General features: G+C 45.0%; 59 protein-coding genes, 2 tRNA genes and 2 pseudogenes (1 of these 63 running past the window's edge). 42 read left to right on the forward strand and 21 right to left on the reverse strand.

Translation table 11 applies throughout. The annotated features are described in order from the left end of the window. The 4 genes from A9236_RS09790 to A9236_RS09805 form a co-directional block, all read left to right on the forward strand. The coding region (locus A9236_RS09790) for an S-layer family protein (RefSeq protein ID WP_143070633.1) at positions 1–3460 on the forward strand (3460 nt) is incomplete at its 5' end. Positions 3461–3512: 52 nt separating this feature from the next. Next, on the forward strand, positions 3513–4343 hold the full coding sequence (locus A9236_RS09795; protein WP_236638862.1) for a peptidylprolyl isomerase: 831 nt from the start codon (positions 3513–3515) through the stop codon (positions 4341–4343). Further along, the gene (locus tag A9236_RS09800) at positions 4340–4936 is read left to right on the forward strand and encodes a hypothetical protein (protein WP_071465903.1); all 597 of its coding nucleotides are present in this window, start codon (positions 4340–4342) and stop codon (positions 4934–4936) included. The genes A9236_RS09795 and A9236_RS09800 overlap by 4 nt, the downstream gene beginning before the upstream one ends. A gap of 19 nt (positions 4937–4955) precedes the next feature. Then, a complete protein-coding gene (locus A9236_RS09805) occupies positions 4956–5546 on the forward strand; it encodes a hypothetical protein (RefSeq protein WP_071465902.1) in 591 nt (196 codons plus the stop codon). Positions 5547–5562: 16 nt separating this feature from the next. On the opposite strand, the gene A9236_RS09810 is transcribed toward A9236_RS09805, so the two are convergent. Together A9236_RS09810 and pgi are read right to left on the reverse strand one after the other, a co-directional pair. Continuing rightward, on the reverse strand, positions 5563–6948 hold the full coding sequence (locus A9236_RS09810) for a phosphomannomutase/phosphoglucomutase (RefSeq protein ID WP_071465901.1): 1386 nt from the start codon (positions 6946–6948) through the stop codon (positions 5563–5565). 41 nt (positions 6949–6989) lie between these two features. Continuing rightward, positions 6990–8480 carry a glucose-6-phosphate isomerase gene (pgi, locus tag A9236_RS09815; RefSeq protein WP_071465900.1) on the reverse strand — a complete coding sequence of 497 codons (1491 nt, stop codon included), beginning with the start codon at positions 8478–8480 and terminating at the stop codon, positions 6990–6992. Positions 8481–8580: 100 nt separating this feature from the next. Between pgi and A9236_RS09820 the strand changes: the two genes are divergently transcribed. Continuing rightward, on the forward strand, positions 8581–9714 hold the full coding sequence (locus tag A9236_RS09820; protein ID WP_071465899.1) for an NAD(P)/FAD-dependent oxidoreductase: 1134 nt from the start codon (positions 8581–8583) through the stop codon (positions 9712–9714). Here A9236_RS09820 and A9236_RS09825 read toward each other — a convergent pair. Both A9236_RS09825 and A9236_RS09830 read right to left on the reverse strand, forming a co-directional pair. Next, positions 9711–10130 (reverse strand): type II toxin-antitoxin system VapC family toxin, encoded by a 420-nt coding sequence (locus A9236_RS09825; RefSeq protein WP_071465898.1) that lies wholly within the window; start codon positions 10128–10130, stop codon positions 9711–9713. The two genes, A9236_RS09820 and A9236_RS09825, sit on opposite strands and share 4 nt — an antisense overlap. Before the next feature lie 8 nt (positions 10131–10138). Continuing rightward, positions 10139–10396 (reverse strand): type II toxin-antitoxin system Phd/YefM family antitoxin, encoded by a 258-nt coding sequence (locus A9236_RS09830; RefSeq protein WP_071465897.1) that lies wholly within the window; start codon positions 10394–10396, stop codon positions 10139–10141. A gap of 168 nt (positions 10397–10564) precedes the next feature. On the opposite strand from A9236_RS09830, the gene A9236_RS09835 reads away from it, so the two are divergent. Beyond that, positions 10565–10654: transfer RNA gene (locus A9236_RS09835), tRNA-Ser, on the forward strand. 58 nt (positions 10655–10712) lie between these two features. Here A9236_RS09835 and A9236_RS09840 read toward each other — a convergent pair. Next, complete coding sequence (locus tag A9236_RS09840; protein WP_071465896.1) at positions 10713–11939, reverse strand: patatin-like phospholipase family protein; 1227 nt, start codon at positions 11937–11939, stop codon at positions 10713–10715. A 79-nt stretch (positions 11940–12018) separates the two neighbouring features. Here A9236_RS09840 and A9236_RS09845 point away from each other — a divergent pair, with 79 nt between their 5' ends. Next, entirely contained in the window at positions 12019–13461 is a 1443-nt protein-coding gene (locus A9236_RS09845) for a sensor histidine kinase (protein WP_071465895.1), read from the forward strand. 98 nt (positions 13462–13559) lie between these two features. Then, positions 13560–15671, forward strand: coding sequence for an alkyl/aryl-sulfatase (locus A9236_RS09850; protein WP_071465894.1), 2112 nt, complete (start codon positions 13560–13562; stop codon positions 15669–15671). A gap of 87 nt (positions 15672–15758) precedes the next feature. Here the strand turns inward: A9236_RS09850 and A9236_RS09855 are convergent, their stop codons facing one another. Genes A9236_RS09855 through rph form a run of 4 tightly spaced genes read right to left on the reverse strand, consistent with a single transcriptional unit; the run spans position 15759 to position 19347 of the window. Beyond that, positions 15759–16772, reverse strand: a complete 1014-nt coding sequence (locus A9236_RS09855) for a tripartite tricarboxylate transporter substrate binding protein (protein ID WP_083393508.1) — start codon at positions 16770–16772, stop codon at positions 15759–15761. Between the two features lie 45 nt (positions 16773–16817). Next, entirely contained in the window at positions 16818–18005 is a 1188-nt protein-coding gene (gene hemW, locus A9236_RS09860) for a radical SAM family heme chaperone HemW (protein WP_071465893.1), read from the reverse strand. Then, the gene (gene rdgB / locus A9236_RS09865; protein WP_071465892.1) at positions 17998–18588 is read right to left on the reverse strand and encodes an RdgB/HAM1 family non-canonical purine NTP pyrophosphatase; all 591 of its coding nucleotides are present in this window, start codon (positions 18586–18588) and stop codon (positions 17998–18000) included. The genes hemW and rdgB overlap by 8 nt, the downstream gene beginning before the upstream one ends. Positions 18589–18606: 18 nt before the next feature. Beyond that, on the reverse strand, positions 18607–19347 hold the full coding sequence (rph, locus tag A9236_RS09870) for a ribonuclease PH (protein ID WP_071465891.1): 741 nt from the start codon (positions 19345–19347) through the stop codon (positions 18607–18609). 41 nt (positions 19348–19388) lie between these two features. Here rph and A9236_RS09875 point away from each other — a divergent pair, with 41 nt between their 5' ends. Genes A9236_RS09875 through A9236_RS09890 form a run of 4 tightly spaced genes read left to right on the forward strand, consistent with a single transcriptional unit; the run spans position 19389 to position 23653 of the window. Then, on the forward strand, positions 19389–20318 hold the full coding sequence (locus tag A9236_RS09875; protein WP_071465890.1) for a YicC/YloC family endoribonuclease: 930 nt from the start codon (positions 19389–19391) through the stop codon (positions 20316–20318). Positions 20319–20348: 30 nt separating this feature from the next. Continuing rightward, positions 20349–20987, forward strand: a complete 639-nt coding sequence (gmk, locus tag A9236_RS09880; RefSeq protein ID WP_071465889.1) for a guanylate kinase — start codon at positions 20349–20351, stop codon at positions 20985–20987. Positions 20988–21031: 44 nt separating this feature from the next. After that, positions 21032–21235, forward strand: a complete 204-nt coding sequence (gene rpoZ, locus A9236_RS09885; RefSeq protein ID WP_011902918.1) for a DNA-directed RNA polymerase subunit omega — start codon at positions 21032–21034, stop codon at positions 21233–21235. A gap of 15 nt (positions 21236–21250) precedes the next feature. After that, entirely contained in the window at positions 21251–23653 is a 2403-nt protein-coding gene (locus tag A9236_RS09890; protein ID WP_071465888.1) for a bifunctional (p)ppGpp synthetase/guanosine-3',5'-bis(diphosphate) 3'-pyrophosphohydrolase, read from the forward strand. A gap of 6 nt (positions 23654–23659) precedes the next feature. Here the strand turns inward: A9236_RS09890 and greB are convergent, their stop codons facing one another. Then, positions 23660–24160: a transcription elongation factor GreB gene (greB, locus tag A9236_RS09895; RefSeq protein ID WP_071465887.1), complete on the reverse strand. Its 501-nt coding sequence runs from the start codon at positions 24158–24160 to the stop codon at positions 23660–23662. Positions 24161–24178: 18 nt separating this feature from the next. Here greB and A9236_RS09900 point away from each other — a divergent pair. From A9236_RS09900 to A9236_RS09935, 8 genes are all read left to right on the forward strand, one after another. After that, a tRNA-Arg gene (locus A9236_RS09900) sits at positions 24179–24255 on the forward strand. Positions 24256–24343: 88 nt separating this feature from the next. Beyond that, a complete protein-coding gene (locus A9236_RS09905) occupies positions 24344–25534 on the forward strand; it encodes an ABC transporter permease (protein WP_083393507.1) in 1191 nt (396 codons plus the stop codon). Continuing rightward, positions 25534–26319: an ABC transporter ATP-binding protein gene (locus A9236_RS09910; RefSeq protein ID WP_071467869.1), complete on the forward strand. Its 786-nt coding sequence runs from the start codon at positions 25534–25536 to the stop codon at positions 26317–26319. The genes A9236_RS09905 and A9236_RS09910 overlap by 1 nt, the downstream gene beginning before the upstream one ends. After that, the gene (locus A9236_RS09915) at positions 26316–27248 is read left to right on the forward strand and encodes an MlaD family protein (protein ID WP_071465885.1); all 933 of its coding nucleotides are present in this window, start codon (positions 26316–26318) and stop codon (positions 27246–27248) included. Before A9236_RS09910 ends, A9236_RS09915 begins: the two co-directional genes overlap by 4 nt. Beyond that, complete coding sequence (locus A9236_RS09920; protein WP_071465884.1) at positions 27245–27871, forward strand: membrane integrity-associated transporter subunit PqiC; 627 nt, start codon at positions 27245–27247, stop codon at positions 27869–27871. The genes A9236_RS09915 and A9236_RS09920 overlap by 4 nt, the downstream gene beginning before the upstream one ends. 76 nt (positions 27872–27947) lie before the next feature. After that, on the forward strand, positions 27948–28871 hold the full coding sequence (locus tag A9236_RS09925; RefSeq protein WP_236638868.1) for a tripartite tricarboxylate transporter substrate binding protein BugE: 924 nt from the start codon (positions 27948–27950) through the stop codon (positions 28869–28871). A 54-nt stretch (positions 28872–28925) separates the two neighbouring features. After that, complete coding sequence (locus A9236_RS09930; RefSeq protein WP_071465883.1) at positions 28926–29711, forward strand: SDR family oxidoreductase; 786 nt, start codon at positions 28926–28928, stop codon at positions 29709–29711. Beyond that, positions 29708–32185 carry an ABC transporter permease gene (locus A9236_RS09935; protein WP_071465882.1) on the forward strand — a complete coding sequence of 826 codons (2478 nt, stop codon included), beginning with the start codon at positions 29708–29710 and terminating at the stop codon, positions 32183–32185. Before A9236_RS09930 ends, A9236_RS09935 begins: the two co-directional genes overlap by 4 nt. Positions 32186–32191: 6 nt before the next feature. Here A9236_RS09935 and A9236_RS09940 read toward each other — a convergent pair whose 3' ends face one another. From A9236_RS09940 to A9236_RS09955, 4 genes are read right to left on the reverse strand one after another with little or no spacing between them, the layout of a single operon-like run. After that, positions 32192–32728: an RDD family protein gene (locus tag A9236_RS09940; RefSeq protein ID WP_071465881.1), complete on the reverse strand. Its 537-nt coding sequence runs from the start codon at positions 32726–32728 to the stop codon at positions 32192–32194. 23 nt (positions 32729–32751) lie between these two features. Next, positions 32752–33351, reverse strand: coding sequence for a DUF3106 domain-containing protein (locus A9236_RS09945; RefSeq protein WP_236638873.1), 600 nt, complete (start codon positions 33349–33351; stop codon positions 32752–32754). A gap of 28 nt (positions 33352–33379) precedes the next feature. Further along, on the reverse strand, positions 33380–33844 hold the full coding sequence (locus A9236_RS09950; RefSeq protein ID WP_071465879.1) for a DUF3619 family protein: 465 nt from the start codon (positions 33842–33844) through the stop codon (positions 33380–33382). Continuing rightward, the gene (locus A9236_RS09955) at positions 33841–34410 is read right to left on the reverse strand and encodes an RNA polymerase sigma factor (RefSeq protein ID WP_071465878.1); all 570 of its coding nucleotides are present in this window, start codon (positions 34408–34410) and stop codon (positions 33841–33843) included. Before A9236_RS09955 ends, A9236_RS09950 begins: the two co-directional genes overlap by 4 nt. Positions 34411–34602: 192 nt before the next feature. Here A9236_RS09955 and A9236_RS09960 point away from each other — a divergent pair. Further along, a pseudogene (locus A9236_RS09960) lies at positions 34603–35559 on the forward strand (thiamine pyrophosphate-binding protein); the annotation flags it as partial. A gap of 64 nt (positions 35560–35623) precedes the next feature. Here A9236_RS09960 and yghU read toward each other — a convergent pair. Further along, complete coding sequence (yghU, locus tag A9236_RS09965) at positions 35624–36478, reverse strand: glutathione-dependent disulfide-bond oxidoreductase (protein ID WP_071465160.1); 855 nt, start codon at positions 36476–36478, stop codon at positions 35624–35626. An 89-nt stretch (positions 36479–36567) separates the two neighbouring features. Between yghU and A9236_RS09970 the strand changes: the two genes are divergently transcribed. The 10 genes and pseudogenes from A9236_RS09970 to A9236_RS10020 all read left to right on the forward strand — a co-directional run bounded on the left by A9236_RS09970 (position 36568) and on the right by A9236_RS10020 (position 47678). Next, positions 36568–37602, forward strand: a complete 1035-nt coding sequence (locus tag A9236_RS09970) for an aldo/keto reductase (protein ID WP_071465161.1) — start codon at positions 36568–36570, stop codon at positions 37600–37602. A 35-nt stretch (positions 37603–37637) separates the two neighbouring features. After that, positions 37638–38240, forward strand: a complete 603-nt coding sequence (locus tag A9236_RS09975; RefSeq protein ID WP_071465162.1) for a nitroreductase family protein — start codon at positions 37638–37640, stop codon at positions 38238–38240. Between the two features lie 184 nt (positions 38241–38424). After that, positions 38425–38910: a MarR family winged helix-turn-helix transcriptional regulator gene (locus A9236_RS09980; RefSeq protein ID WP_071465163.1), complete on the forward strand. Its 486-nt coding sequence runs from the start codon at positions 38425–38427 to the stop codon at positions 38908–38910. Next, a complete protein-coding gene (locus A9236_RS09985; RefSeq protein ID WP_071465164.1) occupies positions 38910–40337 on the forward strand; it encodes an efflux transporter outer membrane subunit in 1428 nt (475 codons plus the stop codon). Before A9236_RS09980 ends, A9236_RS09985 begins: the two co-directional genes overlap by 1 nt. Before the next feature lie 23 nt (positions 40338–40360). After that, positions 40361–41317, forward strand: coding sequence for an efflux RND transporter periplasmic adaptor subunit (locus tag A9236_RS09990; RefSeq protein WP_071465165.1), 957 nt, complete (start codon positions 40361–40363; stop codon positions 41315–41317). 20 nt (positions 41318–41337) lie between these two features. Beyond that, on the forward strand, positions 41338–42873 hold the full coding sequence (locus A9236_RS09995; RefSeq protein ID WP_071465166.1) for a DHA2 family efflux MFS transporter permease subunit: 1536 nt from the start codon (positions 41338–41340) through the stop codon (positions 42871–42873). Positions 42874–43433: 560 nt separating this feature from the next. After that, positions 43434–44477, forward strand: coding sequence for a nucleotidyltransferase domain-containing protein (locus A9236_RS10000; RefSeq protein WP_071465167.1), 1044 nt, complete (start codon positions 43434–43436; stop codon positions 44475–44477). 125 nt (positions 44478–44602) lie between these two features. Continuing rightward, positions 44603–45957, forward strand: a pseudogene (locus tag A9236_RS10915) (cytochrome ubiquinol oxidase subunit I). A gap of 2 nt (positions 45958–45959) precedes the next feature. Continuing rightward, positions 45960–46973 carry a cytochrome d ubiquinol oxidase subunit II gene (gene cydB / locus A9236_RS10015; protein ID WP_071465169.1) on the forward strand — a complete coding sequence of 338 codons (1014 nt, stop codon included), beginning with the start codon at positions 45960–45962 and terminating at the stop codon, positions 46971–46973. A gap of 228 nt (positions 46974–47201) precedes the next feature. Continuing rightward, positions 47202–47678: an ion channel gene (locus tag A9236_RS10020; protein ID WP_071465170.1), complete on the forward strand. Its 477-nt coding sequence runs from the start codon at positions 47202–47204 to the stop codon at positions 47676–47678. A 97-nt stretch (positions 47679–47775) separates the two neighbouring features. Here the strand turns inward: A9236_RS10020 and A9236_RS10025 are convergent, their stop codons facing one another. From A9236_RS10025 to A9236_RS10045, 5 genes are all read right to left on the reverse strand, one after another. Next, a complete protein-coding gene (locus A9236_RS10025; protein ID WP_071465171.1) occupies positions 47776–48543 on the reverse strand; it encodes an ABC transporter permease in 768 nt (255 codons plus the stop codon). Further along, positions 48533–49474, reverse strand: a complete 942-nt coding sequence (locus A9236_RS10030; protein WP_071465331.1) for an ABC transporter ATP-binding protein — start codon at positions 49472–49474, stop codon at positions 48533–48535. Before A9236_RS10030 ends, A9236_RS10025 begins: the two co-directional genes overlap by 11 nt. Positions 49475–49650: 176 nt before the next feature. Continuing rightward, entirely contained in the window at positions 49651–50049 is a 399-nt protein-coding gene (locus tag A9236_RS10035) for a dihydroneopterin aldolase (RefSeq protein ID WP_071465172.1), read from the reverse strand. 16 nt (positions 50050–50065) lie between these two features. After that, positions 50066–51064: an NAD(P)/FAD-dependent oxidoreductase gene (locus A9236_RS10040; RefSeq protein ID WP_071465173.1), complete on the reverse strand. Its 999-nt coding sequence runs from the start codon at positions 51062–51064 to the stop codon at positions 50066–50068. Further along, complete coding sequence (locus tag A9236_RS10045) at positions 51057–51683, reverse strand: alpha-ketoglutarate-dependent dioxygenase AlkB (protein ID WP_071465174.1); 627 nt, start codon at positions 51681–51683, stop codon at positions 51057–51059. The genes A9236_RS10040 and A9236_RS10045 overlap by 8 nt, the downstream gene beginning before the upstream one ends. Before the next feature lie 119 nt (positions 51684–51802). Between A9236_RS10045 and A9236_RS10050 the strand changes: the two genes are divergently transcribed. From A9236_RS10050 to A9236_RS10060, 4 genes are all read left to right on the forward strand, one after another. Further along, positions 51803–52165, forward strand: a complete 363-nt coding sequence (locus A9236_RS10050) for an MAPEG family protein (protein ID WP_255400117.1) — start codon at positions 51803–51805, stop codon at positions 52163–52165. Between the two features lie 2 nt (positions 52166–52167). Continuing rightward, positions 52168–52347 carry a hypothetical protein gene (locus A9236_RS10055; RefSeq protein ID WP_071465176.1) on the forward strand — a complete coding sequence of 60 codons (180 nt, stop codon included), beginning with the start codon at positions 52168–52170 and terminating at the stop codon, positions 52345–52347. A gap of 63 nt (positions 52348–52410) precedes the next feature. Then, entirely contained in the window at positions 52411–52560 is a 150-nt protein-coding gene (locus tag A9236_RS11110) for a hypothetical protein (RefSeq protein ID WP_161485624.1), read from the forward strand. Positions 52561–52587: 27 nt separating this feature from the next. After that, on the forward strand, positions 52588–53022 hold the full coding sequence (locus A9236_RS10060; protein WP_071465177.1) for a DUF2244 domain-containing protein: 435 nt from the start codon (positions 52588–52590) through the stop codon (positions 53020–53022). On the opposite strand, the gene A9236_RS10065 is transcribed toward A9236_RS10060, so the two are convergent. Then, on the reverse strand, positions 53014–53559 hold the full coding sequence (locus A9236_RS10065) for a DUF4149 domain-containing protein (RefSeq protein ID WP_071465178.1): 546 nt from the start codon (positions 53557–53559) through the stop codon (positions 53014–53016). The two genes, A9236_RS10060 and A9236_RS10065, sit on opposite strands and share 9 nt — an antisense overlap. A 35-nt stretch (positions 53560–53594) precedes the next feature. Between A9236_RS10065 and A9236_RS10070 the strand changes: the two genes are divergently transcribed. From A9236_RS10070 to A9236_RS10090, 7 genes are all read left to right on the forward strand, one after another. After that, entirely contained in the window at positions 53595–54182 is a 588-nt protein-coding gene (locus tag A9236_RS10070) for an Rrf2 family transcriptional regulator (RefSeq protein ID WP_071465179.1), read from the forward strand. A 19-nt stretch (positions 54183–54201) separates the two neighbouring features. Beyond that, entirely contained in the window at positions 54202–54870 is a 669-nt protein-coding gene (locus tag A9236_RS11360; protein WP_236638875.1) for a PolC-type DNA polymerase III, read from the forward strand. Between the two features lie 25 nt (positions 54871–54895). Next, on the forward strand, positions 54896–55603 hold the full coding sequence (locus A9236_RS11365) for a hypothetical protein (protein WP_236638876.1): 708 nt from the start codon (positions 54896–54898) through the stop codon (positions 55601–55603). 35 nt (positions 55604–55638) lie between these two features. Continuing rightward, positions 55639–56901 (forward strand): DASH family cryptochrome, encoded by a 1263-nt coding sequence (locus A9236_RS10080; protein WP_071465181.1) that lies wholly within the window; start codon positions 55639–55641, stop codon positions 56899–56901. 85 nt (positions 56902–56986) lie between these two features. Next, positions 56987–57208, forward strand: a complete 222-nt coding sequence (locus A9236_RS10085; RefSeq protein ID WP_071467872.1) for a BLUF domain-containing protein — start codon at positions 56987–56989, stop codon at positions 57206–57208. Next, positions 57165–57386 (forward strand): BLUF domain-containing protein, encoded by a 222-nt coding sequence (locus A9236_RS11555; RefSeq protein ID WP_369821200.1) that lies wholly within the window; start codon positions 57165–57167, stop codon positions 57384–57386. The genes A9236_RS10085 and A9236_RS11555 overlap by 44 nt, the downstream gene beginning before the upstream one ends. Before the next feature lie 220 nt (positions 57387–57606). Then, positions 57607–57671, forward strand: partial view of a cyclase family protein gene (locus tag A9236_RS10090; protein ID WP_071465183.1) — the 5' portion only. The gene runs 901 nt beyond the window's last position; the window shows 65 of its 966 coding nt (coding positions 1–65); the start codon lies at positions 57607–57609; its stop codon lies beyond the right edge, outside the window.

Raw genomic sequence — 57671 nt, forward strand, 5'->3', positions numbered from 1 at the left:
CAATACCAATGTGAACTACAACGGTAGCGCTCAAACTAATAGCGCAGCCTCTATCCTTGGTATCCAAGGCACTACCGATGCCTTTACGATCAGCGGCTACGGCACTGGTACCAACGCCAATACCACTGCTTATGCAGATAACTTGGCGCTCACCCCAGTCGGTGGCACCTTAGCCTCGAACTACAACGTCACTTATAACAATGGCGGCCTGACCATCGGTAAGGCCACCTTAACCGTCAATGGTGTAAACACCAACGTGACCTATAACGGCAGTGCTCAAACCAATAGTGCTGCTAGCATCGTTGGCCGTCAGGGCAGTGATGACTTTACGATCAGCGGCTACGCTACTGGTACCAATGCAAGTAATACGGCTTACGCTGATAACTTAGCAGTATCTCCAGTCACTGGTACCTTGGCTTCAAACTACAACGTGGTCTACAACAATGGTGGCCTGACTATCGGTAAGGCCAATCTCAACGTTACAGGTAATTTGATTTATAACGGCACAGCCTCAGTTTCGGCGAGTTCATTAGTGGCGACGGGTGTTAATGGGGAGACATTCTCTATCTCTGGTACGGCTGATTTGAGATCTAAGAATGTACAAACGAATCAGCAGTTAGCTGGTGTCAATGGCTTAGTTCTGAGTCCTAATGGATCCGTATTGACATCAAATTACAACCCATTAAGCGTAGCTAATACCCATATTTCTGTAACGCCACTATCCGTGTCCTTGACTGCGCCTACGATTAATAAGGTTTATGATGGTAGCTACAACTATACGATGACTAGTTCTGATCTGGCCAACTTATCCTCCCAGTTAGTTGGTGGCGATACGGTAACTACTGCATCTGTGGTGTTCTATAGCACCCCAAATACCACTAGCGGTAAAGATGTAGGCTTCAATAAGCAAGTGATATTGCTTTCTGCCGCTATTAGTGACGGCAATAATGGTTCTAATTACAACGTTTCCTTAACTCCGTCTACTACCAGTCAGATTACGCCTTCGCCACTGACTATTGCCGCGGTCAATTCAGCTAAATTTGTTGGTCAAATCACTGATCCAGTCGGATACAGTGGCGTTATCTACAAGGGTATGGTGAATGGTGAAAATCCATTGACCGTCTTATCCGGTAGCCCAACTTATGTGCGCAGTGATTCCAGCAATAACGCAGTAGGATCATATGTTCTGACGCCAACTGGATATGGATCTAATGGTTCAACGAACGGTAACTATCAAATTACTTACCAAGCTGCCACCTTCACAATTGTGCCGGCGCAGTACTTAATCGTTTCTGTTGCTCCGACCTCAAGCGCTTATGGATCTGCTCCAAGCTACAGCTTGACTGCTCAATACTTGCCTTCAACTAACGCCACTCCAGTCTATTTGGGCACAGTCGGCACAAATCCATCTATAAACCCAATTCCATTAACTACAAGCGGCACCAACCCTATTACTGTTAGTGATGGAGCGGGTGGTGGTGCCACATTCTCGATTGCTCCTTCTGGCGCTACCCTAAGCGGTTCTCAGAATGTGATAGTGGGTGCTTATAACATTGCAGCTAACTCATTTACTCCGATTGGTGCTAATTTCTTGGGCACCCAATTTATTGGTTCATTAACTGTGACACCTAAGCCTTTGACTGGCGATCAATTGGGTATTACTGGAATTAGCCGCACCTACAACGGTAGCAGCGCAATTGTTGGCAATACTTTAAATACCAACCCAACTTTATCCGCCGTTTTGAGTGGAGATAAGGTGAGCGTGGTGGGTGCTGGCTACTTTAATGATCCTAATGTTGGCGTTAATAAAACTATCACCTTGAGCGTCTCATTAACTGGCACTAGCGCTGGTAATGACTCTGGTAACTACAGCTTAAGTAGTCCACAAATTATTAGCAATACCGGCGCAATCACTCAGCTGTCATCGGTTACTTACATGGGGGCCTCTGGCGGTAACTGGTCTAACGCAAGTAACTGGATGGGTGGGGCGATTCCAACGCTCAATAACGTGGCCAATGTAGTGATTCCGGTAGGCAGTACAGTTATATTTGATACTCCTGCGTTAACCAACTTGTTGCCGACTAGCACCATCACTAACAATGGTGCCTTGTCCTTTGCTAGCGCAAGTAATTTCACTTTGAATAACGTGATATCCGGTACGGGCTCACTGAATCAATCTGGAGCTGGCACACTCACGATTGCAGGGGCTAATTCTTATAGTGGCGGTACTAACATCAATGCATCGAACATCATTGTCGATAATCCCGCCGCCTTAGGTAGCGGCCCAATCAACTCGAATGGCGGTACTTTATCTATTAATGCCGGCGTTCAATTACCAAGCCTGACTACCAATGGCGCAATTCGTTTGGCAACGAGCGTAGACAGCTTAAATAACCAAACCTATAACGGATCCGTCACTTTGGTTGGTGGCAACCTGATGAGCTTGCAATCTGGCTCTGGAAATATTGTCTTTAATGGCGGATTGCTGGCAAATAATCAACAGTCCCTGGCAATCAGCGCGCCTAATGGCTCGGTCTCTTTTAATAATACGGTGGGTACGCCCAATATTGATACTCAAGGAAATCATATTGCCTACAACAGTACGTATTTCCAGGAGCACAATATCTTCACTTTAAATGTTGCTGCTAACACCATTTTCATCAGGGGAAACATTACTACCTTTGGCCCTCAAAGCTACAACGGCCATGTTTATATTGGCGATAATGGTAACAATGGACGTACCCGCATCTTGTTGTCCGAAGACCCAAGTATTGTTTTCCAAAAGGCAGTAGATGATGAATTGGCAAATACCCATAATCTGGTAGTTCAGGCAATTTCTACGGTAGCGGTAGCGCCTAACGATCCCGCATATCCATTCATTACATATGTGGGAGCAGTGGGAGCATTAAATCCATTAGCAAGTTTGATATCTACTACTGGTGTGCAAAAGCAAACGAATGCACTATTAACAGATATTTCTCCAGATCAGACAACCCGTGCTGGCAATATTAATGTGTTGTCTACTGTAAACACTGCTGGTAATCAGACCTACACTACTAATGCCATGAATTTGGGTGATCCATTGCTGCCAAACGCGCCACAATCTTTTACAACTAATGGTGGGGTAATTTCCTTTAATCTTGGGGCCGCTTCTGGAGGTGGTATTTCATCTCTTGCTCCAGTGACTTTCAACCTCAATGGCGGCTCTTTAGTTGGATTATCTAGTGGGGCATTTAATTTTGAGGTGAATTCTGGGGTAACTGCTTCACCTAGCTTGACTCTTCCAATAATTAGAGAGGGTATCACTTCAGGAGTTTTAATGAGTCAAATTGATTTAGGTAAAACTTTAGAGTTAATTTACACAGATGGTAAGGGTACTTCTGGCGCAATTACTGTCACAAGTCCCGATTCGAGTTGCTCTACAGATCTTGACGATTGCCTAAAAGTTAATCCTCTCTAAGCAGGGAGCATGAGTTAGCTCATCAAGTAGTATGTTTTTTATGAAAAATTTAATGAAATATTGCTCCTTAAGGTCGGCCCTCTCATTATGGTTTCCTCTTGCTGGGTGTTTTATTGCCTTGAATCATGCGAATGCTACGCCGGATAACTTTGAGTTTGTGGCAACAGTCAATGGATTTGCCATTAGCAAAGGCTTATTTGAACTTAATCTGCAGGCTGCGATAGCCCAGGGCCAAAAAGATACGCCCCAACTACGCGATGCCATTAAAAATGAGTTAATCAATCGCCAATTGATTGCGCAAGAGGTGGTTAAGCAAGGCCTTGAACAGGGAATCGATCTGCAGGATCAAATAACCCAACTGCGCCAGAATCTCTATCTTCAAGCTTTTATTGAGGATTATTTAAAGAAAAATCCGATTACCAATGAGAGGCTACGCGAAGAATATGACAAGCAAAAGCAATACCTTGGCAATGGTTCTGATTCGGCTACTCAATACAAGATAAGCCAAATCGTACTTAAATCTGAATCCGAGTCGATTGCAGTGATTAGTCGATTGCAATCAGGTGATTCTTTTGCAAAAGTTGCTAAAGAGGTGTCGCTAGATGCTGCTACCAAATCACAAGGTGGTGTTTTAGGATGGGTGAGTCCTCAGCAGCTAGCTCCCCCAATAGCTGATGTTGTCGGCACCTTGGGTAAGGGTGCTTATAGCAAGGTCCCCATTAAGATTTCTGATGCCTGGGTGATTATGCGAGTGGATGACACACGATCTGCCAAGATCCCAAATTTTGAGGCTTCAAAAAATCAGTTGAAGCAGGCTATCATTCAGCAATATCTTACTGAAACCTTAAAGCGTCTGCGCGAATCCTCCAGGATTGTTCAATGAAAAAGCTATTGGCTGCCATTATTTTTTATTTGAGCGTCAGTCTCGTTAACGCAGGGGAAAAGTTCGCTTATCAAAATTGGGTCGCAGAAATGGGCGGTCAAACGAATGAGGCTTACACCATTGCTGATGCAAGCACTTCCTTTGGAACTTTTTGCTCGAATGAGCAATGCCTTTTTTACTTGCATCAAAACCTTAATTGCACGCCTGGCGCCAAATATTCTGTTTTGATGAATAGTCCCAGCATTTCAACAGCCTTAACGATGGAATGTACTCCCATCAATGGGAATGCATTTCAGATACTAACTCCATATAATTCCGTGCTGCAGGCGACACAAGCGGGAGAAAGTATCGGTTTTGCAGTTGCCCTTCAATCGGGCGCTTTTGCAGTGACGCGCTTTAGCTTGTTGGGGGCTAAGCCCGCTATTGATCGAGTCCTAACTGAGGCTGCCAATAGTAAACAGAGGGAGCAAAAACCGCCTCAAATCATCATTGTGCCGCCTCTGCAAATTGTCCCTAGAGTCACGCCGAATCAACCTCCGGGTACGCCGCAAAACGCTATTCCAAAGTCGAACTCAAAAGATATTTCGATTTAATCATGGAATGTAAATTGAAATGACTATTAAACAATTTAACGGAAGCTACTTTCCGAATGAGGACCGAATCTTGTTTCGGTTTAATACGCAAAGTCAGGAAGAGTATCGCTTCTGGCTTACGCGCAGAACCACTCTATTTATTCTCGCAGCGACATCCCATTTACTGGCTAAACAATTAGAGCAAACCCATTCACCAGGTGCCGCAAAAGCACTCACTGAGTTTGAAAAAGAAGCTATTTTAGAATCCGCAAAGCAAGAAAATATGGCGACATCACCTTATGAAGCGGGACTCAATTTTCCGCTTGGATTTGATCCTATCTTAGTACTGGATGTAACCTGTGCTCTCACTCAGAAGGGCGAAAAATTAGGTCATCTAGCAGATGTGAAGGATGGGCAAATTGACGACAATTTATCTATCGACTTCGCTCTTCCAGGAGGCGCTAATATCAACCTCAAACTAGCAGGAAATATACTGCAAACAATGTGTGTTTTGCTCGATCAGCTACGCCAACAAGCGGGTTGGGGTGAAGCTGTATTGCAAGCCACGAACCCAAGCTCTGATAATCAGTCTTTAGAAGTTCAAACCACCAAAAATACCTCTATTCATTAATGGAGGTATTGAGGTTTTAAAACGGTAGCTTTGCCTCTGGCTTAGCGGCCAACAAGACCGCCTTAAATTCTGCTTGAATTCTAGCAATAGCCTGTTCACTATCTGCCTCAAAGCGCATCACTACAACCGGTGTAGTATTTGATGGTCTAGCCAAGCCAAATCCATCGGCATATTCCACGCGCACACCATCAATGGTATTGATGGATTCCGAAGTAGGAAACTTGGCATTGGCTTTAATGGTTTCAAGTAATTCAAAAGGCTCACCTTCAGCGCACGCAAGTTGTAATTCAGGCGTGCAAATGGCATTTGGCAAGTCATTGAGCGTTTTGTTTGGATCTTTCTCTTTGGACAGAATCTCCAAAAGACGTACTCCCGTATAAAGACCATCATCAAAGCCAAACCAACGGTCTTTAAAGAAGATGTGGCCTGACATTTCGCCGGCCAGGGGTGCACCAGTTTCTTTGAGTTTGGCTTTCACTAAAGAGTGACCCGTTTTCCACATCAAGGGTTCGCCACCATGCTGCTTTACCCAGTTAGCCAGGTTGCGGGTGCACTTCACGTCATAAATAATTTGACCACCAGGATTTCGAGAGAGAACATCCTTGGCAAACAACATCATTTGACGGTCAGGGAAAATCACTTGACCATCTTTTGTAACCACACCCAAACGATCGGCATCGCCATCAAAAGCGAGGCCTAATTCATTATCGGTAGTTTGCAGGTTCTTAATGAGATCTTGCAAGTTCTCAATATGCGCTGGATCTGGATGATGGTTCGGAAAATGACCATCGACTTCGCAAAAGAGTTCCTCAACTTCACAGCCGAGGGCTCTAAAGAGTTTGCCGGCAAATGCGCCACCAACACCATTGCCGCAATCAACCACAATCTTCATTGGACGAGTCAACTTAACGTCGCTCACAATGCGCTCTAAGTACATTGGGAAAATATCAAAGGTGCTTCTAGTGCCTTGACCTGTAGAAAATTGCTTTGCCTCAATACGTTTACGCAGAGCCTGAATTTGATCGCCATAGATTGCAGCGCCACCCAGAACCATCTTGAAACCGTTGTAGTTAGGGGGGTTGTGGCTACCGGTAATCATGATGCCGGATTTGGGTTTCTTGCCATTGAGTATCTGGTTGGCGCCAAAGTACACCATTGGTGTGGCAACCATTCCAAGATCAATCACATTAATACCAGTTGATAACAAACCCTCAGTTAAAGCCTCAATCAAGCTTGGGCCTGATAAACGACCATCGCGACCGATGACGATTTCCGTTTCACCGAGTTCACGCATCTCCGTACCAAATGCTTGGCCAATCAGTTTGGCAATCGATGGATCTACAGTCTCATCAATAATGCCGCGAATGTCATAAGCTTTGAAAATGGATGGAGAGAGTTGCATGAGTTTTCTTTCGGCGTCTAGCTGACGCTAGATCTTTAAAGCTATTGATTAAATAAGTTAATGCGAGCGGCTGTCACTTCGTCAATACCTGCATCTGCCTGTACCACGCCATTATTCCGTAGGGCAGCTTCAATTGGCTTAGCCAGTACCTTGCCAAGCTCAACACCGGGTTGATCAAAGCTATTGATATTCCACAGAGCGCCCAGTGCAGCTGTGCGATTCTCATACAGCGCCAAGAGTGCGCCTAGATAGAAAGCATTGAGCTTAGGCAGAATGAGTAGATTGCTAGGGCGTTTACCGGGGTAAGTATTGTTCGGGTTGTCAGTCTTCTTGCCATTAGCCAGCGCCTGGGCTTGCGCCAGGAGGTTGGACAATAGAATGCGGTGATGCGCCTTTGCCTCTGGCAAATGACTCATCGGCTCACGAACCGCAATAAAATCTATTGGAATGATTTCTGTACCTTGATGTAATAGTTGGAAGTAGGAGTGTTGAGCATTGCTACCAGAGCTACCAAATACGACTGGGCAAGAAAACTTTACTGGCTTACCATCACGATCGACGCTCTTGCCATTACTTTCCATATCCAGCTGTTGCAGCCACTTTGGAAACCAATCCAATGCATCCGCATACGGAATCACAGCATATGACTTGATGTTGTGTTTCTCCTGCTGATAGAGCAGGCTGAGCGCCATGATCACCGGCAGATTTTCTTCTAGAGGCGCAGACTCAAAGTGCTGATCCATTGCTTGAGCGCCAGCTAGGAACTTCTTGAAAGTATCAAATCCATATTGCAAGGCAATTGGTAATCCAACTGCAGACCAAACGGAGTAACGACCGCCGACCCAATCCCAGAAAGGATAGATATGATCTTGCTCAATGCCAAATTCTTCAGCGGCAGGAACGTTTGCTGTTACTGCAAAGAGTGATTTACTGACTTGACTATTGGTAAGGCCATTATTTTTAAGCCATTTCACTACCGCTTTGGCGTTCATGCTGGTCTCAAGCGTCGTAAATGACTTCGAAACAATAATGACTTTAGTGCTATGCGGTAAAGCGCGTTGCAATATGCGAGCTAAATCAGCGGTATCGATATTGGCCAAGAAATGCATGCGCATCCCGCGGCTTTCAATATCGGGTACATGGGCTAAAGCCTCAATGGCGAGGCGGGGACCAAAATCAGATCCACCAATACCAATGTGAATGACATCGGTGACACCGACCCACTTATTGCATAGAGCTTCAATGCGGTGCCAAACTTGGGCAACATCCGGCATGACATCTTTGCCATTTACCAATACGGGAGATTGGTCAAGGTTGCGCAGAGCAGAGTGCAGGGCAGGACGGTTTTCAGAGTTATTCACCGGCTTGCCAGCAAATAGGTCGGCAATAAATTGCTCTAATTTAGCTTCTTTGGCTTGGGCAAAGAGGGACTTCCAGCTGGCAGCATCAATGCCTTGATAAGCGCTATCTAAAACGATATCTTGGGCGCTAAATAGGGTTTTCAAATGCTCTTCAGCTGGTTTAGAGGACATTGATAGATTTTATCAATAAGTACCCCAAAACCCACTAAAACAATGAAAATGTTACGATTTCGGGATGCAAGTAACAATCATTCAAGGCTTGGGCAGATAAATGGATCAGGTCGACTGTGTCGTCATCGGTGCTGGGGTCGTCGGCCTAGCTGTTGCGAGAGAAATGGCCTTGCAGGGCCGTGAAACGATTTTGCTTGAACGGGAAAGTGCTTTTGGCACGATAAGCAGTGCCCGTAATAGTGAAGTGATTCATGCTGGCATTTATTACCCCAAGGACTCACTCAAGGCCAAGCTCTGTGTAGAGGGTAATCGCATGCTCTATGAGTATTGCCGCACTCACCATGTTGCTACTCAGCCTTATGGAAAATTGATCGTTGCCAGCGACGAATCTCAGTTAGATGATCTCCAGGCCATTCTTTACAAGGCGCAGCAAAACCAAGTTCCAGAAATCAAAATGATTACTGGTGAACAAGCCAAAATAATGGAGTCTGAGCTCCATTGTGCGGCAGCGGTTCTCTCGGCCTCGACGGGAATCGTTGATAGCCATGGTTATATGCTTTCCCTCTTGGGTGGTTTTGAGGACGCAGGCGGAATGATTGCCTATCAATCGCCGCTCATTAGTGCAAAGCCCATTGGCGAAAACGCTAAAGACGGATTTGAATTAAAGATCGGTGGCGCAGATGGCCTGAAGATTCAAACCAAGCTGCTGATTAATTGCGCAGGTATGAGTGCACCAGCCATTGCGAAAAAAATTGAAGGATTGAAAGAGGATCAAATCCCCAAAGCCTATTTTGCTAAAGGTAATTACTTTTCTCTTTCTGGAAAATCACCGTTCAAGCATTTGATTTATCCCATTCCAGAGCCTGGTGGTCTAGGCGTACATCTTACTTTGGATATGGGTGGGCAGGCCAAGTTTGGACCCGACGTCGAATGGCTTGAAATCGATGAGGAAGGCCAAATTGATTACACCGTAAATCCAAAGCGGGGCGAAGGTTTCTATGAGGCCGTAAGACGCTATTGGCCAGGCCTTAAGGACAATGCATTGCAACCTGATTACTCTGGGGTGAGGGCAAAGATAGTTCCGCCAAACGCGCCTGCAGGGGACTTTTGCTTCAATGCGCCCAAGGACCATGGCCTGGAAGGACTCTTTAATCTATATGGCTTTGAGTCCCCAGGATTAACCTCCAGCCTAGCTATTGCCAAGCATTTAGAAGGTTTAATTAAGAGGTCTTAATCTACTTGAGCTCGATATTCGAATGGGTTCAGTAAATTAATTTTAAATCGTTTGAAGTCTTTTATATTTCTACTGACCACAATGAGTTTCTGATCAATAGCTGTCGCTGCGATCATGGCATCTTCCCAAACGGTATTACTTTCTTTATGCATGAGCTTTGCCCACAATCTAAAGGTTGATCCCGTCATCGGTAAGACATGATGTGCATTTGAAACTTGTTGCAACCAACTCTCCAAAGACTCTGCTTTATTTTTATCTTGCTCACGAGTCAACTCAATGCCTGCTTGAATTTCACCGATCGAGACTGCGGAAATATAAAGATCATTATCTGAAATGTTCTCATACCACTCTAATACTGCTCCATGCGGTTTTGGTTTACGTAGTTCTGAAATAATATTGGTGTCTAGTAAGTACATGAGCAGTCTTACAGTTTGATGGATTTTCGAAATACACCTTGGCCACGCTTTGGCAGCACTAGGTCACCCTTGGCTTGCTCTGAAAGCAAAAGCGATTTAAGAGAAGGTTTAGCTAACTTTTTCAATGTATTCCACTCCTGGATGGTGATTAATACGGCTGCTTCATGCCCCCGCTTAGTAACCACTTGTGGACCTTCTTCAAGGCAGGCGTTTAGTAACTCGCTAAATTTTGCTTTGGCATCTTGAACTGCCCAGTGCTTATTCATCACCCGTACTCCTGACTAGTTTTCTGACTAGTTTATCAGAGAAAAGGCTATATCGGTTGGTGCACATAGAGTATTTAAGCCAATGGAAGCAATCTTTAGAAGGGGGCTTATTGCATTTTTAAGTAGTGGCTCACCGAATTCCTTATAATCTAGGACTGAAATCGCAAAGGAAGAGTGGCAGAGCGGTTGAATGCACCAGTCTTGAAAACTGGCGAGGATGAAAGTCCTCCGTGAGTTCGAATCTCACCTCTTCCGCCAATGATGTATATAGATAAAGCCCTTACGGGCTTTTTTTTATTTTCTAGAGACGCAAATATTAATTAGCTGACTTTTTGAGAGTCATCTTTTCGCCATCAGTATCAAATGCGCCTTTGAACCCAGGCGGATACTTGCTCCAATGGTATCCATGGATGGCGTGATCATAGCCATACTGGAAGAGGGCATTCATATACTTGGTATCAAATTCCTCATTGTGAGGCTCATTAAAGTCAGAGCCAATATAGGCTAGATTAAATCCCACATTGTCACTCTTGGCGGTGTTATAGATGCGATACAAATCGCCTATACCTTGGGTTTGAATTAACTGGGAAATCGCTCGACCAGCAACGCTTAGGGTGCGACGCTCAGTTTCACTCCAGCGGGGATCAAGGCGTGAATTGCGAATAATGTAGGCTTGACGATTGATGCGACGTTTAATACCAAGCGCATCTGCTTTGCTAGCTGCTGACGCTGGATACAAGAAGACTTGTGTGCTGGCGCCACCATCTACATGCATCTCCTGAAATACTTGTTCATCCAAGAGGAAATCAAACATCACCGGCGGGAATGCTCCTGGAATCGATGCGGATGCCAGCATAATGCGGCGGAAAAGTTCAACCGCTTCAGGGCTGCCGATTGTGGCAATGCGCCCCATATTCCAAATCACGGGCTGGCCCGCATCAATATTGGTTGTGCCAATGAGTAACCAGCGACCATTGGTGTTGTATTCGTAGGCGACCTGCTTCAGAAAGTTTGTATCAATATATTGGGAGATTAATTGATAGAGCGGGGTGGAGTCGGCTAGGCCATCACTAAAGACGCCAGAAAGAATTCCTTTTTCAATATAAACATCCCTTGGATTAATGTTTGTGTAGACCTGTTGCAAAATGGGGTCGTAGTCCTTACCAAGATAAGCAAATGGAGCGATCAATGCGCCTGTGCTAATGCCAGTAACTAGGTTAAAGGCAGGTCTCGAACCTTGTTTTGACCAGCCTACCAAGAGACCGGCACCAAATGCACCGTCGTCACCGCCGCCTGAGAGGGCTAAGTAGTTAGCATTACCAGAAAAAGCACTTGTACCACGGGATGCTTCAAGTGCAACGACATCCTGCACCAGGGAATCAACGCCAGCTTGCGTTGATATCAGGTAGCGGACGCTGGGCAAACCAGCAATTTGGGCTTTATTTAAGGACTGGGCTGGAACGGCTGCTTTGCGCTCTAAAGCGGCGCATCCCAATAGAGAGGCCAAGAATGCAGCATAGATAATAAGGTGGTGTAAGCGCATGATGTTCTATCAATATTAATTCTGTGAATTGTAAGGGTTGGGGTTTTGATAAGGCTCTCATCGTTGTACGATATCCAATATGAAGCTTCTACTATCGATTTACTTCTTCATTTTGGGCATTATTCAAGCCGGTCTATTCTCCGGCGTTTATCACTATTACCGCACTCAAAATATCGTTCGGCCTAGTTCTTATTGGATGGCTTCACTGCTGTCTAGCATTGCCGCTTTACTCATTTTCGGTGCGGGTATTCTCACAATTCAGGATATGAAAAACCCTGAATTTAATTTCACCCTAGCCAACATCTTATTTTTTGCTTCTGCTGCTCTGCAAGCATTATTTTGTCAATCGCTGTTACATCAGATTTCCAGGCGCACACAAATTGCTTTAGCTGTTTCTTTGTTGGTATTTTTGTGCGTATTTGAATACATGCGCCACTACGCAAACTTTGAAATCCGAACCATTTTTATGGCCAGTCTTTCATCCATTTTGTATGCCTCGCAAATCTATTGGTTGAGACAGAAGAAAAAGCAAGACTCTTCAAAACAGTTGACCTATCTACAGTACGCGAGTTCAGCTGAAATGTTTTTTGCTCTCGGGCGCATAGCTATCTTAACGTCCACAACCCCCATTCTTGAGGTTGATCAGCTGCCACAAATATTGATCTTATTTACGATTGCACAATTGGTGATGAATACGCTTTCTTATATTGCGATTGGTGGCTATTGGGCTGAACAGATAGCGATTGTGAATGCGAAGGCAACCCTAGAAAACGAAGAAATCAAGCGACTTCTGCAGGAGCGAGAGCAGCTTATTGGCTCGCTGTTAAAAGCGAATAAAAGCGCTAGTACCGGCGCTTTATCAGCTTCAATTGCTCATGAATTAAATCAACCACTTGGAGCATCGAGTCTCAATATTCAATTTTTGCAAAAGAAACTGGCTGAGGGTCACCTAAGCCCCGTTATTGAGAAGGAAATTTTAGAAACCTTACTTTCGGATAATCAAAGGGCGGCGAGCATTATTCGGTCATTGCGCTCCATCTTCTCGGATGAAAAAATTACCCCATCCACAATAGATATGGCTGAACTGGTTCAGGCCGTTTTAAATATTGCAAAACCAGAAATGGCCTCCAAGAATATTCAGCTGATACTGCGCTTGGAGCCGAACTTAACTGTTGGTGTGACTGCTAGCGAGATTCAGCAGGCTCTTTTAAATTTGGTGAACAATGCTATTCAAGCATTAGCAAAATCTCATCAACTAGATAAGAAGCTCACCATTGAGGGGGCACATGTTGGGGATGGCATTCAGATCACGATTGCCGACAATGGCGATGGTATTTCTGCTGACGCACAGGCTCACTTATTTGAATTGCTTTCTAGCTCTAAAAATTCTGGAATGGGTTTAGGCTTATGGTTGTGTAAACACATTGTGACGCGACATGGTGGGCTGATTTGGTCTGAAGCAAGTGCAGATGGCGGAGCGAAGTTTGTATTTCAGCTTCCCTCTAAACCCCATTTAAGCTAGAGTTAACCCAATTTTGATTAGCTTAAGGGCTAATTGCCATGTAGGTAGCGGCACCTATCATTAAGTAATCGGAAATATCCCCTTTAAAGGTCAGGCGTATGAGAAATTCACTAAAACAAATCGCTCTTGCGGCATCCTTGCTAACGGCTGGCACAATTTTTGCAGCTGGAGGCGGTGGTGTAGTGGCAGATCCGGGTGCTATGGAGGGCAAGCATTTTGACCCAAAGGGTAATGCGCCGTCGACCTACACCGTTGAGCTACAAAACGGTTTGCGCAAAACACTGCCTTTTGAAGATAAACGCGACTTTGAAGAGTCAAAGCGCGGATTTATTGCAGCGCCAACGTATAAGACCATCATGGCTGATGCCGGCAACGTGGCATGGGACATGGGAAGCTATGATTTTCTATTACAAGGCAAAGACTTTGATAGTGTGCACCCATCTTTGCAGCGCCAGGCTATTCTCAATATGGGTTATGGACTTTATGAAGTGGTGCCCGGAAAAATTTATCAAGTCCGTGGCTTTGACCTGGCCAATATCAGTTTTATTAAGACGAATTCAGGCTGGATTGTCTTTGATCCACTCACTGCCAAAGAAACGGCTAGGGCAGCCCTAGAACTTGTAAATGAAAAGTTAGGCAAGCGTCCAGTCGTAGCAGTGGTTTACTCCCATTCCCATGGCGACCACTTTGGTGGTGTGCGTGGCGTCGTAGACGAGGCTGATGTGAAGGACGGCAAAGTAAAGGTAATCGCACCAGCGGGCTTTATGGATCATGCGGTAGCTGAGAATGTCTATGCCGGCAATGCCATGACTCGCCGGATGTACTTCCAGTATGGAGTCTTGCTACCCCGTAGCCCCTTTGGGCACGTCGACCAATCGATTGGTAAAAATACTGCGGCAGGGAACTTAGGATTAATTGAGCCCAATGTTTACATTACGCAGCCCTACGAAACCATGAATGTCGATGGTGTAGTGATGGAGTTCCAAAATACGCCAGGCACTGAAGCGCCTGCGGAGATGAATACTTATTTCCCGCAATTTAAGGCATTCTGGGCAGCAGAAAATATTACCGGCACCATTCACAACATCTACACCTTACGTGGCGCTTTGGTGCGTGACTCATTGGCATGGTCTAAGAATATTAATAATGCTTTATACCGCTACGGTAATGATAGTGAGGTGATGTTTGCCTCACATAGTTGGCCACGTTGGGGTAATGAACGTATTCAGGAGGTGATGCGTACTCAGCGTGACAGCTATGCTCATTTGCACAATGAAGTGTTGCACCTAGCTAATAATGGCGTCACGATTAACGAAATTCAAAACGTCTATAAGCAGCCAGATAGCTTAAAAACCCAATGGGCGGCGCATAGCTACCATGGCTCTGAAGAGCATAACAGTAGGGCGGTGATCAATCGTTATCTAGGATATTGGGATGCCAACCCTGCAACGCTAGCACCACTATCGCCCAGAGATGCAGCGCCTCTTTATGTCGAGATGATGGGTGGTTCTTCCAAAATCCTGGCTAAAGGTCGCCAACTCTATAAGCAGGGTAAATATCGTGAGGCGATGGAGATTGTCAATAAGTTGGTTTATGCACAACCTGACAATACTGCTGCAAAAGATTTATTGGCTGATATCTTTGAGCAAATTGGCTACCAAAAAGAAAGTCCAAGTATGCGCAATAGCTTCTTGGGCGCTGCATACGAATTGCGTCATGGCATGCCAACGGGAGCATCCCCAAAATCCAATGGTCCTGACATGATTAAGGCTATGACCACGGAGCTTTGGCTGAACTCCTTGGGAATCAGTTTGGACAGCAAGAAAGCAGCTGGCATGAAATTCACAATCAATCTCTCTACGCCTGATAACGGTGAGAAGTTTATTGTGGAGATGAGCAATTCAGTGCTGACCAATATCAAAGGACAACAGGCCAAGAATCCAACGCTGACTATTACTGTGAATCGCAGTGATCTAGAACGGGTGATGGGGGGCCAAACGACCTTCGAGCAATTGCAGGCAGAGGGCAAGGCTCAATTTGATGGTGATCGCAAGGCGTTTGATCAACTTCGTAGTTCTTTGACAATCTTTAAGCCTGACTTTGAGTTAATGCCAGGAACAAAGCCAAAGCAGGCATCGATTAAGCCTGTAAGCGCACAACCACAAGATCCATTTACCGCTCAAGAATTGGCAATTACTGCAGGCGAATAATTGCAGGGCTGAAGAGGGTGCTGAGTGAAATAAAAAAGGACTTTGAAAAGTCCTTTTTTATTATTGCCATTAAAGAAGTAGAAATGATTAATTCAAATCTACTTGTAGCTTGGCATCTTTGACTAATTTAGCCCACTGGTTACGATCTTTAATGATGAATTTGCTAAAGGCTGCAGGGCTACCACCGCCATCCTCTGCGCCAACCTCAGCCAACTTCGCTTGAATTTCTGGCTTACGCAAAATCGTATTTACGTCAGCATTAATCTTGTCGACAATTTTTGGATCCAGCTTTGCAGGACCCATTAACCCATACCAGGCAGTAGCCTCAAAGCCCACATAGCCCAGCTGTTCAATGGTTGGAAGATTGGGATAAGCTGCTGAGCGCTTAGTGCGAGTCTGCGCCAGAGGAATCACTTTGCCACTTTGGATATGTGGTGTAGCCGCGCTCATAGTTTCAAAGGCATAGGTGATATGACCAGCCATCAGATCAACCAAGACAGGGCCACTCCCTTTGTAGGGTATGTGCAGAGCATCTGCTCCTGCCATGTGCATGAAGAGTTCATATGCTAAATGTTGTGTGCTGCCATTGCCGGCAGACCCAAAGCTCACCTTGCCCGGGTTTTGTTTCATATAGGCAACGAGGTCTTTTACATTTTTTGCAGGGGCATCCACATTGGCGATCAAGATATTGGGAGTAATGCCTAATAAAACAATCGGTGTGAAATCGGTGCTAGCGTTATAGGACATTTTTTGCCCAAGCGCTGGAATGATGGAGAGGGCGTTGACGTGCGCTAAGCCAAGGGTATATCCATCCGGGGGTGATTTGGCAACCAGATCAGCCGCAATGGTGCCTGCTGCACCGCCGCGATTATCAATGACAACCTGTTGGCCCCACATTTGTGAGAGGTTGATGGCAATGATGCGCGCGATGGCATCTGAACCACCACCAGGGGGAAAACCAACAAACAGTTTGACTGGTTTATCTGGCCACGATTTGGTTTGAGCAAAAGCGCCCGACGACAAAATGAGGGCGCTCAGTGATAAGGCTAAACAGGCAAACAAGCGACTACGGCCTGCGCTGTGCAAATTACTAAAAATCATTACTTGTCTCCGAGGAGGATTTTGAGATCCCTTAAGAGACCTACTTTAACTGAGAAAGATCTCTTGCAGATTGTTGAGATAGCGTAAACCCTGACCTGTAGCCATCAGTTTGCTGGGGTTTTCATCAAGCAAGCCTTTCTTGCAGGCTTCATCTAGTGACTTGCTAATCACGTGAAGAGGTAGGCCTGTCCGCTCACTAAACGTAGCGGTTTCTACACCATCGCTTAATCGCAAAGTATTGAGCATAAATTCAAAAGGGAGGTCCTTGGAGTCAATCTCGCGTGATTCAATCAAGGCGTTACCTTTACTTTCCATAGCGGCCATATAGGTCTCTGGATGACGTTCGCGAACTTGGCGGGTGATCTTATTTGGAAACGAAACTTTGCCATGGGCGCCAGCACCAATACCGATGTAATCACCAAAGCGCCAATAGTTTAGATTGTGTTTGCACTCCTGATCTTTCTGAGCATACGCAGAGACTTCATAACGTTTGTAACCGGCCTTGGTCAGCAGATCTAAATTCTGCTCAAAGATGGCATCAATCTCATCCTCACTGGGCAATTTGGGGGGAAAGCTGGCGAAGTAGGTATTCGGTTCAAGCGTAAGGTTGTACAAAGAAAGATGGGGTGTTTTAAATGACAGGGCAGTCTCTATATCTGCCTTTGCAGCCGCTAGACTTTGATTTGGCAGTCCATACATCAGATCTAAATTAACGGATGTGAAGTTGTCTATAGCAATCTGAATAGCGCGTTTGGCTTCTTCACCATTATGAATTCGCCCTAAGGCCTTGAGTTGCTCATCCTGAAAGCTTTGTACTCCGATCGATACGCGATTGATGCCGCATCGAGCAAAAGCGGAAAACTTATTTGCCTCAATCGATCCGGGATTGGCTTCCATGGTGATTTCCGCAGCAGGCTCTAGATTTACTCGAGCGCGAATGGCGGAGAGCAGTTCATCCATACCCTCGGGAGATAACAAGCTCGGAGTGCCACCACCAATAAAGATGGTGTGAACCGACCGACCCCAAACATTGGGAAGCTCTGTTTCTAGATCGGCGATTAATGCCTTGAGATAACGTTTTTCATCAAACCCATTTTTACCAATACCATCCTTAACTTGATGAGAGTTGAAATCACAGTAAGGACATTTCTTTTCGCACCAAGGAAAGTGAATATAGAGCGAGAGTGGGGGCAGTGCTGTTAAGGAAACAGCTTTAGCTGGCAATTTAGACACGAGACTTCAATTGGGTAATGAGCTCACGCAGTGCTTGTCCGCGATGACTAATTTCATTCTTCTTTGCGGGCTCTAACTCCGCGGCAGTAAGACCTAATTCAGGCAGAAGAAAGTGAGGGTCGTAGCCAAAACCATTGCTCCCTTTGGCTTGATCAACAAATTGACCATACCAGCGGGTTTGCACAATGAGGGGTTCTGGATCGTTAGTGCTACTTACAAATACCAAAGCACATACATAGTGAGCGCCACGATTATTTTTGTCCTTGAGATCTGCAATTAACTTACGATTGTTGGCTGCATCATTTGCAGGCACGCCTGCGTAGCGGGCCGATAAAACACCTGGGTGACCATTTAATGCATGTGCACAAATTCCGGAATCATCTGCTAATGCTGGCAGCCCACTTGCTGCACTGGCATGACGCGCCTTAGCAAGAGCGTTTTCAACAAAAGTATGGTGAGGCTCTTCTGCCGCCGGAATGCCCAACTCCCCTTGGGGAATCACTTGAAAATTCAAGGGCGCCAATAGCGCTTGAAACTCCCGAACCTTGCCAGCGTTATTAGAGGCGAGAACCAATTTTTGCATGTGATTTTGTGCTCTTACTTATTTCAATGCATCAATCTGTAATTGCGTGAGCTCTTGAATTCCCAGTTCAGCCAAATCAAGCAGAGCAGTCAACTCACTTCTGGAGAAGGCTGCACCTTCAGCAGTGCCTTGCACTTCAATCATGCCGCCTTTGCCTGTCATGACGACATTCATATCGGTATCGCAAGAGGAGTCCTCTGGGTAATCCAAATCCAGCACTGGGACGCCGTGATAGATGCCAACAGAGATGGCGGCAACACTATCAATGATGGGATCTTGTGAGAGTGCACCACTTTTCAGTAACTGATTGACAGCATCACGGGCTGCAACATAGGCGCCTGTTATAGAAGCAGTTCGTGTACCACCATCCGCTTGCAAGACATCACAATCTAAATGAATCGTGCGTTCACCCAAGATTTCTAAATTGAAGACGCTGCGCATTGCGCGGCCGATGAGACGCTGAATTTCTTGAGTGCGACCCGATTGCTTGCCGCGAGCGGCTTCACGATCACTGCGAGTATGTGTAGAGCGGGGCAGCATGCCGTATTCAGCGGTAACCCATCCCTCGCCAGAGCCACGCTTATGCGGCGGGACCTTATCGAGGATGCTGGCGGTACATAAAACCTTGGTATCTCCAAATGCGATTAAGACAGAACCTTCAGCATGTTTGGTAAAGCTTCTGGAAATCGTAACGGGGCGTAAGTCTTTTGGTTTGCGACCGCTTGGACGGGTGACGGTGCTTAAATTTGGGTTGCTCATGGATTTGTCCTAAAGGGCTATAAAGAATCTACAATGTCCCTATGATATCGAGCATGACTGGTTATGGCAGCGCATCTCGCCAAGTCTCCCTAGGGGCTGGCGTAGTTGCTGATCTGCAGGTGGAATGTAGGGCTGTTAATAGCCGCTTTCTGGATTTGGGCTTTCGTCTGCCAGATGAGTGCCGTGGGGCTGAGCCTGCTTTACGAGAAATGGCTACTCACGGCCTATCCCGTGGCAAGGTGGAGTTTCGGGCGGCATGGCGGGTCAATAGTGGTGCTGCTGGCGCTGCCAAGAGCAACCCACATGCCTTAGGGGCGATAAATAAAGATCGCCTTGATGCGCTTTACACCCTTCAAGAAAAAGCCCAAGAAGCCTTTCCAAAAGCGCAAGAGTTGAGTGTTGCTGAAGTGCTACGTTGGCCTGGAATTGTTTCTGAGCCCCGTGGCGAAGAAGAGGGTTGGATTGCCGCAACGGTAGAGGCGGGGCGTGCCGCCTTAGAGGCATTACTGACTAGTCGCCATGCAGAAGGCCAAGCCTTGGTTGGGGTATTGACCAATATTACGAAGAAGATGCGCGAGATTGTGAAGGTGATTGAACCCAAGGTCCCTGAATATGTTGCTCAGTATCAAGAGAAGCTCACCGAACGCTTATCTGAAGCCTTGGCGGCTCAAGAGCAAGCTAAAGCGGGCACAGAACTGATGGAGCGTATTCGCCAGGAAGTCGTTTTGTACGCGGTACGCATTGATGTGGCGGAAGAGTTCGCCCGTTTAAAAACCCATCTGCAGGCTGTTGATACCGCTTTGGCTGGTAAGGGCCCTGTGGGTAAGAGATTGGATTTCCTGATGCAAGAACTCAATCGCGAAGCCAATACCCTTAGCTCTAAATCGGTTTCTGAAGAATGTACCCAAGCAGCCCTTGAGCTTAAGCTTCTGATTGAGCAAATGCGTGAGCAAGTGCAAAACTTGGAATGATGATTCATTCATAATCCGTACAATTAACCCATGACTAGTCCAATTTCGACCCCTTCTTATCAAGGTAGCATGTTGATGATTGTGGCGCCATCCGGTGCTGGCAAATCCTCTTTAGTGAATGCGCTATTAAAAGAAGATGCTGGATTGACACTGTCTTTATCTACCACGACACGTTCACCAAGACCTGGTGAAATAAATGGCAGGGATTATCGTTTTGCCTCTAAAGAAGATTTTATTGCTGAAAGAGACCAAGGCCATTTCTTGGAGTGGGCAGAAGTGCATGGTCATTTTTATGGCACATCAAAACCATGGATTGAATCTCAAATGCAAGCAGGTAGTGATGTGATGCTCGAGATCGATTGGCAGGGTGCACAGCAAATTCGCAAACTCATTCCATCAGTACAGTGGATCTTTATTTTCCCACCTTCAATAGAAGCTTTAGAGGAACGTTTGCGCAAACGCGGGCAGGATGATGAAGCCACCATTCAGAGACGCTTGGCTGCTGCCCATATCGAATTGCAGCATGCCCACGAGGCTGATTTTATTGTGGTGAATGATTCCTTTGATCAGGCCCTAGTTGACCTAAAGCATATTTTGGCTTCCAGCCGCCTTCGCTCTGGACCCAGCATGGCCCGTAATCCAGCTCTTTTAAGGCGCCTTGGGGTGTAATCAGTTATCCTATAGGTATTGAAGCTAAATTAAGTGAGTCCAGCATGGCCCGTATTACTGTAGAAGATTGCCTGAAAACCATTCCAAATCGTTTTGAACTCGTGTTGGCTGCGACATATCGCGCACGTCAATTAGTTCAAGGTCACTCCCCACGTGTTGAGTCCAGAGATAAAGCTACGGTAGTTGCTTTGCGTGAAGTAGCTGCTGGTGTTACTGACCGTGACATGTTGACCAAAGTTCCTTTGTAATTTAGGAGTTCCGGTGTGGAGCTCCCTTTAGGAACAACCAAGACATCGGAATTAGTAGGAGGGGTCTCGCCCAATGAGGCCTCCTTTGGGGTAGCTCAACAAGATTTACTGGATACCCCATCAGATACATCTCTAGGTAGTCATTCTCAAAACGGCAAGAAGTCGATCATTGCGACTTTGTTGGCACAGTCGAGCCGTCATTTGTTTGGGCCAACCTCTGCGCCCACACTGCCTCTTAAGCATCAGGTGGTTTCGATTGAGGGCTTACTCTCAAAACTGACATACCTCAAGCCGGAAGAAATCATCCAAGTCAAAAAAGCCTTTCAGTTTTCTGATGCGGCTCACTTGGGTCAGTATCGTCACAGTGGCGAGCCTTACATCACCCATCCTGTAGCCGTTGCAGAACTCTGTGCTACCTGGCGCTTGGATGCTCCTTCTATCATGGCGGCACTATTGCATGATGTGATTGAAGATACGGGGTGTACTAAAGCAGATTTAGTAGAAAAGTTTGGCAATAAGGTGGCTGAGCTGGTTGAGGGCCTCACTAAGCTCGACAAGCTAGAGTTTCAGAGCCATGCAGAAGCTCAGGCTGAGAGTTTTCGCAAAATGTTTATGGCGATGGCGCGTGATGTCCGCGTGATCTTAGTAAAGCTCGCAGACCGTACGCACAATATGCGCACTTTGGATGCAGTTCCAATGGAAAAGCGTCGCAGGGTTGCTGCTGAAACCATCGAGATCTATGCACCTATTGCGCATCGCCTTGGCTTAAACATCATCTATCGAGATTTACAAGATCTGAGTTTCCGTTACTCAATGCCCATGCGTTTTCGGGTTATTGAAGGGGCCGTTAAGCGGGCGCGTGGCAACCGCAAGGAAATGGTTGAAAAGATTTTGCAGTCCGCTCGTATGGCCTTTGCGAAAGCGAATCTAGAGGTTGATCTTCGTGGTCGTGAAAAAACACTCTACAGCATCTACAACAAGATGCGTGCTAAACACGTCAGCTTTTCACAGGTCTTAGATGTGTATGCATTCCGTGTCACGGTTGGCAGCATTGATGAGTGCTATCGCTCATTGGGTATCTTGCATTCTCTTTTTAAGCCGATGCCCGGTAAGTTCAAAGATTACATTGCCATTCCTAAGCTCAACGGCTATCAATCCTTGCACACCACTTTATTAGGGCCATCTGGTGTACCGGTTGAGTTTCAGATTCGTACTACCGATATGCATGCTGTAGCAGAGGCTGGCGTTGCAGCGCACTGGGCCTATAAGGATGGCTCACCCGATATGAGTGAAGTGCAAAACCGCGCGCATCAATGGCTCCAGTCCTTGATTGATATTCAAGATAGTAGTGGCGACTCACAAGAATTCTTAGAGCACGTCAAGATTGACCTATTTCCAGATGCGGTTTATGTGTTCACGCCTAAGGGCCAAATTCGTGCGCTCCCAAGAGGCGCAACCGCCCTAGACTTTGCCTATTCGATTCATAGCGACCTAGGTAATACTTGTGTTGCCGTCAAGGTCAACGGTCTCCAGCTACCTCTTCGCAGTGAGCTCAAGAATGGCGACATTATTGAAGTTGTCACATCAGGAAATTCACAACCGAATCCTGGTTGGTTGGCATTTGTGCGTACCGGTAAAGCGCGCGCTTCGATTCGCCATTCATTAAAGACGAAGCATTATTCTGAATCTCTCCAATTGGGTGAAAGATTGCTTGCCAATGGTCTACGCCAACAAGGCGTCGATGCTGCACTACTGACTCCTGAAATTTGGGAAAAACTCATGCACTGGACGGGTGATAAGACCCGTGAAGAGGCGTGTGTCAATATCGCCCTAGGTCGTCGTTCACCCCAAGAGCTAGCCATTCGTCTCAAGATTTTGATCGATGATGAGGGCGGTGGCGAGCAGATGCGTCTTGGTGCTGCGGATTGGGTTGCGCCGAACCAGGAATCTCATCAGCATCAGCGTCAAGCTATTTTGGTGGATGGTCGTGAAGGCAATTCAATTCATTTTCAATCCTGCTGTCATCCGATACCAGGCGATGGCATTATTGGTTACCTTGGTAAAGGTGAGGGCCTGCAAGTTCACATCCACGACTGTCCAGTCGCTTTACGTATGCTCTCCAAAGATAGCGATAAGTGGGTTGAAGTCGAGTGGGCTAAAGAGCTCAATCGAGAATTTGAAGTTGACCTTGCAATCGATACACGTCAAGGCAAAGGTGTTTTGGCTCGAGTCGCTAGCAGCGTTACCTCTGCGGACTCTAACATTATGAATGTATCAATGGAAGATCGCTTTAAAGAAGACTCGGTCACCATTCGCTTTACGATTCAAGTCTATGACCGCCTGCACTTATCTAAAGTGATGCGGAGCTTACGAACCAATCCAGATGTCATGCGCGTGACTCGTACGCGCGCTGTTTAAACCAGCCTAGAGATACTGAACGTCTAGTATTTCGATTTTAGTAGGGCCAGTTGGTGTTTGAATAGTCACGCAATCGCCTAATCTTGCCTTAATCAAGGCCTTGGCAATCGGCGACACCCAACTCACGTGGTTTTTCTCTAAGTCGACTTCATCGACGCCCACAATGGTGATGGTGGTCTCTTTTCCTGCATCTTTACCCGCTACCGGGGAGTAGGACACCGTGGCCCCAAAAAAGATCTGCTCAGCGTCGGCATCACCTGTTTTTCTCGTTAAATTGTCCACAACAACGGCGAATTCAAGGCGTTTATTGAGGAAGCGAATCCGTCGATCAATCTCCCTGAGACGCTTTTTTCCGTAGATATAGTCCCCATTTTCCGACCGGTCACCATTGCTGGCCGCCCAGTGCACAACCTTTACAACCTCAGGCCGATCAAGGTTTAGAAGCTGTAGGAGCTCGGTTTTAATCCGCTCGTGACCAGCGGGAGTGATGTAGTTCTTCTCTTCCATGGCATAATTATGGCTGTTGCGGCTGTAGCTCAGCTGGATAGAGTACTTGGCTACGAACCAAGGGGTCGTGGGTTCAATTCCTGCCAGCCGCACCAACTTATGCAGGGCCTAGTTGAAAAACTGGGCCCTTTTTCTTTTTTAGCATTTCACAGAGGTTTCTTGTAGATACCTTATAGTCTCGATATGAGCGTTTCTGACACTATTTCCGCCGTTAATCCTGCTGCCAGTGCCCCAGTGGCAGTTTGGTCACTCATTGACGCCTCTAACGCCAAGGTCAGTTTGAATGGACAAGTGAATGTCTACACCTTAGGCGGAATCTGGACTCAGATTCGGAATGCGCAGGACGCTTGGTTAGCGCAAATTCCACAAGGCAAGATTCAATCTGCATCCCTCACGTTTGATGCATCACAAGTTTCTTCTTTGGATGGAGCAGGTATTGCATTTTTGATTGGCGTAGAAGAAGCGCAGCAAAAGGTGGGCGCGAAGTTTTCTTTGATAGGGTTGGATTCTCGTTATGAGCCGATGCTCCACGAATTTGATCCAATCACCAATTTATTTCCAACGCCAGCAGTTAAACCCAAAAGAAGTTTTGTGGTTAGTACCGGCATGGCTGCGCAGAACCTGATTGATGACACACGTGGACTGATTACATTTACAGGACACTTAGCGGCAGATTTATTTTGGTCCATTCGTCACATTAAACAAGTGCGTTGGGGCGATTTTGTTAATGCAGCTGTAGAGGCTGGTATCGCCGCTTTACCTATCGTAGGCCTCGTGGCATTTCTGATCGGTGTGATCTTGTCTTTCCAGGCGGCTATTGGCATGAAGCAGTTCGGGGCCACCACTTTCGTAGGCCCCTTAGCTGCGCTAGGGATCGTGCGTGAGATGGGACCTTTAATTACCGCAATCTTGCTCGCTGGTCGTTCATCTGCTGCTTTTGCTGCTGAAATTGGCACCATGACAGTCAATAACGAGGTTGATGCATTGGTAACGGGCGGTCTTAGTCCAATCCGTTTCTTAGTGGTTCCACGAGTGCTAGCTGGCATTTTGGTTGCGCCAATTCTGACGCTCTTTGCCGATATTGTGAGCATCATTGCTTCTATGTTCACAATGTTGATTTATGGCATCCCATTTATTAATTTTTATAACGGCATGCTCAATGCGGTGGACGTTGAAGATATTTGCTCAGGTCTTATTAAGGCTACCTTATTTGGTATTGTGATTTCCGCGATGGGTTGTCTACGTGGTATGCAAACCGGTACTGGTGCAGCAGCAGTTGGTATTTCTGCAACGCGCGCAGTAGTCAGTAGTATTGTGATGATCGTGCTAGTTGACGGTATCTTCGCTTTCATTTCTTATAAGACAGGTTTCTGATGAATACACCAGTGACCGCGCCAAGCACCCCATACGCAATCGAAGTTAAAGATCTGACTGTAGGTTATGGATCGAATATTTTGATGAAGGATCTGAACTTTACTGTTAATAACGGAGAAATCTTTGTTATTTTGGGTGGCTCAGGTTGCGGTAAGTCCAGTCTTCTCAAAAATATCTTTGGCCTTTATCAACCCTTATCAGGGGATGTGTTGATTGAGGGTCAAAACATCACTGCATCACAGGGTGCAGAGCGCCAGAAAATCATGACGAGCTTTGGAGTGATGTATCAGCAGGGCGCACTGTTTGGTTCTATGAACCTACTCGATAACGTGACCTTGTTCATGCAGGAGTACACCCAACTTACTCAGAGCCAGATGAATCTGCTGGCCCGCTGCAAGCTCGATCTAGTTGGCTTGTTGCCTTATGAAACTTATATGCCGAGCGATATCAGTGGCGGTATGCAAAAGCGTGCAGCGATTGCAAGGGCGATGGCACTGGATCCAAAGATTTTGTTCTTAGATGAGCCATCCGCCGGTCTCGACCCCATTACCTCAGCAGATTTGGATGAAACCATTTTGGATTTATCTAAAAATCTCGGCATTACCTTTGTAATTGTTTCGCATGAGTTGGCCAGTATTTATACGATTGCCGATAAGGTCATTATGTTAGATAAAACCGCTAAAGGGATCATTGCAGAAGGTGACCCTAAAGTATTACGTGACACCAGCCCCGATCCTCGGGTGCGTCAATTCTTTAATCGCATTACGACTAAGGACGCAGCATGAGTACTAACTCCAATCCTAATTATTTCCGCCTTGGCGCTTTTGTGCTTGCCGCAATCGGCGTCCTGATTGCGGTGATTTTGATCTTTGGTTCAGGCCAGCTATTCAAAAAATCCTTCATCATCGAAACCTATATTAAGCAATCGGTCACGGGATTAGATACGGGTGCTTCAGTCCGATTTAGAGGGGTCAAAATTGGTCAGGTGACCCAGATTGGCTTGTCGGGCGACATCTATGAACAAGACGTACCGTTTCAAGATCGCCGTCAGTATGTAGTGGTGCGGATGCAGATTATGGGTGAGACTGTGAACGAAGACCTGATTAAAGAATTTGTTAAGAACAATCTTCGCGCACAGGTGAAGTCGCAAGGTATTACAGGCGTGAACTATATTGAATTTAACTTTACCCCTGTCGCGCAAACCTATCCACCGTTACCCTATGAGTGGAAGTCAAGGTACCCCGTTATTCCTTCCTTGCCTAATCAAGCTGACCAAATTATTGAAGGTATCCAAAAGCTGATCGATGGCTTAAACCAAGTCAATATCGATGGGACGCAGAAAAAATTTGATGCACTGTTAACCAATCTCAATACGATGATGGCAGGCACCGGTAAGGATAATGATGGCCTGATTCAGTCTGTTAAACAGATGAATATCATCATGGAGCGCATTGCCAAAGTGACAGATAAAGATGAGCTCAATATATTAATGCGTGAGTTGGTTGGTTCAATGGTCGCTTTACGTCAAACCATTACTAGCATGCAGGGCGATACCCAATTTACGGTTGAAAACCTGAAGCAGACCGCAGAACAGTTAAATGAGTTCACACGAATTGCTAGCCAATCACCGTCTAGCTTGATTTGGGGTGAGGTGCCAGCAAAAATTACGCTGCCTATGAATGGTACTCAAGCTCAGTCAGGAGCGGCTAAATGATCAAATATGTTCTCGTATGTATTTTGGTAGCCGGTCTAGGTGCCTGCTCCTTACCAACTCGTGGTCCTGTGACGCCAACCAGCTGGGTCGTTGCTCCACAACGCACCGGAGCTCCACTAAAAGAGCGTTCCGATTTTTGGCTTAAGGTTGGCGCAGTGAGTGTTGCGTCACCCTATGATGGCAAGTCTTTGGTATATCGCCTCACAGATCAGCGTTACGAAAAGGATTTTTATAATATCTACTCAACGATTCCATCGGAGATGATCAGCAACTCTGAGCGTGAATGGTTCAATAAGGCCGGTATTTTTTCTGCAACAGTCGGTCAGAACACCAGCCTCTTTCCTTACTACACCCTACAAGCTACTGTGAATGAGTTTTACGGCGACTATCGCGTAAGGCCTGAAGCGGTTGTTAGTGTTGAGTTCTTTCTCACCGTTACCAATAGTGGAAAAAGCAATCCCTTGATTGGTGCAAATCGTTACACCAAACGCGTTGCTCTCAAAGACAATACACCTGAGGCGCTTGTGTTGGGTCAGCAGCAAGCGCTTGCTGAAATCTTGAAGCAATATGAAGAGCAGCTTTACAAATACGCTGGCAATTTACCAAAACCAATGGGGCAGTAAGTTGAACAAACGTATTTCATTCAAATCTATTTTTATTCATTTTGTTCCCTTTGCTTTTTTGATATTAGGCTCGGGATTGAGCCTTTCAGTCCAAGCAGATGGCTTTCCCAATAAACCGATACGCTTGGTTGTGCCATTTGCGCCGGGGGGAAGCACGGACATCATTGCCCGCGCAGTAGGGGATGCATTGGGTCGGCAGCTAGGTCAACCTGTCATTGTTGATAACAAAGCAGGTGGCGGTGGTTCTGTTGGCGCTTTAGAGGTGATGCGCGCTCCCAAGGATGGTTACACCATCGGCATGGCAACCGTCTCGACAACTGCTGCAAATCCTGCGATCAACCCTAAGATAGGCTACGACCCAATTACGGATTTCACGGCCATTAGTAATATTGCCGCTACTCCAAACATCATCGCTGTAAACCCGTCCTTTCCTGCAAAAGATTTCAAAACCTTTATGGCAGTCTTAAAGGCAAATCCCGGCAAGTACTCTTATTCAAGCTCCGGTACAGGTGGCATTGGCCATCTCCAAACAGAGCTCTTTAAAAGCTTAACTGGTGTATTTATCGTCCATATTCCTTACCGTGGAGCAGGTCCTGCATTGGCCGATACCGTTGGCGGTCAAGTTTCGATGATTTTTGATAACTTGCCTTCTTCATTTCCGTTTATCAAAGATGGCAAGCTTGTACCAATAGTGATTGCTGCCCCTAAGCGCTTAGCGCAACTTCCAAATGTGCCTACTTTTACAGAGGTTGGTTTAGCTCCCGTTAACCGCATGGCTTACTACGGATTTTTAGGCCCCGCTGGCATGCCTAAGGATATCGTTGACAAATACTATGCCGCACTCAAGGTGGTGGTGAATGATCCTGCCGTCAAAAAACGGATTGAAGATACTGGTTCTTTGATTAACGTGAATGGGCCAGAGGCTTTTTCAAAAGAAATTAAAGCTGAATACGCGGTTTATAAAGAAGTGGTTGCTAAGCAAAAATTAGTTTTAGATTAATAAGCAACTCACGAACAGTCGAAGTAAAAATAAAACATTATTAGTGGGGACAGTATGGATTTAGGTATCAAGGGTAAAGTGGCTTTAGTGTTGGCGTCTAGCCGAGGCTTGGGTCAAGCAATGGCGGTCTCTCTCGCGCGCGAGGGTGTCAAGGTTGCTGTTACTGGACGCAATCCAGAGGGTTTGCAAAAGTCCGTTGAGTTGATTCAAGCTGCAGGCGGCATTGCTATGGCGTTGAGCTGGGACTTATCGGATGCATCCGTGATTGATGGCCTAGTTTCTCAAGTTGAGAAAGAGCTGGGACCGATTGATATTCTGATTAACAATACTGGTGGACCTCCGCCGACTCCAGCAGCTGGACAAGATCCTGCTCTTTGGCAAAAGAGCTTTAATGACATGGTTCTATCCTTGATTGCCATTACAGATCGAGTTTTACCTGGCATGCGTCAACGTAAGTGGGGTCGCATTATTACGAGTACCACTTCTGGTGCGATTGCCCCGATTAAGAACTTAGCTATTTCGAATACATTGCGTGCCGCTTTATTGGGATGGTCAAAGACTCTGGCTGCAGAAGTTGCTGCTGAGGGCGTAACTGTGAACATCATCATGCCTGGTCGTGTCGCTACTGATCGTTTGCGTCAGCTAGATGAAGCTAGGGCTAAGCGTGAGAACACCAGCTACGAGGAAGTTGTGAAAGCGAGTTTGCGACAAATCCCAGCAGGACGTTATGGCGATCCTCAGGAATACGGTGATGCCGCAGCGTTTTTAGCTAGTCAGAATGCTTCTTTTATCACTGGTACTGTCATGCGCATTGATGGCGGCCAGATACAGGCAATTTGATCCATCTTCTATCTAGCCTTATTCAAGGCTTGTGGCAAGACCTTCGCTCCAAGGAGTTAAGGTGGTTGTTGGTGGCGTTAATCCTATCGGTCAGCGCCTTAACCAGCGTGAGTTTTCTGGCTGATCGGATGCATCGGGCTTTTGAATTTGATGCGCGCCAACTTTTAGCTTCGGATCTTTTAATTGTTGCGGATCAGCCGATTCCTGAAGTTTTTCTTCAAGAGGCACAAAGCCAACAACTCCAGACTGCCCAAACAGTAGTATTTCCGAGTATGGCTAGTAGTGGTGAGCAGAGCAAGCTCTCTTCAGTAAAGGCTGTCAGCTCCACCTATCCTCTAAGGGGTTCACTGCAGGTTGAGCCGCCACCGAATATTGCATCGGGACCTATTAGGGGCTCTGTCTGGGCTGATCCAGCACTGTTAACAAATCTACATACCCATCTTGGCGACTCTTTACGGCTTGGCGATCATCAGTTTGTAATTTCTGGTGTATTAATGCGCGAGCTTGATCGCGGTGCTGGTTTTATGAACTTTGCACCACGAGTCATGATGTCTTTAGATGATCTAGAGTCCACCGGTCTGATCGGTCTTGGGAGTCGGGTTACGTATCGATTGTTGTTGGCTGGTAGCGATGAGCAAATAAGGCTTTATCAGAAGTGGGCTGCAAACTATATTGATGTTCAAAAGTTACGTGGTGTGCGGATTGAGACTTTGGAAAATGCACAACCCATGATGCGCAAAACACTGGAACGGGCAGAGCAATTTTTATCGCTCATTGCATTGCTCACTGCCATGATTGCAGCTGTAGCGATATCTTTGTCGGCGCGACGCTATATGATCGGTCAAGCCGATTCCTGTGCGGCACTGAAGTGTTTCGGCGCTACAAGCGCTACGATTTTAAAAAAACAAATGAAAACGTTGTTGGCGCTAGGACTATTTGCTGCGCTAGTGGGTTCCGGTTTGGGTTATTTAGTTCAAGAGCTACTAACCAGGCTATTAGGCAGCCTGATGGTGGGTAATTTACCGGGCATTTCAGTACAGCCAGTGTTATGGAGTGTCCTGTTTACATGGTTCTTATTGCTGGGATTTGCTGGGGCGCCCATTATGGGCTTGGCTAAGGTTTCACCCATGCGCTTAATTCGGAAAGAGTTTGAAATTACGAAGCTTGCCTCTATGTGGGTTGCCATCCTAGGCTTGCTGAGCTGTGCGGTTTTGATTTGGGTTGCGGCGCGCGATGCAAAATTGGCGCTTTGGGTTGGTTTGAGCTTTGTAGGAGCTATTTTAATTTTCTCGATAGCTGCCCGTCTGGTTTTATGGCTTCTCTCAAAAATCAATACCCAACACTTTGCCCTACGTTTTACGATTACGGCAATGGGCCGTAGGTCTGCCTTTGCGGTAATGCAAATTACCGCCTTGGGAATTGCCTTAATGGCCATCCTGCTTATTCTTCTCTTGCGCCAGGATTTGCTCAGTACTTGGCAAGGCAATATTCCAGCTAATGCTCCAAATCGCTTCATGATTAATATTCAGGGCGATCAGAAGACGGCTATTGCTCAAGCGCTTCAAGCGGGTGGAGTATCTAAACCAGATTTTTTTCCCATGGTGAGGGGGCGTCTTATTGCTGTGAATGGCTTAGATGTATCGCCGGCAGATTTTTCAGAAGAAAATGCCAAGCGCCTTATCGATCGTGAATTCAATTTGTCTTATACAGAGCAGTTGCCATTAGGTAATCGAATTGTGTCCGGCCAATGGATTGCCGGTGGTAGCCCACAAATCTCCATGGAAACGGGGATTGCCAAAACCTTAAAACTCAAACTTGGCGATCAAATCACCTTTGAAGTGGCAGGTGAGAAGGTAGTTGCCCCTATTACTTCTTTGCGTAAGCTTGATTGGGGCTCAATGCGCGTGAACTTCTTTGTCATCATGCCGCCATCGCAATTAGCTGGAATGCCACAATCGTGGATTACTTCGTATTACCAAGATCCCGCAAAGGAATCCATGGATTTTCAGCTTAGCCAGGCCAATCCCAATCTAACAATCGTTGATGTATCGGCATCCTTGCAACAAATTCAGGAGGTATTGAATAAATTATCTGCCGCACTTGGCCTCTTATTTGCCTTTACTGTGATTGCAGCAATCTTGGTATTGATTGCAGCAATTGCAGCAACTCAAGATGAGCGCTTCAGAAATGCCGCTCTTTTAAAAGCTATGGGTGCATCCCGCACAGTGTTATCGCAAATAGCCCGCACTGAATTACTCATTATTGGCTTTACTGCTGGCTTGTTAGCAGGCGTGGCGGCCGGTGCTGCTGCTTGGGCGCTCGGACGCTACGTTATGGATATTGAATTTAATGCCTTTGCGGAGGCTATCTTGATGGGTGTTACTTTCGGGGTAGTTGCATCTCTTACAGCGGGCTATCGCTTTCAGAATCGAATTCAAGGCGCTACGGCAGTTGAATGTTTGCGTGAGGCCTAAAAAGGCCTAAGAGAGTTTCACTAAGCTCTTGGGAAGTTCGACCAGTCTCGAGCCAGCAAGGCGGTCTGGCAAGCTTTTACGAAGCCCAGGTTCTCTGCGATCGAGATAAATGCTTAAGGGCCAAATAAACAGAGCGACAGTAAAGATCATCTCAATAATCTGCCACTTTTCTAAGTGAAAAATCCATTGCAATAGCACGCATGGCGCAATCCAGAGCGAGCCATAGATATAACGCCTGATTGCTTGAGGTCTCGTCAAATCAAATCCATTGCTAGCAATCAAACGAACACGCCACGTTTGCATGGCTAAGGTTTGTCCAGACTTAGTCCAATACCAAACAAAGTAAATGCCTAGGACAAGATAGAGATATAGGAAGGAGAGCCAGCTTGGTAGAACCATTCCAAACATCATGCCTAATAGCAAGTTGGGCACTAAAAATGTGAGGGCAACAACACCGAGCAAAACCAGTTGTTCATAAAGGCAACACGAGACCCGACGCCAAAAATTTGGAGCAGGTAATGCATTGAGTTCAGTAGGCGTCATTAATAAACTAGAACAACAACAGCTCAATATACTTCTGAGCTGGGGGGCGTAGGTGGCGTAGGCTCAGGAACCACAGCCCTAGGTCTTGGTGCTGGTGGCGGTGGGGTGGTATCTTGCTTAATGGTGTGTTGCTGAAGGGTGGGCGCATTGATGGCATTGGGTTTTTTCTTGGCCTCAATCTCCGCTAATTTTTTCTTCTGCTCGTCACTCAGCTTTTGATAGGCACTCCAAGCCTCTGCCTTTTTCTCAGCAGGGAACTTGAGACTAATTAAATAATTTTCACGTGCTATGCGACGATCTTTTTGAGAGAGATTAGACCAACTAGCCATGCGAGATTGCAGGCGCTCTTGATCGGTAGCGCTCATCTTCGGGTAGATGCTGGCGATATAGATCCATTTCTTGCGACTTTCTGGGAGCATATAGTCCCAGTCGCTCTCTAGGGGAGCGAGAACTTTTTGCTGTGAAGGGTTTAAGCCTTCCCAAGTCCCATCTGGCGTCTTGGCGGGAATGGCGGCAGACTTGCCGTGAGATCCGCTAGGCGCAGTTTGTGCCTTCACTGCTGGAGCACAAATTAAAAAGATGCCCACCACCATCGCCAAAAAGGCGCCAGAAGTAGAGGACATCATTTTTTGCTGCATTGATCGTTTTAAATTATTTGCTCGGCACTAAAGAAGAAGCGCTGTCTTGAGAATCGGAGAGTGGACCGTTTTTCAAGAAAGCCATAAAGCCACTATCAGCATACGCATCTGGAGGAACATCATCTGTGAGTAAAGCAGCATCTACTTCAGCAATATCGTTGATGCGAGATTCATCTTGCCATTGGGCAATACCAATTAAGCCAAATACAAGTACTACCAAAGGAGCTACCCAACCAACGGTGTCCCAAAAACCGTTAGAGGAGCGAGGCGACCAATTACGAGCAAACCCAGCAAAAACGGGTTTTTGTACCAACATCTTTTCAGGTTTGCGCACAGCCAAAGCCTTCATACGGGCAGCATGTAAGCGGTCTTTGATGCCAGCAGGCAAGCTTTGAGCGCTCTGACTCAATATGGCGGCACTCGCTCGACCAAATTGGTCTGCTTCTGACTGGGTGAGGGATTCATCTCGATGTTTCACAGGGTAATTCCTTTTAATTTCAATGCTTTAGCTAGAGTTTGGGTGGCTCTAGAACAATGCGTTTTGACACTGCCTTCGCTACAACTCATGGCTTTGGCAGTCTCAGTGATACTTAACTCATCCCAATAACGCATCAGGAAGGCTTCTCGTTGACGTACAGGTAATTTAGCTATTTCTGACTCCAAAGCCTGTAAAAGCTGACTTTGTTCTAGTTTTTGAGACCCATCTTGGTGAATTTCACTGTCATCTGGGGCTGAAAGGGACTCCAGGGGGTCAAAATCATCACTTTCATCGCTTTTTCTGCCCATACTCGAAAACAGGGTGACCCAAGTGTTTCTGACTTTTTGACGTCGAAAGTGGTCATGAATGCGGTTTTGTAAGATTCTGGTGAAGACCAATGGAAGTTCAGAAATAGGCCTATCACCGTATTTCTCAGCCAATTTGATCATTGCATCTTGAACAATATCCATAGCAGCATCATCATCACGCACGGCATATACCGCCTGCTTGAAGGCGCGCTGCTCGACGCTACTTAGAAAGTCGGATAGTTCTTGGGCTGATGCCATGCAATCAATTACACCTGAATCGGTAAGAGTTGAGCTATTTTAGGGGATTGCTATAGAATATAGGGCTTACTACCTAGATTCTCATTTACGAAGTGGTTTTTCCGGTAGCAGCGCCGTTCGAACTCAGGCCATAAGCAGGAGATAGAACAGACCAAACAATTTTTTGCCGAAAATTGCAAAGGACGAAAGAAAATGAATACAAGCAGCGCCGAATTTTTAGCTACTAAAGCTAATCAAGACTCAACAAATACAAATCCCGTAACAGCTCCTCCAGAAATGATTGGTGCTGAAATGCTCGTGCATGCATTGCACAAAGAGGGTGTTGAATTCGTGTGGGGTTACCCAGGCGGTTCCGTTCTCTTCATCTACGACGAGATTTTTAAACAAGATAAGTTTGAACATATTTTGGTCCGTCATGAACAAGCAGCCGTTCATGCAGCCGATGGTTACGCACGCGCAACCGGTAAGGTTGGAGTTGCCCTAGTAACTTCGGGTCCAGGTGTGACCAATGCAGTTACCGGTATTGCTACTGCCTACACTGATTCGATCCCGATGGTGATCATCAGCGGTAACGTACCGACATACGCAATTGGTGAAGATGCATTCCAAGAGGCTGATACTGTTGGTATTACTCGCCCAGTGGTAAAGCACAATTTCCTCGTTAAGGATGTGAAAGATTTGCCGCTGGTGTTGAAGAAGGCATTTCACATTGCGCAAACAGGTCGTCCAGGCCCAGTATTGATTGACATCCCCAAGGATGTCTCTGCGGCCAAAGGCCCGTTCGTGTATCCAGAAACCTTGGAGATGCGCTCTTACAATCCGGTAGTAAAAGGCCATAGTGGGCAGATCCGCAAAGCGGTTGCTTTGCTGCAAGAAGCCGAGCGTCCCTACATCTACACCGGTGGTGGCGTCATTCTTTCGGATGCCGCTCCAGAGTTAAAAGAATTTGCTGAGCTCTTGGGCTATCCAGTGACTAATACCTTAATGGGTTTAGGTGGCTTCCCAGGCACTAGTCCGCAATTTTTAGGCATGCTCGGTATGCATGGAACCTACGAAGCCAATATGGCGATGCAGCACAGTGATGTGTTGATTGCTATTGGCGCTCGTTTTGATGATCGCGTGATTGGCAATACCAATAGATTATCGTCTTAAATATTGAAGGGTTAAGCCGAGGCTTAGCTGTCGCGTAACGAAATGATTGAAGATTTAATCTTTACAACGATTTGTTATCAAAGTCACTTGAGTCATGACGTTCAAGAAGTTGTTCGGATGGTTCACCCCAAGTGCGGTTAACAATACGACCTCGTTTTACGGCAGGGCGCTCAAGAATTCTATCTGCCCATCGCTGAACGTTCAGATATTCGTGTACGCTGAGGAATTCTGCAGCTCCGTAAAGCCATCCTTTAACAAGGGCGCCATACCAAGGAAAAACAGCAATATCTGCGATGGTGTATTCCTTGCCAGCGAGATATTCATTTTCAGCTAAACGTTGATCTAGAACATCCAGTTGGCGCTTGGTTTCCATCGCAAATCGGTCAATGGGGTATTCCATTTTGAAGGGGGCATAAGCATAGAAGTGTCCAAAGCCTCCGCCTAAGTAAGGTGCGCTACCCATTTGCCAGAAAAGCCAATTCATTGTTTCGGTACGAGTGGCAATATCTTTGGGCAGGAAAGCATCAAATTTTTCGGCAAGATAAAGCAAAATTGAGCCAGATTCAAAAACACGGATAGGAATCGATGTACTACGATCAAGTAGCGCTGGAATTTTTGAGTTCGGATTGATCTTTACAAAACCCGAGCCAAATTGATCGCCTTCGCTAATCCTAATTAACCAGGCGTCATATTCAGCGCCAATGTGACCAAGGGCAAGAAGCTCTTCGAGCATGATGGTTACTTTGACGCCATTAGGCGTACCCATTGAATACAGTTGTATAGGATGGCGCCCAATGGGCAATTCTTTTTTCTCTCTGGACCCCGCAGTAGGTCGATTGACGTTTGCAAATTGACCGCCATTTGGCTTTTCCCAAGTCCAGACTTTGGGCGGCGTGTATTCAGTTATATCAGTCATTTTTTACCTTAGCAAGTTCTCAGCAAGTTTAATCTAGCTGACCTAAAATTGTTCAAGACAAATTACCAAATAGTTTTTTAGGAGCTTTGATGAAATATCGCTTATTGGGCAATACAGGACTTTATGTTTCCGAGCTCTGCTTAGGTACGATGACTTTTGGCGCGCAAGGATTTTGGGAGATTATGGGTGGCCTACAGCAGTCTGCTGTTAATGAGTTGGTAAAGACTTCATTTGATAGCGGCATTAATTTTTTCGATACGGCTAATGTCTATTCGATGGGTCAATCCGAAGCCTTGCTAGGTCAAGCAATTAAAGATTGTGGCTTGCCACGAGATCAGTTGGTGGTTGCGACCAAATCTACTGGGATCATGGACGAAACTCCCAACGGAAGAGGCCAGTCCCGTTTCCATATATTTAATGAAGTTGACGCAAGTTTGAAGCGCTTACAGTTAGATCATATTGATCTCTACCAAGTGCATGGCTTTGATCCATTAACGCCATTTGAGGAATCGCTATCTGCTCTAAATGATTTAGTTCGAATGGGTAAGATTCGCTATATTGGTTTATGCAATATGGCAGCATGGCAAGTGATGAAGGCAATAGGTATTTCACGGCAAAAAGGCTTTGCTGAGTTTGCAAGTGTGCAGTCTTACTACTCTATTGCTGGTCGGGATCTTGAGCGGGAGATATTCCCATTGGTCCAAGATCAAAAATTAGGGCTGATGGTATGGAGTCCCTTAGCTGGTGGTTACCTCTCGGGTAAATTTAATCGAGATACGACAAATCCTGATGGTGCAAGACGTTCCAATTTTGATTTCCCGCCGATTAACAAAGACAAGGCCCTTGCTTGCATTGATGCGATGACACCAATTGCTAAGGCCCATGGCGTATCAGTTGCCCAAGTCGCTCTGGCTTGGATTTTGTCTAAGAAGCCTGTTTCAAGCATCATTATTGGCGCTCGCAAATTAGAGCAATTAAAAGACAATATTGCTGCTGGCAAGCTAGCCCTGACAGAAGATGACCTTAAGTCCTTGGATGAAGTCAGCGCTTTGTCGTCCGAGTATCCGGGTTGGATGCTTGCCTTTCAGGGTCAATATCGCGCTACGCCACCAGTAAAAGAATAATTTTTAATATTCAAATAACCATTTTAAGGAAAAATATGAATACATTTGATGCAATCCGCGAACGTAGGGCTGTTAAGCACTTTGACCCAAGCCATGAATTTACTAAGCAAGAGACTGACCAGCTGTTAGATCTTGCTATGCAAGCGCCATCTTCATTCAATATCCAACACTGGCGCTTAGTGAATGTTACTGACAAGGTCCTCAGGACTAAGTTGCGTGAAGCTGCAAATAATCAAGCTCAAGTTACCGAAGCATCTTTACTATTTGTTGTGACTGTTGATATCAAGGCATGGGAAAAAGATCCTGCCCGATATTGGGTAAATGCACCCAAAGAAGCTCAAGATATTTTAGTTCCCTGGATTCATCCTTTTTACTCTGGTAAAGAGCAATTACAAAGAGATGAAGCAATGCGTTCTGCTGGCATCATGTTGCAAACTATGATGCTATCTGCTAAGGCTATGGGCTATGACTCATGCCCAATGGTGGGCTTTGATTTTGATAAGGTGGCAGAGCTGATTCATTTACCTAAAGACTATGCCATTGCTGCTATGTTGGTAGTTGGTAAGGGTATTAAACCAGCATGGCCTAAACCTGGATTTATCCCTAAGTCAGAAATGATCATTGAAAATCACTTTTGAATTAAGACACCTTCTGGATTGAGTGGGTAGATCCAGGCGTAAGTCCTGGTGGCCCACTAGAAACGTAAACCCCCATCAGAAATGATGGGGGTTTTGTTTTTCAGATCCCCGTTGAATCAATCTTCTCTGCCTCAGCAAGATATCAACTAATCCTTTATAGTTAATTGACTAGTCAACTAATTATATGAAAAAAATCAATTTTCCTACTACTGAGTTCTATACACCAGAGGCTTATACGCCTCAAGGAAGTTTGGTGTACCTAATGGTCCGAAACAAATCCCTTTATCAGCGCCTAGCGGACATGAGACTGACTGATTTGGGAATTACGGCTTCTCAAGTGGGCATCCTGATGATGGTCGGACACGGTGAAAAAGCCACCATATCTTCAATTTCTCAAATATGGGGAATCAATGCTGCAGCTACTGTCCGAATGGTCCAAAAGCTCGAGACAATGCAGTTAATCAAAAAACTCCCCTCCAATAAAGATGGTCGAGTAACCCATTTGTCATTAACTACCACTGGAAAGCGTCTTATTAAGCGCATTCCAGCCCGTTTATGTGATTTGCTTAATCATTCTTTAATGGGTTTTACATTGAAAGAATTTGATCAACTAAAAAGATACTTACTTCGCATTGAGGCAAATAATTTGCAGCAACTTAGAGATTCATAATGAAGTTATCAATAAAAAATTTGTCTATTCTGGCGCCAATTTCAGTGATTGTCACGCTGACCTCATGTGCGTTATTTCCAAGGGATGGGTTGCCTGAACAGACTGCAAAACCTTTGGAAATACTTGAGCCGAACTTGATCACTCAAGCTCCGCAAATTGAGGATCAGTGGTGGACTGCCTTTGGAGACCAGCAGTTAAATCAATTAGTGGATTTGGGGCTGCGTCAGTCTCCCAGTTTGGATATTGCCGGCGCTAGGATTGTGGCAGCACAGGCGATGTTAGAGACTGAGAAAGCCGCGTTTCTTCCTCAGGTTGGTGTGGGTGGGCAGGTTGACCGTCAACAGATTTCGCAAAACTATATCTTTGTACCGGGGATGCCAATCTACACAGGCTATGGTTTGGTAAATGCGTCTCTAAACTGGTCGTTGGATATATGGGGCAAACAAAAGAAATACTATGACGCTGCTAAAAATCAAGCAAAAGCAGCACAGGCCAGCTATAAAGCTTCGGAACTCTTGCTCTCCACTGCCATTGTGCGAGTGTATTTTGATTACGATCGCGTTACTCAGGCGCAAGTGTTATATACCCGTGACGCAGAAGTAAAGAAAAGCCTCTATCAAATTGCTCAAGAAAAGCAAAAGGCCGGTTTGGCTGATGCGTTCATGATTAATCAGCGTAAGGTGGACTATGAGAGTGTCCAAGTAAATCTAAGTCAAGCCATTCTCAGTAAGCAGATGATTCAACATCAACTTGCTGCTCTAGTGCAGGAGGGTCCATCCTGGGGTGAAAGATTACAATCTCCAGCCATCAAACTTGCGGGATTGAATTTGCCAGAGGTGATTCCTGCAAATCTTCTAGAGCGTAGACCTGATCTGCAAGCGCTGTTGAGTCAAATTGACGTAGCCAAACTCCAGTTAGAGGGGGCGAAATTAGAATACTTACCAGATATTAATTTAGCTGGATTTGTGGGTGTTCAATCTTTTGGTTTATCTCAACTATTTGCTAGTAGGAGTCAGCAATTTAGTATTGGCCCTGCGATTAGCTTACCCATTTTTGATGGCGGCCTTATTAATGCCAATATTACTGGCAAGGAAGCAAACCGTAATCAAGCAATTGCCAATTATCAAGAGCAGCTTGTGCAGGCTTTGCGAGAAGTTGCTGATGGCATCGGTACGATGCAGAGCTCGCAAGCAAATTATGCGAGCTATAGCAATGCCTATCAAAGCGCTAAGACCAATTATGAAATTACTCAAAGTAGAAGTGATGCAGGAGTCAGCTCCAAAGAATCACTATTAACCATAGAGCAGGCCTATATTGCACAGGGCCAGAATATTGCTGAGGCTAAAGCAAAAATGCTTACCGCAAACGTGATTTTGGTTCAAGCTCTGGGCGGCTCCTATTTGCAAACACCATCTCAATCCCATTAAAAATTTATATAAAGAATTGAATTATGGAAACCGTAGCTGAAAATAAAAAATTCGACAGAACAAAGGCCTTCAAAATATTTGGCGTAGTACTGGCTTTTCTGTGTGTGCTTGTACTTATCTATTGGCTCATATTTGGTCGTAACTCTGAATCTACGGATGATGCATATGTGGCAGGATCGCAAGTACAAATAGTTGCTCAAATTGAGGGTGCGATAGCAGCAGTCAATGTATCAGAAACACAAGCCGTAAAAGAGGGGCAAGTTCTATTTAAGATAGATCCAACTGAGGCCAAAATTGCTTCAGAAAAAGCAGATATTGATCTTCTTAATGCTTATTTAGAATACCAAAAAAGAAATTCCTTACAGGGTGATGCTGCAGTATCGAGAGAAGAGTTAGACCACTCTTATTTAAATTTACGAAAGTTAGCAGAAAGCGCCCGTCAGGCTTATATTAATTTATTGCGTGTTGAAGTTCAGAGCCCAACTAACGCTATCTTAGCTAAACGTTATGCCCAAATTGGGCAGCGAGTTGCCCCTGGCACGGCCCTTGGATTATTGGTTGCAAAAGATGAGATTTGGGTAGACGCCAATTTCAAAGAAGATCAATTACGCAATATCCGCGTTGGTCAACCAGTCAAGTTGGAATCAGACATCTACGGAGGCAAGATTGAGTATCGCGGCATAGTAGTCGGTTTTGCACCGGGCACTGGATCAACATTAGCGCTGTTGCCTGCTCAAAATGCAACTGGTAATTGGGTAAAGGTAGTTCAGCGCTTGCCGGTTCGTATTGCATTGGATGGTGAGCAACTTAAGGGGTTCCCTCTTCGAATTGGATTATCCATGAATGTTAAGGTCGATACCAGCAATCATGCTGGTGTTCCCCTGCAAGCGATGGAGAGCGGAAATTCTCAAGATACTAATATCTATCTTAAGCAATATGAGCTCGCAGAAAGCCATATCAACTCTATTTTGCATCGGTAAGTACAGATTTATTTTCGCTGATGGCTCATAAGGAAACTCCCCCACAATTAGTAGGACTCAAACTAGTTTTAGCAACTTTAGCTTTAGGTTTGGGGTCGTTCATGAATGTATTGGATATATCAATAGCCAATGTATCGTTGCCTTCCATAGCAGGGGATTTTGCTGTCAGTCCGGCGCAAGGGACTTGGGTTATTACTTCATATGCAGTAAGCGAAGCGATTATGTTGCCTCTAACGGGGTGGTTGGCTGGCAGATTTGGAGATGTTCGTCAGTTCACGGTGGCAACCCTGTTGTTTACCTTGGCTTCTTTGTTTTGCGGAGCTTCACAATCATTCGAGATGTTATTGTTTTCAAGAGTTCTACAAGGGGTGGTTGGCGCCTCAATGATTCCGTTATCGCAATCGCTCATTATTAAGATTTTTCCAGCCAATAAAAGAGGTGCAGCTTTAGGAATTTGGTCACTTACCCTGATCATCGCACCCGTTCTTGGGCCTGTAGTAGGGGGCTGGCTCACCGATAATTATGTGTGGAGACTCGTTTTCTTTATCAACATTCCTTTTGGCTTGTTATGCGCTTTTGCAGTCACAAAGTTAATGAAGGGTCGAGAATCTCCAAAAGTGATTACCCCAATCGATAAAGTTGGTTTAGCTTTGTTGACCGTTGGTATTGGTAGTCTACAAATACTTTTAGATAAAGGCAATGAGCTTAACTGGTTTGGTTCCACCACTATCTGTATCTTGGCTATTATTTCAGTTATTACATTGATTTCTCTTGTAATTTGGGAGCTGGGGGAAGAGTATCCCATTGTAAATTTGCGGCTCTTTGGCAATCGAAACTTTTTAATTGCTGCAAGCTGTTTAGGTATTGGTAGTTTTGCCTTTTATATTTTTGTAATTATTGGTCCCTTATGGATGCAAACCCAATTGGGATATACCCCCACCTTAGCTGGTGAGGTAATGGCTGTCGTAGGATGTTTATCTATTTTCTTTGGCCCGTTTTTTGGGATTAATCTTGATCGATTTGGGGCGCGGCAGGTAGCTACCATTGGATTTACTGCTTTTGGTTTTTCTGCATGGATGAGTGGATCAATCACATCAGATGTTTCATTTGGACATCTGCAATTAGTGCGTTTATTGGCTGGTATTGGTGTTGCGGGATTTTTTGTACCCATGACAGCAATTTCCTTGTCACAAATAAAACCTCAACTCATTAGCGCTGCAACAGGCTTAACTAACTTTCTTAGAAATATGGGCGGAAGCGTGGGAACTGCAATTGGAGTAACGGTCTGGCAAAACCAAGCATCCACTTATCATGCAAATTTAGTTGAGTACATTAATCCTGCGAATGTTGGGTATGAGCAAGCTACAAATCTTTTATCTTCTCAAGGAATGACTGGCCTTCAAATTAGTCAATATATTGATATTCTTATTAATGCTCAAGCTTATGTCCTTTCAACAAATCATCTCTTAATGCTTTCTGGATTAATTATGGTTTCCTTAATTCCAATTATTTGGTTTGCTAAACCACCCTTTGGTGGCGGTGGGGGCGGCCACTGATTGTTGAATTATTGTTAGCTAAAAAATAATGAAATTAGCTTAGGAATTTTCAGAATTCCTTTAGTCTAGAATGATCATAAAAAGACTTTGGAGCAACGAGGTGTTAGATGGTTGTTCCAAATATCCTTTGGTTATGAAAACCAAAGACCGAGAGACCACTTCTTTTAAATCCACAAATTTGCTTACACGTCGACACTGACCACCCGCAGAGCCCCTGTTTATAATGGTCTACCTTGGGTGTCTGCTCTCATAATCCTTTGGTCCCAGGTTCAAGTCCTGGTGGGCCCACCAGAAAAGCAAACCCTTATCAGAAATGGTGGGGGTTTTGTCTTTTTAAATTACCATCTATCTATGAATCAACAAGAGTTAAGAAACCAACTGCGGGATATAACCCTTATCAACGCGAGCATAGTGTCTTATGGCAATGCCGCCATAAGGCGAATAACAAGTGGATCCACATATATTCTGGAAATGACGCCTTGAACTGCTTTAAACCCTGTTTTTTAATAGGCAAAACCTGTTACTAGACAAATAATTAATTGTCTAGTAACATACCCCAAATGGAACTTTATAAAGATCTTTCGCTTGGAGCTCAAACAGCTTATGCAGAGCTGCAGGATCAATTGCAGACTCAAAATATCGGTGAATTGAGCGCGCTTCCTGGATCCTTTCAGCGACTCATTAAAAGAGGCAATCCCTATATCTACTACAACTTTAGAGATATGGATGGCACTCAGCGTATGGCATATGTTGGCCCAGAGGATGAGAGGGTAAAGCGGCTAATAGAGAAGGCGAAGGTTAGTAAGGCGGAGTCGGGCGCTGAAATAATTCAAGCACAAACTAAAGCGGCAATTGCCTTGGGCTGCATGACTACCTTAACTAAGCATTTTCGTGTGATTAATCGCTTGGGTCAGTATGGATTTTTTAGGGCTGGTGGAATATTGATTGGAACCCATGCATTTTTAGCAATGGGAAATATGTTGGGGGTGCAGTGGACATCTTCCAATAAAACAATGGATGTTGATTTCGCGCATGCCGGCAGGAATGTGTCTGTGGCTTTAGGGGCAAACTTAAAATTATCCGTACATGATGCTTTGACATCGCTAGAGATGGGGCTATTGCCAATCGCTGAGTTTTCTGGGAAAACTGGCGCCCAATATAGAAATCCAAAAGATCCCGAACTACGTTTGGACTTTGTTACTTCCGAAACGCGTGATGGGAAAACAGTTATTTTGCCCGACTTAGGATTGGCTTTAGAGTGCCTTAAATTTATGGAGTATTCATTAATTGAGACTACTCAAGCAATCTTGCTATCAAAAGGTGGGGCGTGTATTGTGAATATTCCAGCCCCTCAGAGATATGCAATTCATAAGCTCATTGTTTATGGGGAGCGTCCGGTTTCGGAGCGAGTAAAAGCAAACAAAGACTTGGGCCAAGCCGCATCAATTATTCAGGTGCTGCTGGGTACTGGTAGTGCAGAATTGGTTAAAGATGCTTGGAGGGATGCGCTCTCTAGAGGTCCCGGCTGGGAAAAGAGAGCAACCCAGGGGCGTAAAGCAATGTTAAAAATTTATCCCCACCTTGATACTCATGAATTGTGGTGAAGACATAGTTCAGGGAGTGGTGAAAGTCAAGCAAACCATGCCGACGGGAATGCTATTAAGTGAGGCTCAGCACGCAAAGAAGGTAAAGAGCATAATAAAAATATATTAAAAATAAGAGGTAAAAAATGCTTGATACGCTTATTTTGAGCAGAATTCAATTTGCTTCAAATATGACTTTTCATATTCTGTTCCCAACGATATCTATTGCTTTGGGGTGGGTGCTTTTCTATTTCAAGGTTAAATTTAATAAGACTGGTGACTCGGTATGGAGTGACGCTTATCAATTTTGGGTCAAGATATTTGCCCTAACTTTTGCCCTTGGCGTAGTTAGCGGTATCACGATGAGCTTTCAGTTTGGCACCAACTGGCCTGGATATATGCAAACGGTCGGTAACATTGCAGGACCTTTGCTTGGATACGAAGTTTTATCAGCATTCTTCCTTGAAGCAACTTTTTTGGGGATTATGTTGTTTGGCTCTAAAAGAGTCTCTCAAAGAGCCCATACTATCGCCACATTTTTAGTTGCTTTTGGCACTTCGCTTTCGGCATTTTGGATCATTGCCCTAGATTCATGGATGCAAACCCCACAAGGGTTTGAGATGATCAATGGCCAAGCACATGCAACGAATTGGATTGAGATTGTTTTTAATCCCTCAATGCCGTATCGCCTTCTGCATATGATGACAGCATCATTTTTGACGGTAACGTTCTTAATTGCAGGTATTTCTTCTTATCGATATTTGAAGGGCATCAATCTGTCTGGCAACCGAGCGCTGATCAAGCTGGCAATGACCATGGCGGTGGTGTTAGCCCCGTTGCAAATTATCCTTGGGGATTCGCATGGCCTAAATACCCTAGAGTATCAGCCTGCAAAGGTAGCGGCAATGGAGGGGGAATTTGGGAAACAACCAAAGGCGCCCCCGCCGTTTTGTTTGCCTTGCCCGATGAAGCTATTAAAGCCAATAAATACGAAATAGCCATTCCAAAACTCGCATCTTTATATTTAACTCATTCATTAAATGGAGAGGTGAAGGGCTTAGATGCTTTTCCAGGAGCAACTCCACCAGTTAAGCCAATATTTTTTGCTTTCCGAATGATGGTTGGTATTGGTATGTTGATGCTCTTTACCGCATTCGTTGGGTTTTATCTCACAAGAAAAAGTAAAGAACTACCAACCTGGCTCTTAAAGGGACTCAGTGTGATGACATTTTCTGGCTGGGTCGGCGTAGTAGCAGGCTGGTATGTGACCGAGATAGGCAGACAGCCTTACCTTGTTAGTGGAGTGCTAAAAACTGCTGATGCGGTTACTAAAGTGCCTACCAATATGGTTTTGGGTACGCTCGTGATGTACCTTGCGCTTTACTTGGGGCTCATTGTTTCCTATATCTGGGTTGTTTTTTATTTGGCCAGACAAACTCATCCCGGGCATATTATGGATGGGCAAAAACCAGGCTTAACTAACAGCGTTGCAGGAGCATAAGCATGATTCCTAATTTATCGGAGGCATCTGGTTGGCTGCCCCTTTTCTTTTTGGTTGCCATGGGTATTGCAATGGTAGCTTACGTTGTTCTGGATGGATATGACTTGGGTGTAGGCATCCTATTAAATCAGGCGAGCGAATCAGAAAAAGACATCATGATTTCATCAATTGGTCCTTTTTGGGATGCTAATGAAACATGGTTGGTGCTCGGAGTTGGCGTACTCTTGATTGCCTTTCCAATGGCGCATGGCATTATTTTGACTGAGCTCTATCTGCCAGTAGGCATCATGTTGGCCGGTTTAATTTTACGGGGCGTCTCTTTTGACTTTCGTGCAAAAGCACATTTGAGTCAGAAGTCAGTATGGAATTTTCTATTCTTTTTTGGTAGTTTCTTGGCCGCGGCATCTCAAGGGGTGATGGTTGGTAGAGAAGTGATTGGCTTTGACTCCGGCTACTTAGGATGGATATTCTCCTTCATCGTGGCACTTTGCCTGCCTGCTGGATATGCCCTATTGGGGGCTGGCTGGCTAATTATGAAGACTTCTGGCGAGTTACAACTAAAGGCAGTAGGCTGGGCAAGAAGGTGTTTGTTATTAACGGCTTTAGGCGTTGGGATCATTTCTGTAGCGACACCATTCTTTAGTTCAGAGATTGCGGCTAAGTGGTTTAACTTTCCCAATGTCTTTTTCTTGTTGCCTTTTCCAGTTTTGACTCTGGCGTGTTTTGTCTTAATTGATTTGAACTTGCTAAAAATGCAAAGAGATAAGCCAGCGCCAGTTTGGATTCCTTTTGCCCTTAGCGTAGCCATTTTTGTTTTGGCTTTTTTAGGGATTGCTTACAGCATGTTTCCCTATATCGTCGTAGACAAAATGACAATCTGGGAAGCGGCTTCAGCTACAGAGTCATTGTGGGTCATATTTTGGGGTGCTGTAGTTGTGCTACCAACCATCATTGGATACACAATTTATTCCTACAAAATCTTCTGGGGTAAAACCGAGCCGCTTAGTTATTACTAGAGTAATGGTATTTGCATCGCTTTAAGTAACTTTCACCAATATTAAGTACAAGTACATTGAAGCAGCGAAGTATTAGATGGTTGCTCCAAAAATCCTTTGGTCTTAGGTTCGAGTCCTAGTTGGCCCACCAGAAAAGCAAAAAACCCTCAGCAGAAATGGTGAGGGTTTTTTGCTTCTTCTGTTTATGGCACTATTGGGGTTACTAAATCCATTCATACAGGGTCTTAAATGATTAATCCATCAAGTCATCTCTTTAATCTTGATGCAGTACTTTTTGGTGGAGTAATGCTTTTTCTATTGCTGATTTTTCATGCTATTTACAATTATTTTGTTACCAATCTGTATCAGAAAGTCTCTAGAAAATTTATCCTTGAAAAAAAGTTTCGCTACACCCTTTTTCTTTTTTATGGATTATCTTTTCTATTGGTAGGATCTCATTTAGCTGAAATATTTATATGGGGTGCGACTCTTTTTTATTCTGGCCTAGTACCCAATTTTGATCAGGCAATTTTTTTTGCGGGAAGCGCCTATACAACAGTGGGGTATGGCACGATGCCCTTACCAGCCGGCTGGGATCTGTTGATGGTTGTGATTGCGCTAGATGGCATGGTCGCATTTGGTTGGACAATTGTTAATTTGGCTAATATGCAGCGCACAATTCATGTTGCGCGAAGGTTGGCCAAGTCAGATGGTTATTTTATGTAGTGATTGCTTCCTCAGCACTCACTACACATCGCTGACCTCCTGTAGAGCCCCTTTTTATATGGGCCTATCACGGGCTTTACTTCATAATCTGTGGGGTCTATTTTTTTAAGCGATAACCAGTCTTAAAGATCCAAATGACAACTGCAATCGATATTGCTAAAAAGGACATTGTCATTCCAAGGCTTACCCAAAGCGATACGTCCTCTATTCCGTAAAAGCTCCAGCGAAAGCCGCTAATCAGATAAACAACCGGGTTGAGTAAGGCTACTTTTTGCCAGAAGGGCGGCAATACCGAGATCGAATAAAAGCTTCCACCCAGGAATGTTAAGGGCGTGATGATGAGTAGGGGTACTACTTGAAGTTTTTCAAAGCCATCCGCCCATACTCCAATAATGAAACCAATCATGCTAAAAGTGATTGATGTGATCACCAAATAAAACAACATCCATAAGGGATGGTCTATTTGAAGAGGCACAAAGAAAGTAGCGGTAGCTAGAATGATTAAACCCAAAATAATAGATTTACTTGCTGCAGCACCCACATAACCCATCACAATCTCTAAGGGCGATATCGGCGCAGAGAGAATCTCATAAATGGTGCCGCTAAATTTAGGAAAGTAGATTCCAAAAGAGGCATTAGAGATGCTTTGCGTTAGTAGTGAAAGCATGATGAGGCCGGGTACGATAAATGCACCATAGGAGATTCCCTCCATTTGCGTCATGCGCGAACCAATCGCAGAACCAAAAACAATAAAGTACAAAGAGGTAGAGATAACCGGGGCGATAATGCTCTGCATTAAGGTGCGCCGCGTTCTTGCCATCTCAAATTTATAAATGGCACGTACACCATAGTAATTAAGCTTCATGGGTGTTTGCCTCTGAGTTAACAAGATTTACAAAGATTTCTTCTAGCGAGCTCTGTTTTGTGTGGAGATCCTTAAAGACAATGCCCTGACTGGTGATCTTTTGTAGTAGCTGTGCAATATTGATGTCTTCGTCTTTGGAGTCAAAGCGATACGTCAGCTCATATTTATCTTCTGAAAGACTTAAGCTTGGTAAATCCAACTCCTGCGGAAGGCTTTGGAGTGGGTTTTGTAGCTGCAGAGTTAGCTCCTTTTTACCCAATTTATTCATAAGGGCTAATTTGTTGTCCACCATAATGAGCTCGCCACTACGAATAATGCCAATACGGTCTGCCATTTCTTCCGCTTCCTCGATATAGTGCGTTGTGAGAATGACAGTGGTGCCGTTGTCTTTCAGAATTTTGACTAAATTCCACATATCTTTTCTGAGGCTGACATCTACTCCAGCAGTGGGCTCATCTAAGAAGAGAATGCTAGGCTCATGCGAAAGCGCTTTAGCAATCATCACTCGGCGTTTCATACCGCCGGATAGCGTCATGATTTTGCTATTACGCTTATCCCATAAAGACAGGTCTTTCAGGATTTTTTCAATGAATGTTGGATTGGGTGCTTTCCCATACAAGCCGCGGCTGAAGGTAACGGTATTCCAGACAGTTTCAAAAGAGTCGGTTGAAAGCTCTTGGGGTACTAGACCAATCAACTCTCTTGCTTCACGGTAATCGCCGATGATATTTTTACCATCCACTAAAACCTGACCACTGCTAGGACTCACAATTCCACAAATAATGCTGATTAGGGTGGTTTTCCCTGCACCGTTTTGTCCAAGAAGAGCAAAGATCTCCCCTTTGGCTATCTCTAAATTAATATCCTTTAGTGCCTTGAAGCCAGATTGATAAGTCTTATAAAGATGGGAAATCGAGAGGATGTTATTCATAGGGCTAATCATATTGGAAATCGAGCGCCCCCCTATGAAGTAATGCGCAATCCAATAAAGGGGGAATCATGTTGGATAATAGAATGTCTTTATATGGTATGGGGCCAAGTTAAATGAAGCTCATTCAAAAGATTCGCCAGATCTATGACGATATCTTAAGCTTTATCAGGGCTAATTTACGCTGAAGTGTTAGTAGTTCTATAAGTATTCAGAGTTAATGAATCTACCGAGAGTCTCACACCAAGAGATCCTGATCCTGCGCGAACAGGAAACTTTCTGAGGCCAATATCCATCACCTTAATTTCAGAATATTTTGCACAGGCTTCAATGATGCGAGTCATGAGTCTTTCTTGGGCTTCGTAATGACAGTCTCCGGCAAGTCTATCAATCTCAATCATGAGGGGGTCGTAATCAAACACATTGTCCATTACATCTTCTGCAATCAGAACCAGTTTTGCATCAATCCAAAGGGTTAAATCTAAAAGATGTTCTTTGGGAATGATCGCTCCTGGCGCATAAGTGCCGATTTGGGTTTGGAGTTTGAGATCTCGTAGTTCAATAGATGCTAAAGCCATTGCAATTCCTTATTCATTAAAGTGTTGTTTGAGTAGCAATTGCATTTGCTAACCGATAAGCGCTAAGCCAAGCTCCTTCCACTCTACCGCCATGGAGCCAGTCTCCGCAAAGACCTAATGGGATATCCTCAAAAACTTTAAACCCAGGATTAGCAGCCGTAGACCCACTCGCATAACGCCAGCGATGAATTGAAATTGCAGCATGCTGACAATCTAAACCTAATCTTTTGGCACATTCCAATACTTGTTTACTAGCCTCATCTTTGTCTAGCTCAATCCATTCTTGACTCCACTGCGGATTAGCGTGAATCGTCCAAGACTCTTGGCCTTCTCGTTTTGGCTTTGAATTGTTTCTAGAAAGCCAGCTGATGACTTCACCATTGATAAAAGCAGCATCAAAGGGAATATCTTGATTCTTACTAAAGGTAGCCATTACCGTCCAGCAACCCAGCATATCGACCTGATTTTTAGCTTCAATCGACGGGTCTACTAAGTTCGTTAGGGCAAAGGCTTGTGGTGACGGAATTGCGAGTACTAAAAAATCAAATTGGCTTTCAAGTTTTCCATTTTCAAGGCTGCTTAGAGTCCATTTCCCATTCTTGTAGGCAATGCTATGAATAGTTTGGCTGTAAATAACATCCAAGCTCTTGGCTAAATATTTTCCAGGGGAATTCATGGAGGGTATGCCGACATAGCGCTGATCGGTGGAGGCACTCTCTCGCCACTGCCCATCCTCATAGACCTTGAGGTGTGGATGCCATTTAGCGGCAACGCCAGCGGTAAGCCAGGTGTTTAGTTCATCAATAAAAAGAGGGTCTCTTGCCGTGAAATATTGAGCGCCATGGTCAGCAGACCAGCCCTCCCCATTGCGGGTACTCATACGACCGCTCGGTCCACGGCTTTTTTCAAATACCTGAACCTTAAAGCCTTTTGCTTGTAATTGAGTGGCGCAGCTCAGACCTGCTAGGCCGGCCCCAATGATGGCGATCGTTGATCCAGTATGGTGATCAAGCATTTTGAATCAGAATTTTTCTGAATGTTAAGTTGATACGAGAGGTAGAAACTTTTTTGCTTTTCAGCAATGCATGCTGCCAAAATATTTGTGTGGGGCTGCGCATGATAAGGACGCTAGCATTTTCTAAATAAAGAGGGATGGTGGTTTTATCTTCTTTATGGCGAAAGGCAAACTTACGTTGCGCGCCAAGACTGAGTGAGGCAATCGGCGCATTGGGATCAAGCTCTTTTTCATTATCGCTATGCCAGCCCATACCATCCTCACCATCGTGATAGAGATTCAGTAGGCAAGAATTAAATTCAGATTGAGCTAGCTCCTCCATTTGGTTCTTTATTAACAGCAGTTCTGGCGTCCAGGCTTGTGGGATCTTTTTGACCCCAGAGTAGGTGTAGGCGCAGTGGGGGTCACCAATCCAAGCAACCTTACGACGGGTGGTGATCTTTTTACCAAATAGGATGAGCTGATCAGGCTCCCACGCAAGTGATGTCTGTAGTTGATCCATTAAATTAGCTGAATGAAATTCAGTTAATACCTCTGGTAGGTACTCAGCCGAACCATCCTTGGTCAGTAGATTGAGCGTGCTATCAGAGTGCTTGGATTCAAATAAGGTGCTTTGCATTGCTGGAGAGAATTATGCGGCAAGCGCCAGTTCTATAAAAACCCTAGAATAGCCTTAAATTCAACTTCTTGAGGGCGGCATTCATGAATCAATAGCTATACACCTCGTTTATTACACTACTGACCATTTTGCTCATGCTTGGCTTAACGTTTAATGTAGGCAGGGCCAGGGGAAAGTATCAGGTCAAGGCGCCTGCAATTTCGGGCCATGAGCTATTTGAGCGTGCCTATCGCATTCAACTCAATACGATTGAAAGCGTCTTGATGTTTTTACCTGCCCTATGGCTTTATGCTATTTTCATTGGGGATAAAGGGGCGGGTGACTCCGGCCTCATTTGGTTGATTGCTCGAGTTGGGTATGCAATTGCTTATCAAATGAATCCGTCCAAACGGGGTTTAGGTTTCTTGATATCGATTTTGGTGATAGCTGGCTTATGGGCTGGTGCTGCCTACGGTATTTTTCATCAGTATATGAAGGCCTAGTCATGAAGGCTCCGGATAAGCGCTGTTGTGGGCCTGGTGTTTGCATCATCAATGATGCAGGTGAGTGCTGGTGTGGGCAGGTTTGGGATGGAGAAAAAATGGCGGCACCAAGCTTAAATCTAAAACCGTCGCCATCTCCAAGCCAGAACTATGGCTCAGATAAGACCAAGCCTCAGAATTGATACTTTTATTTCATGCTGGATTACAGGCCCATTTCAATTAAAGAAAACCAGGAGGAGATTTAAATGATTCAAAAGCTACGCATCAAACTTGCCCGCTTTATTCTGGGTAAGCATTGCCCTTGCTATCAAATGGGTTATCACAGCATGGTTGATTTTCAGCAACGAAGTGCTGACCAACTGGCCAAAGCCCAAGAGCGCAACAAGACTAAATAATCTATCGGTAATTCTTGGGTAGTCGACATGAGCGCAAAACGCTGGCAAATGAGAAGAAATTGCGCTCTGACGCCTAAGCAGCTACTTCAGTTTTATATTGCCCTAGTCTGCCTATCCTTAATCGTAGCAACAGGCTTCTTTTTGGCGGGCGTATGGGTGATCCCCATTTTTACGACCCTTGAACTCGCTGCGGTAACAGTTGGCTTTCTTATCTACTGCAGACATGCCCTTGATTCTGAGACGATTGAAATTGAGGGTAAACGCCTGATAGTTAAAAAATTTATTGGCTACAAAGAAACTCTTTATGAGTTCAATACCCAATGGGTAAAAATGGAGCTACCGGTTGAGGGCTCAAAAATATTTCATATTAGCCAGTCTGGCCTACGGGTTGAGCTCGGTCAGTTTATTAGACACGAGCAACAGCTAGCTTTAATTGCACAAGTTCGTACTTGCCTAGGATGATTGGGCATCGCTCAGGCGCCATGCCACTAGAGCGCTAGAAAAAATTTGAGTACATAGCAATAAAAAAGTAATGCCATTTAAGATTGCAAAGTAGTTTGCAAATGGCGAGAGCATGACTGGCATGCCATCTTGCAGCGCGATTTCTCTTAAGTAATCCATGCGCGGTATGAGTAAAAAGCTTGCCATACCAACCGAAACTAACAATAGCAACGAAGGCGGTCGAATTGTTTTCAGCTGCAAGACGCCTCGCTTAATCAAGATATTGGAAAGACTGAGGATGATAAATGCGCATCCCAAAAAATAATATGAGAGATGCTGCATCAGTAGATGAGCGATCATGCCTGCTGCTTGGGAGTCTTCCATCAAAAGATGGGGGGTGAGGCATCCAAGAGCTTGGCCAAGGATGCCGCCAGCCATCAGACAGGCTAGCAAGCGCAGCAAGCGAAGTGAGTAGGGGTATTGGGCGGTAGATACTTCAACCATGGGGTAAAAAGGGTTAATTAATGCGCTGCAGCACAAAGTTGGAATCAGTTTCATACTAGCTCCAATCCAACTTTTATGCCGAATACACCATGGAAGTCACTAAAGCAGTCAAAGTAGCCCTGAATACCTTGGTCGATATTGCAAGCCATTCGTCCAATGGTCAGCTAGTGCCCGTTCCAGAAATAGCCCAAAGGCTACAGATGTCGATTAGTCGCATTGAGCTTCTGCTCAGACCCCTTCGGGAGTCTGGCTTAGTCATTGGAATTAAAGGTCGAACCGGTGGCTATCAACTCTTAAAAGATCCACGCATTATTACGATCAAAGATATTGTTTTGGCGATGAACCGTATTAAGAAGAGAAAAGTAGAAGTATCTGATATTGCAAAAGAACTCTATCAGTCGCTCGAAACTTACATGATGAACTGCATCTCGAACGTGACTTTAGCTTCTGCTATCAAAGACTATATTCCACGCTTTAGTGAGGCACAAACTGCGCCCGAAAGAAAGCCTTATTTTCCTATTGAGCCTGAGGTGAAGGCGAAGCAGGAAAGAAGACCCAAAGGGGAGTTTCAGAAGGTCGTGAAGACCTCCTTTAAAAAGGCTGAAGAAATTCCGCGCGGACCCAACTCTATTTTTAGTTTTGCTGACTATCTCAACAAAAACTCACCAGCAAACTAAAGTTACAAAGTCATTTGACGTGGATATTAAAGAGGTCTCGTACCCCGATTTAGCTTTTGTAGATATTGAAACCACGGGGTCTCATTTTGATCGTGATCGGATTACCGAGATTGGCATCAAAACTCTTGCTAGCAATCAAATTCAGGTGTGGGAGCAGTTAATCAACCCACAAACCTTTATTCCGCAAAATATTCAAAGGCTTACCGGCATCTCCCCCCGGATGGTGGAGGGCCAACCCGCCTTTGACCAGATTGCGAGAGAGCTCAAGCAACAGCTTGAGGGAAAAATATTTGTTGCTCACAATGCCCGATTTGACTGCGGATTTATCAAGGCCTCATTTAAGAGAATGGGGATCGACTTCAAGCCCAAGGTTTTATGTACGGTAAAGCTTTCTAGACTACTCTTTCCAGAGCAGCCTCGTCATAATCTCGATACGATCATTAACACCCATGGCCTTCAAGTGAGCGCCCGTCATCGTGCATTAGGCGATGCGGATTTATTGCTGCAGTTTTGGAAAGTATGTGAAACAAAGTTTGGAAAAGAAAAACTCAATGAAGTAATCAATCAACTCATTGGTAATCCAAGCCTACCGCCAAATATAGATAAGGCATTGATAGATTCCATCCCTGAGGCTCCTGGCTGCTATATTTTTTTATGGCGAAAACAAAATACCTCTATACATCGGTAAAAGTATCTCCTTGCGTAGCAGGGTCATGGGACACTTTCAAGGCGCGTTAACGCAGCGTAAAGAAATGAAACTCTCTTTACAAATCCGAGATATTGATTGGATCGAAACCAGTGGTGAGCTTGGCGCTCTGATCCTAGAATCTAGACTTATCAAAGAGCGTATGCCCAGTATGAATATTAAGCTGCGTAGGTCGAAAGATCTTTGTGGCTGGAGTTTGGTGGAGGATGGATCTGGAGTGCTTGCGCCTGTGCTGGTTACTCACCATCAACTGGCTCCGGGCTTGCAAGATAACTTATATGGCTTGTTCTACAGCAAACGGGAGGCGCACTCATATTTGAAGGCGATTGCCAAAAAGCATCATCTGTGCGAGGCATTGCTAGGTCTAGAAAAAAGGATTGATGGCAAAGCATGCTTTGGTTATCAGGTAAAGCAATGTACTGGTGCATGCCTAGGTCTCACTCCGATTGCTTTGCATAATCTACAGCTGAAGACAGCATTAGAGCTCTTTAAAGTTCAGGTATGGCCCTATGCTGGGCCTATCGCGATTAAAGAGGGTGGCGAGATGATTGTGATTGATCAATGGTGTTATCTCGGCACTGCTATTAATCAAGATGAGCTTTATGAGCTCGCAGAATCTGGCGGGGCTGAGTTTGATTTGGATATTTACAAGATAGTGAAAAAAGCGCTATCGGGGCCTTATAAACAACAAGTGATACCCATTAGTATTCAATAAGTATGTTTCATTAGCCTGCAATCATCTTCCAATAAATGACTACTGCAATCTACTGGTTTAGAAACGATCTTCGCTTAGAAGATAACCCAGCCTTGATGTTGGCTTGTAAGAGCGCTGATTATCTCCTGCCTATTTACGTTCATGACAAGCGCTTAGGGGAAGAAACCCCATGGGGATTCCCAAGAACCAGTGAGCACCGTAAAGTATTTTTACAAGAGTCATTGGAGGATTTAAGGGCGCAGCTAAGAAACTTGGGATCTGATTTAGTTGAACTTTCTGGTGATTTTAGGGAGGTATTTTCAAATCTACGCACTCAACTTGGCGTAAGTCAGATCTATTGTGAGCAAATTGAAGCACCCGAAGAATTGCAGCAAGTCTCTGCGTTGCGAGATATTGGCTTTGAGGTTCAATCTATATGGCAATCGAGCATGTTGGACCCCAAGTCTTTGCCATTTCAATTGGAGCAAATGCCGGATGTCTTTACACAATTTCGACAGCAGATTGAAAAGCAGAAATTAAGGTTTTCTAATCCGATAGATACGGTATCCGTTATTCCGCCCTTACCAACTGATGGAATAGTCTCTAGCTTCCAAACTGAAGTCGACATTCCTCTAGGTAACAGCTCCTTTATGGGTGGAGCGACTAAGGCGCAAGCTCATATTTTTCAATACTTTGAGCGTCGTCTAGTTGATACTTATAAGTTATCTCGTAATCAGCTTTTAGGAATGGATTATTCCAGCAAATTTTCTCCTTGGCTTGCTTTGGGTTGTAGCTCCGCAAAATCTATTGCACAACAGCTAGCAGACTACGAGAATCGGTATGGTGCAAATGACGGTACTTACTGGCTTTGGTTTGAGTTGCTTTGGCGTGATTATTTTCGCTTCCTGCATTTTAAGTACGGCACTAGGCTGTATCAGTCAAAAGGTCTGGGCGCTAAAGAAAGTAACCAGTTTGATGACGTGAAATTCAATCAGTGGATATCTGGCAATACGGGAGCATCCTTAGTTGATGCTGGTATCCGCGAATTAGGAAAAACTGGATTTCTTTCTAACCGCATGCGTCAAATCGTAGCGAGTTACTGGATATACGATATGAGGGGCGATTGGCGAGCTGGCGCCGCATGGTTTGAATCTCGGCTGATTGACTATGATGTGTATAGCAATCAAGGAAATTGGTTATATATCGCTGGCAAAGGAACGGATCCCAGAGGGGGCAGACCATTCAACATGGATAAACAAGCCAAGGATCATGATCCTGATGGGGTGTATCAAAGAACGTGGTTAAGCCAGATCAAATAGCCTTGGAGTAGCTTTAAGTGCTATTAAAGTAACTCTCGGGTAAATGCCTAGAGCAATTGATGTGCGAGCTATCTAGTATTGCCATATGTCTAAGCTAATTGAATTAACTTATGTGAGCGAGCCAGCTCAAAATATGTCATTTTTAGGTTTGATGAGACTTTTATATCACTCTTATTCAAACAACAAAGCCTTGGGAATTACCGGCGCCCTCATATATGAAAACAATCAGTTTGGTCAGGTGATTGAAGGCTTTGAAAAGGACATTGAGGCCTTATGGACAAAAAATACAAAAAGATGCCCGACATAAAAATGTTCGCCTAATAGAAGCTAAACCTATCAGTGAGCGCAGCTTTAGTAAATGGACGATGGTTTTCCAAGGCAGTGAAGAGATTGCTAAAACTTTGCCAAAAGTAAGCGCGGCTATTGAGGATGTAGAGTTTCCAATAAATCATCCCTTATTGATTGCTTTGAGAGACGGGGGTTAGTGCCCGCTTTTCTGAAATGAGCCGTCTCTTGATCCTGTAGTGTTGGGCTTAAACCCCTGTGATAGGCTATTGAAATCAATGACTTAGGAATAAATTCCTAAGTCATTTTTTCTTTCTGTGTTGCCAAAGATTTAACTAATTGATGCGGGCTATTGACACAATCCTTATTGGCTGATAATTTAAACAACTGTTTAATAAATTTAAATAAGGCATGAAGACCATGAAAAAAATTAATCGCGCAGATTTAACCGCAGCTTCAGAAAAATATAAAAATTGGGGTAAGTG

Source organism: Polynucleobacter sp. QLW-P1DATA-2, from assembly GCF_001870365.1.
Taxonomy (GTDB): domain Bacteria; phylum Pseudomonadota; class Gammaproteobacteria; order Burkholderiales; family Burkholderiaceae; genus Polynucleobacter.

Bases quoted from the DNA above. Each gene is read 5' to 3' on its own strand.
- A9236_RS09795 (WP_236638862.1), top strand. From the start codon at position 3,513: ATGAAATATTGCTCCTTAAGGTCGGCCCTCTCATTATGGTTTCCTCTT.
- A9236_RS09800 (WP_071465903.1), top strand. From the start codon at position 4,340: ATGAAAAAGCTATTGGCTGCCATTATTTTTTATTTGAGCGTCAGTCTC.
- A9236_RS09805 (WP_071465902.1), top strand. From the start codon at position 4,956: ATGACTATTAAACAATTTAACGGAAGCTACTTTCCGAATGAGGACCGA.
- A9236_RS09810 (WP_071465901.1), bottom strand. From the start codon at position 6,948: ATGCAACTCTCTCCATCCATTTTCAAAGCTTATGACATTCGCGGCATT.
- pgi (WP_071465900.1), bottom strand. From the start codon at position 8,480: ATGTCCTCTAAACCAGCTGAAGAGCATTTGAAAACCCTATTTAGCGCC.
- A9236_RS09820 (WP_071465899.1), top strand. From the start codon at position 8,581: ATGGATCAGGTCGACTGTGTCGTCATCGGTGCTGGGGTCGTCGGCCTA.
- A9236_RS09825 (WP_071465898.1), bottom strand. From the start codon at position 10,130: ATGTACTTACTAGACACCAATATTATTTCAGAACTACGTAAACCAAAA.
- A9236_RS09830 (WP_071465897.1), bottom strand. From the start codon at position 10,396: ATGAATAAGCACTGGGCAGTTCAAGATGCCAAAGCAAAATTTAGCGAG.
- A9236_RS09840 (WP_071465896.1), bottom strand. From the start codon at position 11,939: ATGCGCTTACACCACCTTATTATCTATGCTGCATTCTTGGCCTCTCTA.
- A9236_RS09845 (WP_071465895.1), top strand. From the start codon at position 12,019: ATGAAGCTTCTACTATCGATTTACTTCTTCATTTTGGGCATTATTCAA.
- A9236_RS09850 (WP_071465894.1), top strand. From the start codon at position 13,560: ATGAGAAATTCACTAAAACAAATCGCTCTTGCGGCATCCTTGCTAACG.
- A9236_RS09855 (WP_083393508.1), bottom strand. From the start codon at position 16,772: ATGATTTTTAGTAATTTGCACAGCGCAGGCCGTAGTCGCTTGTTTGCC.
- rdgB (WP_071465892.1), bottom strand. From the start codon at position 18,588: ATGCAAAAATTGGTTCTCGCCTCTAATAACGCTGGCAAGGTTCGGGAG.
- rph (WP_071465891.1), bottom strand. From the start codon at position 19,347: ATGAGCAACCCAAATTTAAGCACCGTCACCCGTCCAAGCGGTCGCAAA.
- A9236_RS09875 (WP_071465890.1), top strand. From the start codon at position 19,389: ATGATATCGAGCATGACTGGTTATGGCAGCGCATCTCGCCAAGTCTCC.
- gmk (WP_071465889.1), top strand. From the start codon at position 20,349: ATGACTAGTCCAATTTCGACCCCTTCTTATCAAGGTAGCATGTTGATG.
- rpoZ (WP_011902918.1), top strand. From the start codon at position 21,032: ATGGCCCGTATTACTGTAGAAGATTGCCTGAAAACCATTCCAAATCGT.
- greB (WP_071465887.1), bottom strand. From the start codon at position 24,160: ATGGAAGAGAAGAACTACATCACTCCCGCTGGTCACGAGCGGATTAAA.
- A9236_RS09905 (WP_083393507.1), top strand. From the start codon at position 24,344: ATGAGCGTTTCTGACACTATTTCCGCCGTTAATCCTGCTGCCAGTGCC.
- A9236_RS09910 (WP_071467869.1), top strand. From the start codon at position 25,534: ATGAATACACCAGTGACCGCGCCAAGCACCCCATACGCAATCGAAGTT.
- A9236_RS09915 (WP_071465885.1), top strand. From the start codon at position 26,316: ATGAGTACTAACTCCAATCCTAATTATTTCCGCCTTGGCGCTTTTGTG.
- A9236_RS09920 (WP_071465884.1), top strand. From the start codon at position 27,245: ATGATCAAATATGTTCTCGTATGTATTTTGGTAGCCGGTCTAGGTGCC.
- A9236_RS09930 (WP_071465883.1), top strand. From the start codon at position 28,926: ATGGATTTAGGTATCAAGGGTAAAGTGGCTTTAGTGTTGGCGTCTAGC.
- A9236_RS09940 (WP_071465881.1), bottom strand. From the start codon at position 32,728: ATGACGCCTACTGAACTCAATGCATTACCTGCTCCAAATTTTTGGCGT.
- A9236_RS09945 (WP_236638873.1), bottom strand. From the start codon at position 33,351: ATGTCCTCTACTTCTGGCGCCTTTTTGGCGATGGTGGTGGGCATCTTT.
- A9236_RS09955 (WP_071465878.1), bottom strand. From the start codon at position 34,410: ATGGCATCAGCCCAAGAACTATCCGACTTTCTAAGTAGCGTCGAGCAG.
- yghU (WP_071465160.1), bottom strand. From the start codon at position 36,478: ATGACTGATATAACTGAATACACGCCGCCCAAAGTCTGGACTTGGGAA.
- A9236_RS09970 (WP_071465161.1), top strand. From the start codon at position 36,568: ATGAAATATCGCTTATTGGGCAATACAGGACTTTATGTTTCCGAGCTC.
- A9236_RS09975 (WP_071465162.1), top strand. From the start codon at position 37,638: ATGAATACATTTGATGCAATCCGCGAACGTAGGGCTGTTAAGCACTTT.
- A9236_RS09980 (WP_071465163.1), top strand. From the start codon at position 38,425: ATGAAAAAAATCAATTTTCCTACTACTGAGTTCTATACACCAGAGGCT.
- A9236_RS09985 (WP_071465164.1), top strand. From the start codon at position 38,910: ATGAAGTTATCAATAAAAAATTTGTCTATTCTGGCGCCAATTTCAGTG.
- A9236_RS09990 (WP_071465165.1), top strand. From the start codon at position 40,361: ATGGAAACCGTAGCTGAAAATAAAAAATTCGACAGAACAAAGGCCTTC.
- A9236_RS09995 (WP_071465166.1), top strand. From the start codon at position 41,338: ATGGCTCATAAGGAAACTCCCCCACAATTAGTAGGACTCAAACTAGTT.
- A9236_RS10000 (WP_071465167.1), top strand. From the start codon at position 43,434: ATGGAACTTTATAAAGATCTTTCGCTTGGAGCTCAAACAGCTTATGCA.
- cydB (WP_071465169.1), top strand. From the start codon at position 45,960: ATGATTCCTAATTTATCGGAGGCATCTGGTTGGCTGCCCCTTTTCTTT.
- A9236_RS10020 (WP_071465170.1), top strand. From the start codon at position 47,202: ATGATTAATCCATCAAGTCATCTCTTTAATCTTGATGCAGTACTTTTT.
- A9236_RS10025 (WP_071465171.1), bottom strand. From the start codon at position 48,543: ATGAAGCTTAATTACTATGGTGTACGTGCCATTTATAAATTTGAGATG.
- A9236_RS10030 (WP_071465331.1), bottom strand. From the start codon at position 49,474: ATGAATAACATCCTCTCGATTTCCCATCTTTATAAGACTTATCAATCT.
- A9236_RS10035 (WP_071465172.1), bottom strand. From the start codon at position 50,049: ATGGCTTTAGCATCTATTGAACTACGAGATCTCAAACTCCAAACCCAA.
- A9236_RS10040 (WP_071465173.1), bottom strand. From the start codon at position 51,064: ATGCTTGATCACCATACTGGATCAACGATCGCCATCATTGGGGCCGGC.
- A9236_RS10045 (WP_071465174.1), bottom strand. From the start codon at position 51,683: ATGCAAAGCACCTTATTTGAATCCAAGCACTCTGATAGCACGCTCAAT.
- A9236_RS10055 (WP_071465176.1), top strand. From the start codon at position 52,168: ATGAAGGCTCCGGATAAGCGCTGTTGTGGGCCTGGTGTTTGCATCATC.
- A9236_RS11110 (WP_161485624.1), top strand. From the start codon at position 52,411: ATGATTCAAAAGCTACGCATCAAACTTGCCCGCTTTATTCTGGGTAAG.
- A9236_RS10060 (WP_071465177.1), top strand. From the start codon at position 52,588: ATGAGCGCAAAACGCTGGCAAATGAGAAGAAATTGCGCTCTGACGCCT.
- A9236_RS10065 (WP_071465178.1), bottom strand. From the start codon at position 53,559: ATGAAACTGATTCCAACTTTGTGCTGCAGCGCATTAATTAACCCTTTT.
- A9236_RS10070 (WP_071465179.1), top strand. From the start codon at position 53,595: ATGGAAGTCACTAAAGCAGTCAAAGTAGCCCTGAATACCTTGGTCGAT.
- A9236_RS11365 (WP_236638876.1), top strand. From the start codon at position 54,896: ATGGGACACTTTCAAGGCGCGTTAACGCAGCGTAAAGAAATGAAACTC.
- A9236_RS10080 (WP_071465181.1), top strand. From the start codon at position 55,639: ATGACTACTGCAATCTACTGGTTTAGAAACGATCTTCGCTTAGAAGAT.
- A9236_RS10085 (WP_071467872.1), top strand. From the start codon at position 56,987: ATGTCTAAGCTAATTGAATTAACTTATGTGAGCGAGCCAGCTCAAAAT.